Annotated in this window: 51 protein-coding genes (1 of these 51 only partly in view); 32 read left to right on the top strand and 19 right to left on the bottom strand. The window is 68.0% G+C overall.

What is annotated here, in order from left to right; all coding sequences use genetic code 11:
• Both GVV86_RS06495 and GVV86_RS06500 read right to left on the bottom strand, forming a co-directional pair.
• On the bottom strand, nt 1-430 hold the 5' end (the start) of the coding sequence (locus tag GVV86_RS06495) for a sensor histidine kinase (protein ID WP_159617448.1). 758 nt of this gene lie to the left of the window's left edge; 430 of the gene's 1,188 nt are visible here — the first part of the coding sequence; the start codon lies at nt 428-430; its stop codon lies off the left edge, out of view.
• 67 nt (nt 431-497) lie between these two features.
• Nucleotides 498-1,016: a GNAT family N-acetyltransferase gene (locus tag GVV86_RS06500; protein WP_159802134.1), complete on the bottom strand. Its 519-nt coding sequence runs from the start codon at nt 1,014-1,016 to the stop codon at nt 498-500.
• 123 nt (nt 1,017-1,139) lie between these two features.
• On the opposite strand from GVV86_RS06500, the gene GVV86_RS06505 reads away from it, so the two are divergent.
• Nucleotides 1,140-1,691, top strand: coding sequence for a P-loop NTPase family protein (locus tag GVV86_RS06505; RefSeq protein ID WP_159617450.1), 552 nt, complete (start codon nt 1,140-1,142; stop codon nt 1,689-1,691).
• Nucleotides 1,692-1,757: 66 nt separating this feature from the next.
• Nucleotides 1,758-2,138 (top strand): hypothetical protein, encoded by a 381-nt coding sequence (locus GVV86_RS06510; protein WP_159617451.1) that lies wholly within the window; start codon nt 1,758-1,760, stop codon nt 2,136-2,138.
• A 31-nt stretch (nt 2,139-2,169) separates the two neighbouring features.
• Here GVV86_RS06510 and GVV86_RS06515 read toward each other — a convergent pair whose 3' ends face one another.
• Nucleotides 2,170-3,921 carry an MOSC domain-containing protein gene (locus GVV86_RS06515; RefSeq protein WP_201291372.1) on the bottom strand — a complete coding sequence of 584 codons (1,752 nt, stop codon included), beginning with the start codon at nt 3,919-3,921 and terminating at the stop codon, nt 2,170-2,172.
• A gap of 187 nt (nt 3,922-4,108) precedes the next feature.
• A complete protein-coding gene (locus GVV86_RS06520) occupies nt 4,109-4,864 on the bottom strand; it encodes a phosphotransferase (protein ID WP_159802136.1) in 756 nt (251 codons plus the stop codon).
• 294 nt (nt 4,865-5,158) lie between these two features.
• On the opposite strand from GVV86_RS06520, the gene GVV86_RS06525 reads away from it, so the two are divergent.
• From GVV86_RS06525 to GVV86_RS06545, 5 genes are all read left to right on the top strand, one after another.
• Nucleotides 5,159-5,980 carry an ABC transporter substrate-binding protein gene (locus GVV86_RS06525; protein WP_159617453.1) on the top strand — a complete coding sequence of 274 codons (822 nt, stop codon included), beginning with the start codon at nt 5,159-5,161 and terminating at the stop codon, nt 5,978-5,980.
• Between the two features lie 72 nt (nt 5,981-6,052).
• On the top strand, nt 6,053-6,889 hold the full coding sequence (locus GVV86_RS06530; RefSeq protein ID WP_159802138.1) for an amino acid ABC transporter permease: 837 nt from the start codon (nt 6,053-6,055) through the stop codon (nt 6,887-6,889).
• A gap of 2 nt (nt 6,890-6,891) precedes the next feature.
• Nucleotides 6,892-7,692, top strand: coding sequence for an amino acid ABC transporter ATP-binding protein (locus GVV86_RS06535; protein WP_159617455.1), 801 nt, complete (start codon nt 6,892-6,894; stop codon nt 7,690-7,692).
• Between the two features lie 84 nt (nt 7,693-7,776).
• Nucleotides 7,777-9,219 carry a diaminopimelate decarboxylase gene (gene lysA, locus GVV86_RS06540; RefSeq protein ID WP_159802140.1) on the top strand — a complete coding sequence of 481 codons (1,443 nt, stop codon included), beginning with the start codon at nt 7,777-7,779 and terminating at the stop codon, nt 9,217-9,219.
• Nucleotides 9,220-9,345: 126 nt separating this feature from the next.
• On the top strand, nt 9,346-10,278 hold the full coding sequence (locus GVV86_RS06545; protein WP_159617457.1) for a MurR/RpiR family transcriptional regulator: 933 nt from the start codon (nt 9,346-9,348) through the stop codon (nt 10,276-10,278).
• Here the strand turns inward: GVV86_RS06545 and GVV86_RS06550 are convergent.
• From GVV86_RS06550 to eat, 5 genes are all read right to left on the bottom strand, one after another.
• Nucleotides 10,265-11,047 (bottom strand): 3-oxoacyl-ACP reductase, encoded by a 783-nt coding sequence (locus GVV86_RS06550; protein ID WP_159802142.1) that lies wholly within the window; start codon nt 11,045-11,047, stop codon nt 10,265-10,267. The two genes, GVV86_RS06545 and GVV86_RS06550, sit on opposite strands and share 14 nt — an antisense overlap.
• 33 nt (nt 11,048-11,080) lie before the next feature.
• Nucleotides 11,081-12,448: an aldehyde dehydrogenase family protein gene (locus tag GVV86_RS06555; RefSeq protein WP_159802144.1), complete on the bottom strand. Its 1,368-nt coding sequence runs from the start codon at nt 12,446-12,448 to the stop codon at nt 11,081-11,083.
• Entirely contained in the window at nt 12,429-13,190 is a 762-nt protein-coding gene (locus GVV86_RS06560; protein ID WP_159802146.1) for a gamma-glutamyl-gamma-aminobutyrate hydrolase family protein, read from the bottom strand. Before GVV86_RS06560 ends, GVV86_RS06555 begins: the two co-directional genes overlap by 20 nt.
• Complete coding sequence (locus GVV86_RS06565; protein WP_159802148.1) at nt 13,171-14,547, bottom strand: glutamine synthetase family protein; 1,377 nt, start codon at nt 14,545-14,547, stop codon at nt 13,171-13,173. The genes GVV86_RS06560 and GVV86_RS06565 overlap by 20 nt, the downstream gene beginning before the upstream one ends.
• Nucleotides 14,548-14,634: 87 nt before the next feature.
• Complete coding sequence (eat, locus tag GVV86_RS06570; RefSeq protein ID WP_159617462.1) at nt 14,635-16,065, bottom strand: ethanolamine permease; 1,431 nt, start codon at nt 16,063-16,065, stop codon at nt 14,635-14,637.
• Nucleotides 16,066-16,275: 210 nt separating this feature from the next.
• Here eat and GVV86_RS06575 point away from each other — a divergent pair, with 210 nt between their 5' ends.
• The 4 genes from GVV86_RS06575 to GVV86_RS06590 all read left to right on the top strand — a co-directional run bounded on the left by GVV86_RS06575 (nt 16,276) and on the right by GVV86_RS06590 (nt 19,915).
• Entirely contained in the window at nt 16,276-17,019 is a 744-nt protein-coding gene (locus tag GVV86_RS06575) for a FadR/GntR family transcriptional regulator (RefSeq protein ID WP_159802150.1), read from the top strand.
• Nucleotides 17,020-17,349: 330 nt separating this feature from the next.
• Nucleotides 17,350-17,796, top strand: coding sequence for a VOC family protein (locus GVV86_RS06580; RefSeq protein ID WP_159617464.1), 447 nt, complete (start codon nt 17,350-17,352; stop codon nt 17,794-17,796).
• Nucleotides 17,797-17,980: 184 nt separating this feature from the next.
• A complete protein-coding gene (locus GVV86_RS06585; RefSeq protein WP_159802152.1) occupies nt 17,981-19,057 on the top strand; it encodes an alpha/beta fold hydrolase in 1,077 nt (358 codons plus the stop codon).
• A gap of 411 nt (nt 19,058-19,468) precedes the next feature.
• A complete protein-coding gene (locus GVV86_RS06590) occupies nt 19,469-19,915 on the top strand; it encodes a VOC family protein (protein ID WP_159802154.1) in 447 nt (148 codons plus the stop codon).
• 293 nt (nt 19,916-20,208) lie between these two features.
• Here GVV86_RS06590 and GVV86_RS06595 read toward each other — a convergent pair whose 3' ends face one another.
• A complete protein-coding gene (locus GVV86_RS06595; RefSeq protein WP_159617467.1) occupies nt 20,209-20,499 on the bottom strand; it encodes a putative antibiotic biosynthesis monooxygenase in 291 nt (96 codons plus the stop codon).
• A gap of 367 nt (nt 20,500-20,866) precedes the next feature.
• On the opposite strand from GVV86_RS06595, the gene GVV86_RS06600 reads away from it, so the two are divergent.
• Genes GVV86_RS06600 through GVV86_RS06610 form a run of 3 tightly spaced genes read left to right on the top strand, consistent with a single transcriptional unit; the run spans nt 20,867 to nt 24,853 of the window.
• Nucleotides 20,867-21,724: an ABC transporter ATP-binding protein gene (locus GVV86_RS06600; protein WP_159617468.1), complete on the top strand. Its 858-nt coding sequence runs from the start codon at nt 20,867-20,869 to the stop codon at nt 21,722-21,724.
• The gene (locus tag GVV86_RS06605; RefSeq protein WP_159617469.1) at nt 21,721-22,695 is read left to right on the top strand and encodes an iron-siderophore ABC transporter substrate-binding protein; all 975 of its coding nucleotides are present in this window, start codon (nt 21,721-21,723) and stop codon (nt 22,693-22,695) included. The genes GVV86_RS06600 and GVV86_RS06605 overlap by 4 nt, the downstream gene beginning before the upstream one ends.
• Before the next feature lie 13 nt (nt 22,696-22,708).
• On the top strand, nt 22,709-24,853 hold the full coding sequence (locus tag GVV86_RS06610; RefSeq protein ID WP_159802156.1) for an iron ABC transporter permease: 2,145 nt from the start codon (nt 22,709-22,711) through the stop codon (nt 24,851-24,853).
• Nucleotides 24,854-24,912: 59 nt separating this feature from the next.
• On the opposite strand, the gene GVV86_RS06615 is transcribed toward GVV86_RS06610, so the two are convergent.
• Entirely contained in the window at nt 24,913-25,254 is a 342-nt protein-coding gene (locus tag GVV86_RS06615) for a DUF6968 family protein (RefSeq protein WP_159802158.1), read from the bottom strand.
• A gap of 210 nt (nt 25,255-25,464) precedes the next feature.
• Here GVV86_RS06615 and GVV86_RS06620 point away from each other — a divergent pair, with 210 nt between their 5' ends.
• The 5 genes from GVV86_RS06620 to GVV86_RS06640 all read left to right on the top strand — a co-directional run bounded on the left by GVV86_RS06620 (nt 25,465) and on the right by GVV86_RS06640 (nt 30,216).
• Nucleotides 25,465-26,058, top strand: a complete 594-nt coding sequence (locus GVV86_RS06620) for an LURP-one-related family protein (RefSeq protein ID WP_159617472.1) — start codon at nt 25,465-25,467, stop codon at nt 26,056-26,058.
• A 311-nt stretch (nt 26,059-26,369) separates the two neighbouring features.
• A complete protein-coding gene (locus GVV86_RS06625; protein ID WP_159617473.1) occupies nt 26,370-27,323 on the top strand; it encodes an ATP-binding cassette domain-containing protein in 954 nt (317 codons plus the stop codon).
• Nucleotides 27,320-28,207 carry a hypothetical protein gene (locus GVV86_RS06630; protein WP_159802160.1) on the top strand — a complete coding sequence of 296 codons (888 nt, stop codon included), beginning with the start codon at nt 27,320-27,322 and terminating at the stop codon, nt 28,205-28,207. Before GVV86_RS06625 ends, GVV86_RS06630 begins: the two co-directional genes overlap by 4 nt.
• Nucleotides 28,208-28,241: 34 nt before the next feature.
• On the top strand, nt 28,242-29,567 hold the full coding sequence (locus GVV86_RS06635; protein WP_246669894.1) for a sensor histidine kinase: 1,326 nt from the start codon (nt 28,242-28,244) through the stop codon (nt 29,565-29,567).
• The gene (locus tag GVV86_RS06640) at nt 29,512-30,216 is read left to right on the top strand and encodes a response regulator (RefSeq protein ID WP_159802162.1); all 705 of its coding nucleotides are present in this window, start codon (nt 29,512-29,514) and stop codon (nt 30,214-30,216) included. The genes GVV86_RS06635 and GVV86_RS06640 overlap by 56 nt, the downstream gene beginning before the upstream one ends.
• 57 nt (nt 30,217-30,273) lie before the next feature.
• On the opposite strand, the gene cofE is transcribed toward GVV86_RS06640, so the two are convergent.
• From cofE to GVV86_RS06660, 4 genes are all read right to left on the bottom strand, one after another.
• A complete protein-coding gene (cofE, locus tag GVV86_RS06645; protein ID WP_159617476.1) occupies nt 30,274-31,056 on the bottom strand; it encodes a coenzyme F420-0:L-glutamate ligase in 783 nt (260 codons plus the stop codon).
• Between the two features lie 2 nt (nt 31,057-31,058).
• Entirely contained in the window at nt 31,059-32,063 is a 1,005-nt protein-coding gene (locus GVV86_RS06650) for a TIGR03557 family F420-dependent LLM class oxidoreductase (RefSeq protein WP_159617477.1), read from the bottom strand.
• 53 nt (nt 32,064-32,116) lie between these two features.
• Entirely contained in the window at nt 32,117-33,001 is an 885-nt protein-coding gene (locus GVV86_RS06655) for a TIGR03620 family F420-dependent LLM class oxidoreductase (protein ID WP_159802164.1), read from the bottom strand.
• 155 nt (nt 33,002-33,156) lie between these two features.
• On the bottom strand, nt 33,157-33,906 hold the full coding sequence (locus tag GVV86_RS06660; protein ID WP_159617479.1) for an SDR family NAD(P)-dependent oxidoreductase: 750 nt from the start codon (nt 33,904-33,906) through the stop codon (nt 33,157-33,159).
• Between the two features lie 331 nt (nt 33,907-34,237).
• On the opposite strand from GVV86_RS06660, the gene GVV86_RS06665 reads away from it, so the two are divergent.
• Genes GVV86_RS06665 through cofC form a run of 4 tightly spaced genes read left to right on the top strand, consistent with a single transcriptional unit; the run spans nt 34,238 to nt 37,762 of the window.
• Nucleotides 34,238-35,239, top strand: a complete 1,002-nt coding sequence (locus tag GVV86_RS06665) for a putative F420-0 ABC transporter substrate-binding protein (protein WP_159802166.1) — start codon at nt 34,238-34,240, stop codon at nt 35,237-35,239.
• Nucleotides 35,236-36,345 carry a putative F420-0 ABC transporter permease subunit gene (locus GVV86_RS06670; RefSeq protein ID WP_425513918.1) on the top strand — a complete coding sequence of 370 codons (1,110 nt, stop codon included), beginning with the start codon at nt 35,236-35,238 and terminating at the stop codon, nt 36,343-36,345. The genes GVV86_RS06665 and GVV86_RS06670 overlap by 4 nt, the downstream gene beginning before the upstream one ends.
• The gene (locus GVV86_RS06675) at nt 36,342-37,154 is read left to right on the top strand and encodes an ABC transporter ATP-binding protein (RefSeq protein ID WP_159617481.1); all 813 of its coding nucleotides are present in this window, start codon (nt 36,342-36,344) and stop codon (nt 37,152-37,154) included. The genes GVV86_RS06670 and GVV86_RS06675 overlap by 4 nt, the downstream gene beginning before the upstream one ends.
• The gene (gene cofC / locus GVV86_RS06680) at nt 37,151-37,762 is read left to right on the top strand and encodes a 2-phospho-L-lactate guanylyltransferase (protein WP_159802168.1); all 612 of its coding nucleotides are present in this window, start codon (nt 37,151-37,153) and stop codon (nt 37,760-37,762) included. Before GVV86_RS06675 ends, cofC begins: the two co-directional genes overlap by 4 nt.
• Here the strand turns inward: cofC and cofD are convergent.
• A complete protein-coding gene (gene cofD, locus GVV86_RS06685; protein WP_159802170.1) occupies nt 37,759-38,742 on the bottom strand; it encodes a 2-phospho-L-lactate transferase in 984 nt (327 codons plus the stop codon). The genes cofC and cofD overlap by 4 nt on opposite strands.
• 222 nt (nt 38,743-38,964) lie before the next feature.
• Between cofD and GVV86_RS06690 the strand changes: the two genes are divergently transcribed.
• Nucleotides 38,965-39,714, top strand: a complete 750-nt coding sequence (locus GVV86_RS06690) for an SDR family oxidoreductase (RefSeq protein WP_159802172.1) — start codon at nt 38,965-38,967, stop codon at nt 39,712-39,714.
• Between the two features lie 202 nt (nt 39,715-39,916).
• Nucleotides 39,917-40,522: a TetR/AcrR family transcriptional regulator gene (locus GVV86_RS06695; RefSeq protein ID WP_201291373.1), complete on the top strand. Its 606-nt coding sequence runs from the start codon at nt 39,917-39,919 to the stop codon at nt 40,520-40,522.
• Between the two features lie 102 nt (nt 40,523-40,624).
• Here GVV86_RS06695 and GVV86_RS06700 read toward each other — a convergent pair whose 3' ends face one another.
• Complete coding sequence (locus GVV86_RS06700) at nt 40,625-41,017, bottom strand: nuclear transport factor 2 family protein (protein WP_159802174.1); 393 nt, start codon at nt 41,015-41,017, stop codon at nt 40,625-40,627.
• Between the two features lie 313 nt (nt 41,018-41,330).
• On the bottom strand, nt 41,331-42,284 hold the full coding sequence (locus tag GVV86_RS06705) for an SDR family NAD(P)-dependent oxidoreductase (RefSeq protein ID WP_159802176.1): 954 nt from the start codon (nt 42,282-42,284) through the stop codon (nt 41,331-41,333).
• Between the two features lie 159 nt (nt 42,285-42,443).
• On the opposite strand from GVV86_RS06705, the gene GVV86_RS06710 reads away from it, so the two are divergent.
• The 7 genes from GVV86_RS06710 (at nt 42,444) to GVV86_RS06740 (ending at nt 48,141) form a co-directional block, all read left to right on the top strand.
• Complete coding sequence (locus tag GVV86_RS06710; RefSeq protein ID WP_159617486.1) at nt 42,444-43,019, top strand: TetR/AcrR family transcriptional regulator; 576 nt, start codon at nt 42,444-42,446, stop codon at nt 43,017-43,019.
• A gap of 134 nt (nt 43,020-43,153) precedes the next feature.
• Nucleotides 43,154-44,059, top strand: a complete 906-nt coding sequence (locus tag GVV86_RS06715; protein WP_159802178.1) for an alpha/beta fold hydrolase — start codon at nt 43,154-43,156, stop codon at nt 44,057-44,059.
• 103 nt (nt 44,060-44,162) lie between these two features.
• Entirely contained in the window at nt 44,163-44,669 is a 507-nt protein-coding gene (locus GVV86_RS06720; RefSeq protein ID WP_159617488.1) for a MarR family winged helix-turn-helix transcriptional regulator, read from the top strand.
• Between the two features lie 136 nt (nt 44,670-44,805).
• Nucleotides 44,806-45,294 carry a nuclear transport factor 2 family protein gene (locus GVV86_RS06725; protein WP_159617489.1) on the top strand — a complete coding sequence of 163 codons (489 nt, stop codon included), beginning with the start codon at nt 44,806-44,808 and terminating at the stop codon, nt 45,292-45,294.
• 61 nt (nt 45,295-45,355) lie between these two features.
• Complete coding sequence (locus GVV86_RS06730) at nt 45,356-46,291, top strand: NADP-dependent oxidoreductase (RefSeq protein WP_159802180.1); 936 nt, start codon at nt 45,356-45,358, stop codon at nt 46,289-46,291.
• A 219-nt stretch (nt 46,292-46,510) separates the two neighbouring features.
• A complete protein-coding gene (locus GVV86_RS06735; protein ID WP_159802182.1) occupies nt 46,511-47,143 on the top strand; it encodes a pyridoxamine 5'-phosphate oxidase family protein in 633 nt (210 codons plus the stop codon).
• Between the two features lie 167 nt (nt 47,144-47,310).
• Nucleotides 47,311-48,141, top strand: a complete 831-nt coding sequence (locus GVV86_RS06740; RefSeq protein WP_159802184.1) for an alpha/beta fold hydrolase — start codon at nt 47,311-47,313, stop codon at nt 48,139-48,141.
• 186 nt (nt 48,142-48,327) lie between these two features.
• Here GVV86_RS06740 and GVV86_RS06745 read toward each other — a convergent pair.
• Nucleotides 48,328-48,705, bottom strand: a 378-nt coding sequence (locus GVV86_RS06745) for an IMP dehydrogenase (protein ID WP_201291374.1), incomplete at its 5' end; no start/stop codon positions are given.

A 48,705-nucleotide genomic window follows, 5' to 3' on the forward strand; every position in this document is an offset into this window, starting at 1 on the left:
GGAACAGCGAGATCAGGAACAGCGACCCGCCTCCGCCGACACCGAGGATCGCCCCATACCGCACCAGGCCGGCCGCGGCGCCCAGCAAGGCGAACCCCAGCCCGCCGAGGCTCGCCCACCGTGGGGCGTAGGCGGCCAGCGTGTAGACGGTGATGAGGATGACGATCTGGGCCGGCACCGGGTCGATTCCGGCCAGGAGCTGCAGCACCGAGACCCCGGCGATGATGCCGGCCGAGAGCAGCAGCCGGGACCGGCGCCAGGCCAGCGGTGCCACCAGGGCACAAGTCACCGGGATGAGCAGGGGATATACGGCCACCCCACGGGCCGCCAACTGCAGGATCAGGAGCACGAGCAGTCCCAGTGCGAGGCAGGCGTCGACCGTGCCGGGATGCGCGCGCACCCAGCGCGCGAGCCGGAGGTGGAGGTCCATGATGTTCAACTCTAGGCCCGGCGGTGCCCATGCTCCATCCAACCCAGGGTGGACATTGTCCGGTCCGCTAGGTGCGCAGCCAGCGGTTCAACTGCACCGCCTGGCCGCGGTGCGTACCGGGATGGGAGCCCGTGTTTCGAAAGCCGGCGCGCTCGGCGACGCGTTCGCTGGCGGTGTTGCCCGCCATTGTCTCCAGGGCCACGGTCGAAAAGCCCTGCGAGGACAGCCATTGCGTGAGAAGGCGCACCGACCCGGTGGCCGCGCCCCGGCCTCGGCCGGCGGGGGACAGGACATAGAAGAGCTCGGGCTCGGCGCCCTCAACCTCGGCCATCCCCGCAGTTCCCACCGCCAGGCCGTCGAGGAGGACCGCATACCGGCCGGCGAGCCGCTCCCGGTGACGCTCCTTCGTCCGGGCGATCCGGCGCCGGGCGGCATTTTCGTCCATGTCCGCCGGGTAATACGTCCACGCGGGCACGTCGGGCACACGGCTCAGCTCGTATTCCAGCCGCCAATCGTCGTCGGTCAGGGACCGAAGGGACACACTTTTGTCACGGAGATCGCTGGGCAGCGGGACGGGAAAGGCCATGAACCGATCATTGCATCGGCGGCGGTCGATCGAAACCGGTCCGCCGGGATTTGGCCGAGAAGCACAGCAGCCGGTACTGGCGGCTTCTGCCCGGCTGCGGAATCGCACGCTACATTTGACCCCATGCCCGGTGCCACTGCTCAGCGCGTCATTTTCCACGGGGTCACCGGTAGCGGAAAGTCCGCGGCCGCGCACGCCTATGCCGCGGCCGCCCGGCTCCCCGAATATTCGGCCGACGACGATCTCGGGTGGCTCCCGGGCTGGCAGAACCGGCCGCCCGAGGAGCAGCGCCGGATCGCCGCCGGTATTGCCGCGCAGGAGCGCTGGGTCATCGACAGCGCCTATTCGGGCTGGCGGGACCTTATGCTGGCACGGGCGGACCTCGTCGTGGCACTCGATTACCCCCGGTGGCTCTCCCTGTCGCGCCTGATCCGGCGGACGATTCGCCGGTGCGTCGCCCGCGAACAGGTGTGCAACGGGAACACCGAGTCCTTCCGCCGGGTTTTCACCCGGGATTCGATCATCCTGTGGCACTTCCGGGCGTTCCCGCGGAAGCGGGAGGCGCTCGAAAGGATCAAGGCCGACCCCGCGATGCCTCCCGTGATTTCGTTCCGGCGTCCGGCGGAGCTCGAGGCATGGATCGCCCGTGCCGCACGCGATCCGCAGGGCTTGTGACGCGCCCGTGTGTCGGATGGACGGTGTAGCCTCGAACCGATCGAGCGAGGAAGAGGGGATTCCGGAATGGTTGCTGTGACTGAACCGGCCGGCTGCGGAAATGCGCCCCGTCAGCTGATCATCCGGGACGTCGTCCTCGCCCTCGCCGAGGTCAAGGAGCCGCACCTTCGTGGGCTCCTCGACGAGAAGGTGCGCTGGGGCCTGCCCGGCGCCGCGTCGATCGAAGGACTCAGCCAGCTGACGGCCAGACTTTCCGGCCAGGGCGAAGTTGCCGCCATCGAGCTCACGTCGATCCTCACCCATGGCAGGGAGGGCAGCACCGACGGCGTCCTGACCTTCCGCGACGGACGCAGGCAGGCCTTTTGCCACGTGCTGCGGTTCGCATCCGCGGTGAAAACCGCCAGGGTTACTGAGATCCGGAGCTACCTCATCGATCTGCCGGGTTGAAGGCCTGTGCCCGAGCGGAGGGAGCTGATTCTCAACTGTCGAGCACGAGGTCTTCGGTGGGCCGGGCGCAGCAGATCAGCGCCTGGCTTTCGGCCGGTGTTTCGAGGGGATCGGGCTGGTAGGCCACCTTCCCCGAGATGACCGCCGTGAGGCAGGTGTGACACACCCCGGTGCGGCAGGACCACCGGGTGGGCACATCACAGGCTTCGGCGAGATCGAGCAGCGAGGTGTCGCCCGCGCGCCACCGGGCGGTGAGGCCGCTTCGGGCGAACGTCACCGCGGGCCCGGTGCCCGGTTCGCCGGCGGGCTGATGCGGGGGCACGGTGGAGGCATCGACAAGCCCGGGGTTGATCGGCGGCAGGGTGCTGAACAGTTCAGAGTAGATCGACCCGGCGTTGAGGCCGAGGTCGGTGAGCGCGTCCGTCATGCTGCCGATGAAGGCGGGCGGACCACAGAGATAGGCCGCCGCGCCCGCGGGAACTCCCAGGGAACGAAGCTGGTCGACGGTCGGCCGGCCGGTAAACGAGTCCGCCACGGGAGTCCCGGCCCGGGTGTAAAAGATGGCGCTGCGGGCGTGGGGAAGCCGGGTCAGGTGTCCCCGCACCTCCCCGGCGAAAACGTGCTCGCTGGGGTTCCGTGCGACGTGAATCCACCAGACCTCCCTGTCGCTGCCGGTGCGGGCGAACTCCTTGAGCATCGGGACCAGCGGGGTTGCGCCGACCCCGGCCGAGATGAGGAGCACCGGCCCGGTTCCGGCGTGGAGCCGAAACTGCCCGCGGGGGGCGGCGACATCGACGGTCCCCCCGACCAGCACACCGTCATGAAGGTAGCGGCTCACCAGCCCGTGTTCCTCCTGCCTCACGCTGATCCGGTAGGTGTGCGGGTCGGGAGCGTCCGAAATGGAGTAGCTGCGGACGGATGCCGCACCCTTCACGGAAACGCGGAGGGTGAGGTACTGGCCGGGAACGACCGGTTCGAGTGGAACGCCGTCGCCGTCGCCAAGGTAGATGGAGGTGATGGTCGGGGTTTCGGACACGGCCTTCGTGATCGTCATCGGACGGAATCCGTTCCAGCTCGGCTCTTCGACGGGCGCCCCGGTCACAGTGGCCTTGGCCAGGTCGGTGTCCAGCAGGTCCTGGAAGGACTGCTGCCAGCCGGGGCTCAGGGCCGGAATGTCGACGGCCTTCCGCAGTGCGTCCTGGGAGCGGTCCGGGAGGTACAGCAGTGCGTCGGTCTCGGCGACCGTGAGCCGGTGGGGCCCGTTGAGTGTTCGAATGATCGGGTCGCCGGGACGGACCTCGCCCTCGGTGATGACCCGCAGGTAGAACCCGGGACGGCGGTGGTCCACCAGGAGGGCGGGCATCCGCGGTTCCGTGAGGCGCATGCCCACCCGAAAGCAGGTGACGCGGGGCTGGGTCACCTCGAATTCCGCCTCCCCGATGCGGTAGCGGTCGCCGATGCACACTTCGTCGTCGGGCAGCCCGTCGACGGTGAAATTCTCACCGAAGGAGCCGGGCGTCAGATCACCGCGGCCGAGGAAACCGGACCAGTGCTCGTAGGACTGCCGCTGGTAGACCAGCACCGCCCGCTGCTCACCGCCGTGCCCGTTCAGGTCGCCCTGGCCGTCACCGTCAATATTGAGCCTGCGGACCATCAGCGGCCGCTCCACCGGGCTCTTGTAGACGCCGGTATGCACAGTCTTTCCCTGCCAGGAGACGCCCTTGGGGACTCCAACGTTCAGTGACACCAGCCTGCCGCAGGCCATGCCCTGGACCTCCGTCATGGCGGAAAGCCTACGTCGGGCACCCACCGGCCACCAGAGCCACCCCCTGCAGGCCGGCCGGTGCTGCGGCCGGGGCCGCGCGGTTCCGCGGAAGATAGGGGCTGGCTGCTGCGGCCGCGACGGTAGATTACGGGAACCCGTCATGAAGGGCGCCGGTCGAGACGGCGGCCTCGGCCGCCGCGGCCCGTCAGGGGCCCAGCAGTCCGCGCAGCCACACGTCCCGGTTTTCGACCGCGTAAGCGGCCGCCCGGCGCCAGTGGTCTCCTTGGCCGGCACTGTACATCGACCCCCACGGTTCCCGCCCGGTCAGGTGCGAGCGGCGCAGCAGGGCGTGCATGGCCGCGGCCCGCTCCCCCATGGCATGGGGGAGCTCGCCCCGGAGCTCTTCGCCGGCGCCGTATCCGTCGATGAAGGCGCGCAGCCGTGCCGCGGCCCGGACGGGTTCCCGGTGGTAATCCGAGAGGGTGAATGCCTGTGCCGCGTAGGCGAGATCCCACAGCCGGGTGCTGGGCCCCGCACCGTCCCAGTCGATGAAGACCCAGCGCTCGCCGATGATGAGGTTCCACGGCGCGAGGTCGTTGTGGAACACCAGGTCGGCGGCGGCGGGCGGAATGAGGACCTCCCATCCGCCGGCCCGGCTGCTGTCGAAATCCTTGCTTGCATCGTGAATCCGGCGGACCATCCGGCCGACCCGGGCAAGGTCCTCCGGAGTCAGCGGAGGGAGCTCCAGGGCGGGTGTGCCGGGGATGAATTCGATGACCTGCCGCCCGGACTCGTCCCGCCCGAAGTGCTGTGGTACATCCACCCCTGCCGATCGCACGGCGTCCAGAAAGGCCTGCACGGCCGGGGTCGAGGCGGTCCAGGGCTTGCGGACAGTCGCTCCAATGCGCACGACGGCCGGGGTGGCGTTGCCCCCGGTGAGCGGGTGTTCCTCGGTGTCCATCCCGCCAGACTAGTCGGCGGTGCGGCCGCCGACGCTGCTGCGCCGGGGCGGGATGCCCTTCACCCGCCTGAATCGAATCATTCTTTGGACCCGGTTTGCTGCTCGGGGTAAATGAGTTCATACTCGATTCACGCACGATGTGACCGTCCCCACACCGGGGGCGGCCGGGGTCCCGGGACCGACAACGACGGGCGGCTTGCGAAGCCGCCCGCGCGATGGAAAGCCCCGGAATGCCCGCCGTGCCAGCCATTTCCGCCCCGGCCGACCCTCGTCCGGCCAGCACGAAGGAGACCCATGCAGTTGCACGGAAGGTCCAAGTTTGCCGCCCTCGCCGCGATGTGCGCGTTGGCGCTCACCGCCTGCGGAAGCCCGTCCGCCGCCGCCCCGGATGCCTCGGCCGGAAAGGCCGACGGCGTCTCCCTCGTCTCCCCGGGCAAGCTGACAGTGTGCACGCACCTTCCCTTCGCCCCTTTCCAGGTCAACGATGATTCCGGCAAGACCGTCGGGTTCGACATCGACCTGGTCAACCTCGTGGCCAAGCGGCTCGGCGCCCAGACGGCGATCATCGACACGCCCTTCGAGGGGATCAAGTCCGGTGAGGACATGGCCACCGGGAAGTGCGATATCGCCGCCGCCGGCATGACGATCACCGACGCCCGGAAGGAAGCAATCCTTTTCTCCGAGCCGTACTTCGATGCGACCCAGGCCCTGCTGGTCCCGGAGGGCGCGGACGTCACGTCCCTCGAGGAGCTCGAGGGCAAGAAGCTGGGCGCCCAGTCGGCCACAACCGGCCTCGACTACGCGCAGGCCCACCCCGAGTGCGGGTGCGAAATCATCGAGTTCCAGGACCTCGCCTCACTGACGCAGGCGCTGATGACCGGTCAGGTGGATGCAGCCATCAACGATCTGCCCGTCTGGACCGAGGCGCTGAAGGCCAACCCCGGCAAGGCGAGCATCAGCACCCAGTTCGACACCGGGGAGCAGTACGGCCTCGGCATGAAGCTGGGCAACACGGCCCTGAAGAAGGTCGTGGACGAGGTCCTCGCGGACGCCAAGAGCGACGGCACCTACGACGAGATCTATAAGGAATGGATCGGGGACGTGCCGAAGAGCTGATCGGCCCACCCGCGGCGGCCGCCGGCCGCCGCGGGCCGGATCCGGATCACGTGCAGCACCAGTGAGGAAACCATGAGCACACAGACCACCTATCCCGCCACCGAGGCCGCAGCGCCGCGGCTGACACGCCGGCAGAGAGCCCGTGTCTCGCTCGGCATCCAATACGCCCTCGGGATCGCTGTCATCGGCCTCCTGGCGTTCATGACGGACTGGGCGACCTTCAGCGCGGCCTTCCTGAGGTTCGACATCCTCGAACGGATGCTCCCGCGGGTGATCCTCATCGGCCTGGTGAACACCATCATCTACGCGACCCTTGCGTTCATCTTCGCGTTCGTGGTCGGGCTGCTCCTGGCCGTGATGCGGCTGAGTTCGGTTTCGGCCTACCGGTGGCTCGCCGGCGCCTACATTGAGTTCTTCCGCGGGGTGCCGGCCCTCGTCGTCCTCTTCATGGCCGCCTACGGCATCCCCAACGCCTTCCCGGGGTTCCAGTTCCCCGGCGACAAATACGGCATGGTGATGGTCGGCCTCGGCATCACCGCGGCCGCCTACATGGCGGAGACCTTCCGGGCCGGCATCCAGGCCGTCCCGAAGGGGCAGCTTGAGGCGGCCCGCACCCTCGGCATGAGCCACACCCGCACGATGGCGACGATCGTCATCCCGCAGGCCTTCCGGGTCGTGATTCCGCCGCTCACCAACGAAATGATCCTCCTGGTCAAGGACTCGTCCCTCGTCTATGTCCTCGGGGTCACGGCCGCACAGTACGAACTGACGAAGTTCGCCCAGGACTTCCTGAACCGCTCCGTGAACGCCACCCCGCTGATCGTCGCCGCCCTTTGCTACCTGGCGATCACCCTTCCCCTGTCCGGCCTCGTGCGCAAGCTCGAAGCCCGCTACGCGAAAGCACGCTGACCATGGCTACCCAACCGATCCCGGCACCAGGCTCGCACGCCATCTCGATCCGCAACCTCAAGAAAAGCTTCGGCTCGAATGAAGTACTCAAGGACATCTCCCTCGAGATCGAACCCGGGGAAGTCGTCTGCATCATCGGTCCCTCCGGCTCGGGAAAATCGACCCTGCTGCGCTGCGTCAACCTCCTGGAGGTCCCGACCTCCGGAACCGTCCTCGTCGGGCCGGACGAGGTGACCCACCCCGATGCCGACCTGGACCGCATCCGCCGGCGCATCGGCATGGTGTTCCAGTCCTTCAACCTCTTCCCGCACCTGACCGTCCTGGAAAACCTCACCGTCGCCCAGGTCAAGGTGCTGAAGCGGCGCAAGGAGGACGCGACCGCAACCGCGCGCCTCAACCTGCACCGGGTGGGCATGTCCTCCAAGGAAGACGCCTACCCCGGGCAGCTTTCCGGCGGGCAGCAGCAGCGCGTGGCGATCGCGCGGTCGCTTTCGATGGAGCCGCAGCTCATGCTGTTCGACGAACCGACGTCTGCGCTCGACCCCGAGCTTGTCGGCGAGGTCCTGGCCGTCATGAAGTCGCTCGCCAACGAAGGCATGACCATGGTCATCGTCACCCACGAGATGGCCTTCGCCCGTGAGGTCGCGGACCGGGTGGTCTTCATGGACGGCGGTTACATCGTCGAGCAGGGGCGAGCCCAGGAGGTCATCGGCAACCCCCAGGAGGAGCGCACCCAGTCCTTCCTGCACCGGGTCCTCAACCCGATGGTCATCGACGAGGAAGAGCTTTCGGCGGCTTCCTGACCCCTCACCGGTGCCTGGGCAGCGCGCAGGTGGGGAAGGGGGAGCCGTGCAATCACTGGACACCGGAACGAGGCACACACAGATATGACGACCGAACAGACAACGGCGCCGGCCGCGTCGCCCCTGGCGCCCCGGTGGCTCGAGGTTCCCTCCGACCTGAATGCCCTGCCCTCCAAGCTCTGGGCAAGCACCGTGAGCCGGTCGCTGTCGGGGGAGCTGAGCATCGGCGGCGTCGGCGTGTCGCGGCTGGCCGGAGAGTTCGGGACTCCCGCCTACGTGGTGTCCGAAGACGACTTCCGGCAGCGGGCGCGCGCGTTCCGCACGGCCTTTCATGAAGCCTTCGCACCACTGTGCGGCGGGGCCGACGTCTACTACGCCGGCAAGTCATTCCTCTGTGTCGAGGTGGCGAAATGGGTGGACGAGGAAGGGCTGCGGCTGGACACCTGCTCGGGCGGTGAGCTGGCACTCGCGGCCCGGGCGGGCATCGAGGGCGCGAAGCTCGGCCTGCACGGCAACAACAAGTCCGATGCCGAACTGATCCGCGCCCTCGAGATGGGAGTTGGCCGGATCATCGTCGACAGCCTCCAGGAACTGGCACGCGTCGGAGAACTCGCCCGGGAGCACGGCACCACCGCGCCCGTGCTGCTGCGGCTCACCCCCGGCGTCCACGCCGAGACGCACGAGTTCATCGCAACGGCGCATGAGGACCAGAAGTTCGGCCTTTCGATGGCCTCCGTCGACGGGCGGCCATCCCCCGCCGAGACCGCGGTGGCGTCCGCCCTGCAGGACGCGGGCATCCGGCTGCTGGGAATCCACTGCCACATCGGCTCGCAGATCTTCTCGTCGGAGGGGTTCGCCCTCGCCGCCGAGCGCCTCCTGGCGTTCATCGCCGGGATGCGCACGAAGCACGGGCGCGTGCTTGAGGAACTTGACCTGGGCGGCGGGTACGGCATCGCCTACACCATGGCCGATACCCCGCAGGACCCGAAGGACGTCGCCTCGGCCATGGCCCGCGTGGTCGGAGAGGCCTGCGCCCGCCTGAACATCGAGGTCCCGCGGATCTCCATCGAACCCGGACGCGCCATCGTGGGCAGCTCGACCTTCACCCTGTACGAGGTGGGGACGCTCAAGACCAATGCCGTCGAGCACGAAGGCGGGCTGTTCCCCCGGCGTTATGTCTCCGTCGACGGCGGCATGAGCGACAACCCGCGGCCCCTGCTGTACGGGGCGGACTACTCCGCGGCCCTGGCCTCCCGCAGTTCGGGCGCCGACGCCGCGCTGTCGCGGGTGGTTGGGCGGCACTGCGAGAGCGGGGACATCGTCGTCCGGGATGTCTACCTGCCCTCCGACCTGCGCCCCGGGGACCTCCTCGCCGTGCCCGGGACGGGGGCCTACTGCTGGGTCCTTTCAAGCAACTACAACTACACGCCCCGCCCTCCTGTGGTGGCGGTCTCCGGAGGCAGGGCGCGCCTGATCGTCCGAGGCGAGACGGAGGACGACCTGTTCCGCCGCGACGTCTGGTCCTGAGGATCCGCGATTCGCCCGGCGCGGGAATTTTCCTGGGAATCGGCATGGACGCAGTGATCGGAAAGTAGCATGACTTCCAGTCCGGGCGGGCCGGTGCGGAAACGGATGCATTGACGGAGGTAGGGCATGTCCGAGCAGGAAGCTCCAGCGGGTCTTCCCGTGTTTGAAAGCATTCGACGTCAGCTGTCCGAGATGTCGGCCGCCGAGCGCAAGGTGGCGCGCACCCTGCTCGGCGGGCCGGCGGCGACGGGGCTCGCGTCCTCGACCAAGCTGGCGCGCCTTGCGCAGGTCAGCGGGCCGACAGTGATCCGGTTCGTGAACCACCTCGGCTACGCCACCTATGCGGACTTCCAGGACGCGGTGAAGGTCGAGGTGGTCGCCCGGGTGACGACGCCGGTGGAACTGTACCCTGAGGCGCAGAGTGCCGGGGGCGGTGCGCTCGACGACTTCTCCGCCACCCTGGGCTCGGCGATCTCGGACACCCTGAACCGCCTCTCACCGGAGGACCTCACGGCGGCGGCGGAGCTCCTTGCCGATCCGCGCCGGAGGGTGCTCGTCTTCGGCGGATGGTTCAGTTCGTCCCTGGCCCGGCACCTCTCCGCCATGCTCCAGGAGCTGCGGCCGGGGGTGGAATTTGTCGACGAAGCGCGCACCCAGCGGGTGGCGGCCCTGTGCGATGCCGACAAACGCACGACCGCCGTCGCCTTCGACTTCCGGCGCTATGAGGCCGAAACCGAGAAGCTTGGCCGGACGCTCGTCGACCAGGGTGCGAAACTCATCCTTTTCACCGACCCGTGGCTGTCCCCCCTGGCGGATGTGGCAAGTGCGGTGCTGCCCGCTTCGGTGGGAACACCACGCCCTTTTGAATCCTACGTATCGAGCATGGCCGTGGTGGAGGCCCTCACGGCTCGCGTCGTCGACCTGACCTCGGCAGCCTCCCGGGCCCGGTTCGAACGCTACGGATCGTTCGTCGACGCCCTGGTTCCGCATTGGGAGTACCGGCGCGGTGTCGACGCCGCGGAATCGGCCGCTGGAACCGCTGGGGTCACTCGGGAGTGACGTATGCCCCGGAAATCCCGCCGTCGACCAGGAAGGTCGAGGCGGTGATGAAAGAGGCATCGTCGCTGGCCAGGAAAGCCACGGCGGCGGCCAGTTCCTCCGGTTCCGCGAATCGTCCCAGCGGAACGTGGATGAGGCGCCGGGCGGCTTTCGCGGGGTCCTTGGCGAAAAGCTCCTTCAGCAGGGGCGTGTTGACCGGGCCGGGGCAGAGCGCGTTGACCCGGATCCCCTGCCGGGCGAATTCGACGCCGAGTTCACGGCTCATGGCGAGGACTCCGCCCTTGGAGGCGCTGTAGGAGATTTGGGAAGTCGCCGCTCCCAGAACAGCGACGAACGACGCCGTGTTGATGATCGAGCCTTTGCCCTGAGCCTGCATATAGGGGAGGGCGTATTTGCAGCAGTAGAACACGGACGTGAGGTTGACTTCCTGCACCCTCCGCCAGGCCTCGATGCCGGTATCCAGGATCGAGCCGTCCGCCGCAGGGGAGATGCCTGCGTTGTTGAAGGAGATGTCCACCCGCCCATAGGTCTCGTTGGTGACGGCGTAGAGGTGCTTGACCTCCTCTTCGCTTGTCACATCGACCTTCACGAAAAGGCCCCCGACCTCCTCGGCGGCGCGCAGGCCCGCGGTCGGATCGACGTCGGCGATGACGACCCGGGCTCCTTCCGAGGCGAACCGGCGGGCGGTCGCCAGGCCGATGCCGCTGGCGCCGCCGGTAATCACGGCGCTGCGGCCTTCGAGACGGTGGGAGATGAGCTGCTGGGTCATTCGGGATTCCTTATGCTGGCGTTCGGTTGGGCGTCACGGCCCGGTGGCTAGAAAGACGTTTTTTGTCTCGGTGAAGGAGTCGAGGGCGTCGGGCCCGAGTTCCCGGCCCAGCCCCGACTGCTTGAAGCCTCCAAAGGGCGTGGAGTACCGGACTGACGAGTGGGAGTTGACCGACAGGTTCCCCGATTCGAGCCCGCGGGCCATGCGAAGGGCCCGTCCAACGTCCCTGGTCCAGATGGATCCTGAGAGCCCGTAGATCGAATCATTGGCCAGTCGAAGGGCGTCTGCTTCGTTCTGGAAGGGAACCACCGCGACGACCGGTCCGAAGATTTCCTCGCGCATCACCCGGTCCCCGGGGGAGGGGGTCAGTACCGTCGGCGGGAACCAGAATCCTTTGCCGCCGGGGGCCTCCCCCCGGAAGGCGATCGGTGTGCCAGAGGGCACGAAACCGGAGACCGTTTCGCGCTGGGCGGCGGAGATCAGCGGACCCATGAAGGAGGCCTCGTCCTGCGGGTCGCCGACCTTCAGGGCCTTCACCGCCGGTTCGAGCAGCTCCAGGAATTTTTCGTAAACGCTGTGCTCGACGAGGATCCGGGAGCGCGCGCAGCAGTCCTGGCCGGCGTTGTCGAAGGCCGCTCCGGGAGCCGCGGCTGCGGCTGCCTCAAGGTCGGCGTCGGCGAAGATGACATTGGCGCTCTTGCCGCCAAGTTCCAGGGTGACGGGTTTGACCTGGTCGGCGCAGCCGGCCATGATCCGCTTCCCCACCGCGGTGGAGCCGGTGAAGACCACTTTCCGCACGGATGGATGGGTGACAAACCGCTCGCCCACCACCGAGCCCTTGCCCGGAAGGATCTGCAGTACTCCCTCGGGCAGGCCCGCTTCCTGGGCCAGCTGCCCGATCCGCAGTGCAGTCAGCGGGGTCAGTTCGGCAGGCTTCAGGACGACCGTATTGCCGGCCGCGAGTGCTGGGGCGAATCCCCAACTGGCGATGGGCATCGGGAAGTTCCACGGCACGATGACCCCTACGACGCCGAGGGGTTCATGGAAGGTGATGTTGATCCCTCCAGCGACGGGAATCTGCTGGCCGAGATGGCGTTCGGGCGCACCGGAGTAGTAGGCGAGGACGTCCCGGACGTTTCCGGCCTCCCAGCGGGCATTGCTGATGGTGTGACCCGCGTTGCGGACCTCCAGCCGGGCGAGATGCTCCAGATCGGCGTCAACCGCCGCGGCGAAACGACGCAGGAGCAGAGCCCGGTCCGCCGGCGCGACGTGGCGCCACGTCTCAAAGGCCCGCGCGGCTTTGTCGATGGCCCGGTCGGTGTCCTCAAGGCTGGCCAGTGCGACAGTTTCGATGACCTCTTCAGTGGTCGGGTTCAGGACATCAAACGTGCTGTTCGACATGGACCGTGCCCTCCGTTCGTGTGAGGCGGTACGTGCGCGCGGCGTGGATGAAGCCCGTGAACAGCCGCAGGTCGCCGGGGTTCTGTTCGGGATGGAACTGCACCCCAAGGACCCACCCTCCCGACGTCGTTTCGACGGCCTCAATGGTGCCGTCGGTCGCTGCCGCCGTAATGCGCAGGCCCTCGGCGACCCGGTCGAGGGCCTGATGGTGATAGCAGGGGGCGTTGGCCCGCGGTCCCAGCAGGGCCTGGCTGATGCTTCCGGGCGCCGTCGTGAAATCGACGTTCCCGAACACCCCGGGGGCCGGCTGGTACCGGGACTCCGGCAGCACATCCGGAACGTGTTGGATGAGCGAGCCGCCCAGGGCTACATTGAGGATCTGGGCGCCGCGGCAGATGGCGAAAAGGGGCACTCCGGCTGCCAGCGCCGCACGCGTCAGGGACAAATCGTGGCTGTCACGGGAGGGCTGCGCGTGCGTCAGCGCATGGGGGGCCGCGCCGTATTGTTCGGGGCCGACATCGGTCCCGCCCGCGATGATCAGCCCATCGAGCAGCTCAACGACGGAGGGATCGGTCCCGACGGGTGGCAGGAGGACAGGGGTTCCCCCGGCGGCCACGACGGCCTCGACATAGGTACCCGGGAGCAGCGCGGCGTCCGCCGTCCACACCCCCCAGGCGGCTTCCTGGTAGTAGGTGGTCAGCCCGATGCGGGGGCGGTAGGGCTCAGAGACGTTCAAAGACACGCTTGCGCTCCCAGTCGGTGACGGCACTGTCGTAGGCCTTCAGTTCGACGTCGGCCGCGTGCAGGTAGTGCTCCACCACCTCGTCGCCGAAGGATTTGCGGGCGATCTCGCTGGCGGCCAGCAGGGCGCGGGAGTCCCGCAGGGTTGTGGGGATCCGGTCCGCACCCGACTGGTAGGCACTCCCTGTGGTGATGGGTTCGAGCGGGAGTTTGTTTTCGATGCCGTGGATGGCCGCCGCGATGAGCGAGGCGGCGGCGAGGTATGGGTTGACGTCTCCGCCGCCCACCCGGTTCTCCACCCGAAGGCCCCGTCCATGCCCGACCACGCGCAGGGCGCAGCTGCGGTTGTCCAGGCCCCACGCAATCGCGGTGGGAGCGAAACTGCCCTCGACGAACCGCTTGTAGGAGTTGATGTTGGGGGCCAGGAAGTAGGCCATTTCCTTCATGGCGGCCAGCTGACCGGCCAAAAAGTGCTCCATGACCGGGCTGAAGCCGTGCTCGCCGTCCCCGGGCAGGACGGGGTTACCGTCCAGATCGGTGAGGCTGAAGTGGATGTGGCAGGAGCTGCCCTCACGTTCGTTGTACTTGGCCATGAACGTAATGCTTTTCCCTTGTTGGGCGGCGATTTCCTTGGCCCCGTGCTTGTAGAAGGCGTGGTTGTCGCAGGCGGTCAGGGCCTCCCGGTATCGGAAGGTGATCTCCTGCTGTCCGAAATTGCACTCGCCCTTGGATGACTCCACGACCAGGCCGGCTTTCTCCATGCCCGTACGGATGCTGCGGATCACCGGCTCGAGTCTCGCGGTGGCAAGGAGTGAGTAGTCAACGTTGTAGCGGGAGGCGGGGGTCAGCCCGTCGTACTTCTTGTTCCAGGCCTCCTCGTACGTGTCATCGAACATGATGAACTCGAGTTCGGTGCCGATGTGGGCGCGGTAGCCCAGGGCTTCAAGTCGTTCAATCTGGGCCCGGAGTATCTGCCGGGGCGACTGGCTCACCGGGCGGTCATCGAGCCAGAGGATGTCGCACTGGACCATCGCCGTGCCCGGCAGCCACGGAACGAGCCGCAGCGTTGCGATATCCGGCCGCAGGACCATGTCCCCATAGCCGTTTTCCCAGGACGACATAGCGTAGCCGTCGATGGTGTTCATCTCCACGTCCACGGACAGGAGGTAGTTGCAGCCCTCCGCGCCGTGGCCCAGCACATCCTCCAGGAAGGACCGCGCCCCGCATCGCTTGCCCTGGAGCCGGCCCAGGGAGTCGGTGATGGCGACTACCACGGTGTCGATCTGACCGGCAGCCACCTTCTCCTTCAGCTCTTCGACGCTCAACGGTGCCTTGGAATTCGCTGTTTCATTAGTCATTGGATATCCGTCGCTTCGGTCCTGGTTCATGGATGGGTCGGAGCCCGCCGGCAGGCGCGGCGCTCAGGGCTTTCGTTCGTCAGAGCCTCACTTCTTCAGCTCCGCCTCGGCAGCGGCGAGCCGTGCGAACTCCTCCTCCGGCGCGCCGGCGACGATGCGGTGGCGGCTGTAGAACCAGTAGTAGAGGAGCGCCGCGCAGAAGATTCCCGCAGTAATCGACGCCGCAAGGACATCGACGACGAAGGTGGCGACGACGGCGACGGCGGCCAGGGCCAGCGCGACGGAGGTTGTCACGACGCCGCCCGGCGTCCGGTACCCCCGGGGAAGATCCGGTTCCTTTTTTCGCAGCACGATGTGGGAGAGGTTGAGCAGGACGTAGGAGACGGTGGCACCGAAGACGGCGATGTTGATGAGAAGCCCACCGTTGCCGGTCGCCGCGGCGAGAATGAACCCGATGGTGCCGGGAACGATCAGTGACCAGTAGGGAGTGCGCCGTTTGCCCGTCAGCGACAGCCACCGGGGAAGGTATCCGGCCCGGGAGAGTGCAAACAACTGCCGCGAGTACGCGTAGATGATCGAGAAGAAGCTGGCGACCAGTCCTGCCAGGCCCGCGTAGTTAACGAATTCAGCGAGGATCGAATTGTCGCCGTAGGCGAGGCGCAGTGCTTCCGGAAGGGGGTTGTCGGAGGTACTCATGGCCTCCGACCCGGCGGCGCCCGGTACCAGAACGAGCATCAGGGCCCCGAAGACCACCAAGATCAGCATGGCGGCGATGATGCCGCGCGGCATGTCCCTCTTCGGGTCCGCAGTCTCCTCGGCGGCGAGTGGAACGCCTTCGATGGCGAGGAAGAACCAGATCCCGTAGACGAGGGCGGCGACGACGCCGCTGATGCCCATCGGCAGGAATGCGCTGGAAGCCGGTGATCCGTCGGGAACGATATCGAAGAGGTTCCCAACACTGAAGTGGGGAATGAGCCCGATGACGACCGCGACCAGCGCGACGACGGCGATCGCGGTGATTCCGAAGATCAGACGGAGGGCTTCGCCCACGCCGCGCAGGTGGATTCCCACGAAGATGGCGTACGCCACCAGGTACACGGGCCAGGAGTTCGTCAGCCCGAAGAGCCCGAGGGCCTCAATATAACCGCCGATGAAGATCGCGATGGCGGCCGGCGCCACGGCGTACTCGATCAGCACGGCCATTCCGGTGGCGAACCCTCCCAGCGGGCCCAGCGCCCGCCGGGCGAAACCATATCCGGCGCCGGCGGCCGGCAGGGTGGAGGACAGCTCGGCCAGACCGAACACCATGCACGTATACATGATGCCCATCAGCACGAACGCAATCAGGAGTCCGCCCCAGCCGCCTTCCGCCAGGCCGAGGTTCCATCCTGCGAAGTCACCGGAGATGACGTAGGCCACTCCGAGGCCGGCCAGCAGCACCCATCCGGCGGCCCCGCGTTTGAGCTGACGCTGCTGGAGGTACTTCTGGTCCGCGTCCTGCCGATCCGACGTTGACATGGCAATCCCTTCACCTGAGGGCTCAATGGTCTGTTAATAGTCCATAAATTTTGGTCTCAGTGTGAGGTAGATCACGGAGTACGTCAATAGGTCAGCAAAAACACTCGGAAATGGTGAGAGGCAGATCCACCTTCCGCTGGCGCAGCGGTGCAGAATTGATCTACAGCTGATCGGGATGAGGCCTGATTCTAGACCGGAAGGGATGGTGGCATGGGAGCCGAACGCTCCGAAGGTACCGCCCGGTTTCTTCGCCCGGTTCGGCACGGGAACGCCTTCGAGGAAACGATTGAACGGCTGCTGCAAAACATCAAACTGGGAGTGCTCGCGGCGGGGGACAAGTTGCCTGCCGAGCGGGAGCTCGCCGATTTGCTGGGCGTATCACGCGCCACCCTGCGGGAGGCCCTGGCCGAGCTTCAAAAGGCGGGATATGTCGAGGTGCAGCGCGGCCGTTACGGTGGCACTTACGTTTCCCGGGGTCGGCCGCCGGAGTCCGGAACGCTCCCGGAGCCTGGCCCTGAAGAGGTGGAAGACGTCCTGATCCTCCGCGGCGTGCTCGAGCCGGCGGCGGCGTCCCTGGCCGCCAAGGCGAGTCTGTCCCCCTCCCAGCGCAGGCACCTTCTCGATACGCTGGCGGAGGTGGCGGGAGCGCCGGCTGATGCATACCGGCCCAAGGACGCTAGGTTTCACGTGGCAATTGCGGAAGTCAGCGGTTCGCCGAGCTTGGTTGCTGCGGTGGCTGATGCCCGTGCGCGGGTCAGCGACCTGCTGGACCGCATACCCCTGCTGGAGCCGAACCTTGAGCACTCCAACCGGCAGCACCAGGAAATTGTCGACGCTATCCTGCGCGGAGACCACGAGGAAGCGTTCCGGGCCACCGAGGATCACCTGCAGGGGACGGCATCGTTGCTTCATGGTTTTCTCGGCACTTCCCGCGCCGACGGAGAATCCCCCTAGATCGGAGCGGGCGAGGCGGGGTGCCTCCGCGGGTCCCGCCTGCGGGAGCGTGGGGTCTGGTATTGGTGGCCCGAGCATCTTCCGGGCAGGGGATTCGCTCGAGCGCGGCGCAGGGAGCCGGCGTGAACTGCCTTGAGTCCATCACCCTTGTCGTGTCACTGCTGCGAGCGGAGTCCGGGAATTATCTTCGGCCCCCATGGGTTGATACGTAAACAGGATCGCAAAGTCCTAAACAAGGAGTACCGAGACCTTCCGACGGTACTCTTCCGGCCGATGCCGGTCAGCCCGAACGCACCCTCCCATTCACCAAATCCAGCAAGGAACTGAATCATGGACTACAAGCTCGAACTCATTATCCTGCCCGTCGCCGACGTGGACCGCGCCAAGGCGTTCTACGACAAGCTCGACTGGCGCCTCGACATCGAGACCGAGAGCAAAGACGGCATCCGGGCCGTGCACTACACCCCGACCGGATCCCACGCCTCCATCATCATCAGCAACGGCCTCACCGACGCCGCCCCGGGCTCGACCCGCGGCACCTACCTGGTCGTCGACGACGTCGAGGCGGCCCGCGCCGATATCGCCTCCCGCGGCATCGAGATCACCGAGGTCTTCCACCAGACCGACGGCGGCATCCCCACCCCCGACACCGAGGGACGCACCCCGGGCCTTGCCCCGGAGCGCGCCAGCTACTTCTCCTTCGCCATCTTCAGCGATCCCGATGGCAACGAGTTCATCCTCCAGGAAATCACCACCCGCTTCCCCGGCCGCGTCTAACTGCCTCCGCCAGGGCCGGAGCCCGCACGGGTTCCGGCCCTGACCCCGGCGCCGGCCTATGCCGCGGACCCGAATTCACTATCGGGCCCGCGTCATCTGTGCGCAGTTCTACCGGCACGGAAGCAGGCCTTTGGTGACGGCAACCATCAATTACCCTCGGTGAGTTTCATGAAAGGGGACCTCCATGCCCAACCTTCCGTCTGATGCAGCTTCGACGCATCCCACTACCGCGTCCGTACGTCCCGCCGGACGCACGCGGCGTCGCTGGATTGGTGCCGCCGCGGCGGCCGCCGCAGCGCTGGTGGTCGGCACTGTCTCCGCCGGAGCCTCCGAGCCCAAGGCGGGACCGGAAAGCTGGGTGACCAAAGGGCACGAACTGCCGGCGGGCTTCAGTGACACCTTCGAGAGCCGCTTCGTCGAGGCCAACGGCATCCGCCAGCACGCGGTGGTCGGCGGGGAAGGCCCGGCGGTTCTGCTGGTGCACGGTTGGCCGGAGGATTCCTACGCGTGGCGTGCCGTGATGGGGCCGTTGGCCGAAGACCACACCGTGATCGCCGTCGACCAGCGGGGCATCGGCCTGACCGAGAAGCCGGCCGACGGCTACGACACCGCCACCCTGGCCGATGACCTGGCCGCCCTGATGACCGAACTCGGCCATGAGAAGTTCTCCGTGGTCGGCCACGACACCGGTTACTTCATCGGCTATGCCCTGGCGGCCGATCACCGCGACCGGGTGGACCGCTTCGCCGGCGTCGAGGTTCCGGGCCCTCCCGGGATAACCAAGGGCGGCCCGTTGCTGTTCTCCGATGAACCGACCAACAACCGGCTGTGGCATATCCCCTTCAACCGGGTGGACGACGAACTGATCGTGAACCTGGTCCGGAACAGTGCCGATGAGTTCTACCGTTACGAATACCGGATCCAGGGCGGCGGGTTCACTCCGTCGGAGCAGGCGATCAAGTACTACGTCAAGCAGTACAACCGGGACAAGGACAGCCTCCGCGCCAGCTTCGAGCTCTACCGGGAGTGGGACACCCTGGTTGCGCAGAACGCCGAACGGGCCAAGACCCCGCTGACCATCCCCGTGATCGGCATCGGCGGCCAAAAGAGCTGGGGACCGGCCGCCGCGGCCGGGATCAAGGCCGCTGCCCCCCAGGTGCAGACCGCCGTCATCCCCGGCGCCGGCCACTGGCTCGCCGAACAGGCGCCTGAGGAGCTGGTCAACGTGCTGCGCCCCTTCCTGGCGGCAGACACCCAGTAAGCTCCACCTCAACAGCCCGCCCAGCGAAGCCCGCCACCGTCCCGGTGGTGGGCTTCGCTGCGTCCGCGACGGCACTGGCAACACGGCCCTGGTAACACAAGGAGAGTTTCTGGTCGGCGTCCATAGGCAGTCGATAGGATGCCACGCGTGCGGTGTGATCCGGCAGCGCAATGCCGGCGGCGTGGGTACCTGCGGCCGCGACGCCCCGTTCCCGGTCGGTATTCCGCGCCGGTGAAGCGGTGAAGCGGTGAAGCGGTGAAGCGGTGAAGCGGTGAAGCGGTGAAGCGGGAGTGTGCGCCTACAGCCTTCCCGGCGTGTGTCCGTACCCAGCCGATCCAGTTGAACTGTCAGAAGTTCGGGGTCCGTCCACCATATTCCTGGCGGGCCCGGGAATAGCTAAGGAACCGAATCATGGACTACAAGCTCGAACTCATCATCCTCCCCGTCGCCGACGTGGAGCGCGCCAAAGCGTTCTACGACAAGCTCGATTGGCGGCTCGACGTCGATCTCAAGGGCGAGGGGGGCTTCCGGGCCGTGCACTACACCCCGACCGGATCGCACGCCTCCCTTATCATCAGCAACGGCCTTACCGACGCCGCCCCGGGCTCGACCCGCGGCACCTACCTGGTCGTCGACGACGTCGAGGCGGCCCGCGCCGATATCGCCTCCCGCGGCATCGAGATCACCGAGGTCTTCCACGAGGCGGACGGCGGCATCCCCACACCCAAGACCGAGGGGCGCGTCCCGGGCCTGGCTCCGGAGCGCGCCAGCTACTTCTCCTTCGCCATCTTCAGCGATCCCGATGGCAACGAGTTCATCCTCCAGGAAATCACCACCCGCTTCCCCGGCCGCGTCTGACCCATCGCCGGCCATGCCGGGGCCGGGGGCGGCACCGCCATCAGGCCCCGGTGAACCAAGGACGCCCATCACCCTCCCGGTGGTGGGCTCCCTTACTTCCGGCCGGTCCCTGTCTTCACCACGGGCCCGGCCTGCCGAACCGGAACATCGACGGCACACCACCCCGGCGCACCTGACCCGGAGATCTTCACAGCATGACAAACGGGACCCGTGCGATTCGCACGGGTCCCGTTTGAGGTGGACCAGCCGAGGCCGGTGTCTGGTCCGGCGTCAGCAGCCCGCCAGGGCTTTGCTCAGCGGCGCGACCTTCGGTTCAGGAAACGGGTGAGGATGTGGGCGCGGAGGCGCAGCAGCTGGGGTGCGAGGCCGTAGATGACGATGGGGACGGCGACCGTGGCGAGGACCAGGGTGCGCAGGACCGGGTGCAGCGGCTCAAGCCACTGGCCGAAGGCGAGGTTGATGATGGTCAGCGTCGGGAACACCGACAGCCAGATGATCAGCGCCATCTGGTGGGTGTTCGGAGGTGCGGGGCGGCGCAGGGTGCCCGTGGAGGCCGGGGCGGTGGACGAGATGGAGGTGGACATTGTTTCTCCTAGGGAGACCTCTTGGTGGTGAAGAAGTGAAACGGAACGGGCCCCGGGGTATCCCTGTCGAGGTGGGGGTGGTCCTTGGAGGGGCGGGGTGTTGCTGGGATGGGCGCCCGTAGCTTGCCGCTGCCGAAAAGTTCTGCGGTGCGCTGCCACGGCCGCGACTCTTTGTTGGTCTGTTGCCGATTCAACGCGGCGAAAGGCCGCGCTTATTCCGTGCACCGCGCCCACCCAGCGCGCACTACCCGGCCAGGGAAACTCCCACCCGCAGGCCCTCATCCACTGCCTTGAGAACGCCGGCCGTGCCAACCCCGAGGAAACCGCCGGTTATAGGGTTTAGGTAAGGCTAAGCTAATGTGCTTTTGTGATCGAACGAAGGGAACTCTCGGGCCTCGAAGCCCATGACCTCACGCTGCGCTACGGGGACCGGGACGTGGTTCACGAAGCAGTGCTGACCCTCAAGCCCGGCCGGATCCTTGCCCTCGTCGGCCCCAACGGCAGCGGCAAGTCGACCCTGCTGCGGGCACTGGCCCGGCTGCACCCGGCGTCCTCGGGGGCGATCACCGTGACGCCCTCGGACGGCCCGGCGGCCGATGCGCTGATGATGAAGCGCAGCGACTTCGCCCGGCACGTGACGTTGCTGTCCCAGAGCCGCCCGGTACCCCACGGGCTGAGCGTGCGGGACGTCGTCGAGTTCGGGCGCCATCCGTACCGCGGCCGATGGCGCGCCGCCGACCCCGAAGGGGCCTCGGCCGTGGAGCGCGCCATGGATTTGACAGGTATCACGGCCCTGGCCGGCCGGGGTGTGCACGAACTCTCCGGCGGGCAGCTGCAGCGCGTCTGGCTCGCGGGTTGCCTGGCCCAGGACACCTCGGTGCTGCTCCTTGACGAGCCGACCAACCACCTGGACCTGCGCTACAAGGTGGAGATCTTCGATTTGCTCCACGACCTTGCCCGCGTGCACGGCGTAGCGATCGGGGTGGTGCTTCACGACCTCGACGAGGCGGCCGCACTCGCGGATCACGTCGTAGTGCTCTCCGACGGCCGGATCGCCGCCGCCGGGCCCGCCTCCGAAGCGCTCGACGCGGACCTGCTCAGCGACGTCTACTCAATTCCCATCGTCACGCACACCGACCCCCTGACCGGCCGGCTGCGCACGCGCGCCGTCGGCCGGCACAGCGAGAGACAGAACTCCCCAAGCGAAAGGTCAATCCATCCATGAAGATCTCCAAGGCCTTGGCCGCCACGGCCGCCGCAGCGCTGCTGCTCACTGGCTGCGGCACCACCGAAGACGCCGCAGGAGCGGCCTCGAACGGCTCGGGGGGCGGAAAACCCGTCACCGTAACCGACGCCCGCGGCGTCGACGTGGAGCTCGATGCTCCGGCGACCAGGGTCGTCGGCACCGAATGGAATGTCGTCGAGAACCTCACGACCCTCGGCGTCATGCCCGTCGGCGCCGCCGACATCAAGGGGTACACGGACTGGGTCCAGGCCGGCAAGCTTGACGACACCGCCACGGACATCGGCACCCGCGGCGAGCCAAGCCTGGACACCATCGCCTCGCTGGATCCGGACCTGATCGTCGCGACCACCGACCTGGCCGAAACCGTCATCACGCAGCTTGAGGATCTGGCCCCCGTCGTCGTCGTGAAATCGGCCGACGCCGGCCGGCAGATCGACCAGGCCAAGGACAACCTCAAGCTCGTCGCCGAAGCAACCGGCACCGAGGCCAAGGCCGAGGACGCCATCGAAACGTTCGACGCCGCGGTCGCCGAAGGCAAGGCCACCCTCGAGGAGGCAGGGCTGGCCGGATCCAAGGTCGCCTTCGCCGACGGCTGGGTCGCCGACGGAACGGTGTCAATCCGCCCGTTCGCCGAAGGCTCGCTGCTGACCGACATCAACACCGAACTCGGGCTGGCCACCCCGTGGACGCAGGAAGGCGACCCGGCCTACGGCCTGGCCTCCACCGACGTCGAGGGCCTCACCACCCTCGACGCCGACGCCTTCGTCTACATCACCAACAGCGTCGACGGTGACTTCACCGAGGAACTCGCCGACAACGCCGTGTGGAAGTCCCTGCCGTTCGTGAAGTCCGGTCAGGTACACCGCCTCAACGACGGCATATGGATGTTCGGCGGCCCGGCCTCGATGACCCAGTACGTCGACGCCATCACCACGGCCCTGACCAGGTAGCGCCAGCCGCGCCATGACCGAGACTGCGAAGAGGGCCGCCCGGCCTGCCCCGGCCGCACCGGTGGCAGTGGCGGGCGCGCCCGCGCTCCCGCACCTGCGCCCCGTCCCGGGCGCCCGGGGTTCGGCCGCCGCCGCTGCCGGCGTCGGGCTTGTGGTCCTGGTCCTCTTCGCCTTGATCCACCTCACCCAGGGCACCGCCGACGTCGGACCCGCCGACCTGCTGGGGCTTCTGGCCGGCAGCGGCTCCGACCAGGAGGCGGCGGTCCTGCTCGCCTCCCGCCTCCCCCGGCTGGCGGCCGGAGCCCTGGTCGGCGTGGCGCTGGGGGTCGCCGGAGCCGCCCTGCAGTCGGCCACCCGCAACGTCCTGGCCGCCCCGGACACGCTGGCGGTCAACGCGGGCGCCCACTTCGTCATCGTCGCCGTCGCGGCCTTCGGCATCACCCTTCCCGCCCTGCTTTCCGGCGGCCTCGCCTTCGTCGGGGGTCTGGCCGCGGCCCTGCTGGTCCTTTCCCTGTCCGGGGGCGGCGCCAACGGCAACGGCGGGCCGATCCGACTGGTGCTTGCCGGCACCGCGCTGGCACTCGGGCTGCATTCGGCCACCGGCGCCCTGCTGCTGCTTTTCAGCCAGGAGACCACCGGGCTCTACGCCTGGGGCCAGGGCAGCCTGGCCCAGTCCCGGCCCGACGAACTGCTCCAGTTCACTCCGGTGGTCGCGGCGGCCGCCGTGGGGCTTTTGGTTCTGTCCCGCCGGCTGGATCTTCTCGGCCTGGGCGATGACGCCTCCCGGCTGGCTGGGGCGGATCCGCGCCTGGCCCGGGTGGGTGCCGTCGTCCTTGCCGTCGTGCTCTCCGCGTCGGCGGTGGCCATCGCCGGCCCGATCGGGTTCGTGGGGCTGTGCGCGCCGGCCATTGTGCGCCTGCTGGCCTCCCGCGTGCGCGGGCTGGGCCGGCACCGGGCGCTGCTCCCCGTGTCCGGACTGGCCGGGGCGGTGGTGGTGATCGGGGCCGACGTGGTGGTACGCGGCGCCTTCGGCGCCGAGGCCGGAGTGGAGGTGCCGACGGGCGCGGTCACCACAGTCTTCGGTGCGGTGTTCCTGGTGGTCCTGGCGCTGCGGATGTCCGATGCCGGTCTGAGCGCCGCCGGGGACGCGCTGGCCCGGCTGCGCTCCCGCAGGGTCTTCCTCGCCGTCCTGGGCGGCCTGGTGTTCCTCCTGGTCGGGCTGCTGGTGGCCGGAGCGCTGCTCGGTGATGCGAAGCTGCTGCTCGGCGACCTGGCCAACTGGCTCACCGGCCGGGCCGGCGACCGCGTCAGCGCCGTGCTGGAAACCCGGGTGCCGCGCGTCGCGGCGGCCGTGCTCGCCGGGGCGGCACTGGCGATCGCCGGCGCCCTGATCCAGGCGGTCTCAAGGAATTCGCTGGCAGAGCCGGGCATCCTCGGGGTGTCCGGAGGCGGCGGGCTGGCCGCCATCCTCGTCATCACCACCGTCCCGCTGGCGGGATCCTGGCTCATCACCGGGTCGGCGCTCCTGGGCTCCGCGGTTGCCGCGCTGCTCGTCTTTGGGCTGGCGTTCCGCGGCGGGCTGCAGCAGAACCGCCTGGTGCTGATCGGCATCGGGGTGTCGGCCGGGCTCGCGGCGGCCATCACCGTCCTCCTGGTGAGCACCGACCCGTACAACCAGACCAAGGCCCTCACCTGGCTCTCCGGCTCCACCTACGGCCGGACCTTCGCCTCGACCCTTCCGCCGCTGGCAGCGCTCGCGCTGACGCTGCCCGTGCTCACCGGCCTGCGGCGCGAGCTTGACCTGATCGCCGTCGACGACGATTCCCCGCGGGTGCTGGGCGTCCGGCTGACCGCCTCGCGGCTGCTGGCGCTCTCCGCAGCGGTGCTGCTGACGGCGGGCGCGGTGTCCTCGGTGGGGGTGATCGCCTTCGTGGGCCTGGTCGCACCGCATGCCGCCCGCAGCCTGGTGGGGGCGCGGCACGTGCGGGTGCTCCCCGTGGCGGCGCTCATCGGAGCCTGCACGGTGGTCCTGGCGGACGCGGTGGGCCGGACGGTCATCGCTCCGGCGCAGATCCCTGCGGGGATCATGACCGCGCTGGTGGGCGCCCCGTACTTCGTCTACCTGCTGTGGCGCTCGCGCGTTGACCGGACCGCCTAGAAGCCCGGACAGGCGGCGCGCCGCCCTTGCAGGGCCGAGCTCCTCCGGAATCGGCCCCGCTACAGGATCAGCTCGGTGCCGTGCTCCGTCGTCCGGGGGAATCGGAGCTCCGATCCTCCGAGGAAGGTGAGCGGCTGTGCGGTCAGCGCCAGCCGGTCGCCGATCCTGACCGTGGCCAGCAGCAGTGCCTGGACCGCATCGATGCCCAGCGCGTAGCCGTCAGGCTTCTCCGCTCCCAACCCCTCGATCCGGAAAGCGCAGTACCAGTCCCCGGGGGCATCCGGCATCCGCTGGGGCGCACAGAGGCGCACGGTGACGCCGCCGCCGTCGGCCGTCCGCAGGGACCGCGACGCGATGACGCGTGAAGGGTCGAAGGCGTAAGGGGATCCCGTGTCAGTCATACACCCAGTCCTATCAGCGTTCCGGCCGGAGGCCCCGCTTTGCCTCCGGCCGTTCCGAAAGATCAGCCGAAAGGGTGACGCCCCCGGGCCGGAATCTCCCTCCTACTGCTGACGCGCCGGCATACCGTCCTCACCTACGCTTCAGGGGTCAATCGACCACCCCTCCCGCACCGCACCCGGTGTCGGAGCAATCCTGAGGAAAAAAAGACAATGGAAACGCTGCAACGCATCGAACGCTTCACCCTGGTGCAGAAACTCACCGTGCTGGTGAACCGTTACGAAATCCGTGCCACGGACGACGCCGGCGCGCCGGGCGCCCTGCTCGCCGTCGCCCAGCAGAAGCGGGCGGCCTTTCGGGAGCAGGTCACCTTCTACGCGGACGAAGCGAGAACCACCGCTCTGTTCTCGTTTCGGGCACGGCAAAGCCTCGACGCCGGGGCCACCTACGACGTGCTCGACGTCGGCGGCAGGCCGATCGGCAGCTTCCGGAAAGACTTCGGGAAGTCCCTGCTGCGCTCCACCTGGCACCTTGACGCTGACGGGGTGAAGGCCGTGGGCAGCGAACGCAGCGCCGGTGTGGCGGTGGCCAGGCGGCTGTGGGACCTGACGCCGATCGCCGACTTCCTCCCGTCCCCGTTCCTGTTCCACTTCGACTTCCTCGACACGGCCGGTCAGCCTGTCCTGACCTCGGAACGCCGCCGGTCACTGGGCGACAGCTACCTGGTCACCGTCCCCGGAGGGCAGGTTGATGGACGGGTTGCCGCCGCCATGGCCGTCGCCCTCGACGCACTGCAGGCCCGGTAGGCCCCCGCTGGCTGGGAACGCCCCTGCGACGGCGACAGCCGAGCCGGGGGCGCGTTGCGGCCCCGCGGGAATAATGTAAGTGGCCGGCAACTTAGAGGGGTAGAAGGACGTTGTCCTCGGATCATCGCCCAGCAAGGAGCTCGACTCCGGCCGTCATGGCACGGCACCCGGCGTCATTCGAAAGACGTACGACGGCGTGCCCAGGGATCATCCCTGGGGCCGGTTACCGGCCACCGGCCCCGGCCTAGGTTGGAAGAAAGCCTGCAGAAGCAGGCTTCCAGAACGCATTTCACTATCTGAAGGACGCAGTCATGATCGAGGCACAGGCACTCTCAAAGCGGTACGGCACCAAGACCGCCGTCGACGCCGTGTCGTTCACCGTGCAGCCGGGCAAGGTGACGGGATTCCTTGGCCCGAACGGTGCGGGCAAGTCAACCACCATGCGCATGATCGTGGGCCTCGACAACCCGAGCGGGGGCCGGGCCACCGTGAACGGGCTGCCCTACGTCAAGCACAAGGCGCCCCTGCGCGAGCTGGGAGCCCTGCTGGACGCCAAGGCGGTCCATCCCAAGCGCTCCGCCTACACCCACCTGCGCGCCCTGGCCGCGACCCACGCCATCCCGGACAGCCGGGTCCGGGAAGTCATCGAACTGGCTGGTCTCGGTCCCGTCGCCAAGAAGCGCGTGGGTGGATTCTCGCTCGGGATGGGTCAGCGCCTGGGGATCGCCTCTGCTCTCCTCGGCGATCCGCAGACCGTCATCCTCGATGAGCCGGTCAACGGGCTGGACCCCGAGGGCGTCCAGTGGGTGCGCCGCCTTGCGAAGTCTCTCGCCGCCGAGGGGCGCACCGTTTTCCTCTCCTCGCACCTCATGTCGGAGATGGCACTCACGGCCGATCACCTCATCGTGATCGGGCGCGGACGCATCATCGCCGACGCCCCGATCCAGTCGATCATCGACGGTCAGGGTGTAGCCCGGGTCCGGGTCCGCGCGGACCGGCCGCAGGACCTCCTCGGCAGCCTCGCTGCCGACGGCGTCTCCTCGCAGATCCTGGAGCCCGAACTGCTCGAAATCACCGGTGTGGAGCCCCGCCGTATCGCGGAAATCGCAGTACGCAACGGCGTCCTTATCTATGAACTGACTCCGATCCAGTTGTCCCTCGAGGACGCCTATATGCAGCTCACCTCTCAAGAAGTCGAATACCAGTCGCACAGCCTGCCCTCCAGCGGTCTCCTTGCGGCTTCAACCGAAGGACACCGAGCATGACCACGCCAGCCACCACCGCACCCACCCCCGCCCTGCCGGATCCGCGCGCGCATCCCCGGCACGAATTCGAATCCGGCGTCTCCTTCGTCCGGGCACTGAAGTCCGAGTGGATCAAGATCACCAGCGTGCCCTCGACGGTCATCCTGATTCTCATCACCACCGTCGTCATGATCGGCCTGGCCGCCCTGCTCGCCTGGCAGACCACAGTGTCCCTGGGCATTGAGGGCGATCCGGAGATGACCGCGCAGATGCAGGGGCCGTCCGACGCCGCACCCGCCGGACTCGGCATCCCCGGGTCCGGCCTCGCCTTTGGGCAGCTGCTGATGGCCTCGCTTGCCGTGGTGCTTGTCGCATCAGAGTGGGGAACCGGAATGATCCGCTCGACTCTGGTCGTGCTTCCGCGCCGGAGCCTTGCCCTGCTGGCGAAGCAGTCAGTCATGGCCGGAATTTCCTTCATCGTCGGCGCGGGGTCGGCCCTTATCGGCTACTTCGTTGCGCAGCCCATCCTGAACAGCGCGGACCTGGGCTTTGCCTTGAGTGAGGAAGGTGCGCTCCTGCACATCGTGAACACCGGGCTGGTGCTTGCCCTCGTCTCCATCTTCGCCATGTCCATCGGAACCCTGATCCGCAACACGGCCGGCGGGGTCGTCACCTCGATCGGCGTCCTGCTTGTCCTGCCGATCCTCTTCACCGTCTTCGGTATGGGAACTGAGTGGGTCGCCGAGCTCGGGCGGTTCCTGCCCAGCTCGGGCGGGGACCAGATGGTCGCGACAACCATCGCCGAGGGTGCCTTCACCCAGTGGCAGGGTGCGCTGATACTTGGCGGGTGGTCGCTCCTGCTCCTGGCGGCATCCCTGGTCGTCACCAAGAAGCGGGACGTCTGATCACCCCCTACACTCGCCCCATGGACCGAAAACCATGAGCGGCACCTCCTCGGTGGGGGAACCCATCGAAGGAACGGCGGCAGGTTCCCTCACCGAGCTCAACACCCGCAGGCGCGGTCCTCTCCGGAGGTACTTCCGCCGACACCCCCGGATCATGGACGCCGTCGTCGTCCTGGCCTACCTTGTGATCGCCCTCCCCGACGCCATCGTCCTGACGGCGTCCGCCGGCAACTGGCTGGGCCTGACGGGCGTCCTCCTGGCGGCCGGGGCGCTCGCGGTCCGCCGGGACCGTCCCCTGACCGTCCTCACCGTGGTGGCGCTGCTCGATCCCCCGGTGACCCTCCTCGCCGGGGGGACCGTCAGCATCAGCTCCGCCGTCCTGGCCGCCCTGTACACGGTGGCCGCGGCCTATCCGCTGGGGAAAACCCTCGCGGCAGCGGTCGGTGCGACCGTCACTGCGATAGGAGCAATCCTCCTCGGGCCCAGCGAGAGGTTCGAGGAAGCGCCCGCTGTCATCTTCCTGTCCAGCGGGTTCCTGATACTGTTCCTGGCCATTGCCGTCGGCATCGGGGCTGCGGTCCGCCGCGACCGCGAGCACGAGGAGGAGGTACGCCGGTGGGCCGCCCGCAACGCGGAACTGGCCTCGGCGGAGGAGCGGAACCGCATCGCAAGGGAAATGCACGACGTGATTGCGCACTCCCTGACGGTCATGGTGGCGCTCTCGGACGGTGCCGCCGTCGTCATGAAGCGCGACCCAGACCGTGCGCTGGCCGTCCTCGGTGAGCTCTCCAGCACGGGCCGTGCCGCAACCGCCGACATGCGCCGTGTCCTGGGCGTCCTCCGCCTTGAGGCACAGGCCGGTTCCCTTGAGCCGTTGCCTGCGTCGGGCTCGCTGGCTCAGCTGTTCGACGGCTTCCGTGCTGCGGGCCTGCCGCTGCGCGTGACGAGCAGTGGACCGGGGCTGCCTGATGATCCGGCGTTCCAGCTCACCGTGTACCGGATCATCCAGGAGTCACTGACCAATGTCCTGCGTTACGGCAAGAGCGTCACGGCGGTGGATGTCTCCATTGCAAGAGCCGGGGACCGGGTGGCTCTGCGGATCTCCGACGACGGCCGGGGCGCCATGGACCCTGTGGTATCCCTTGGCTCCAGCCGGGGCATCGCCGGCATGCGGGAGCGGGCGGCGATTTACGGGGGCACCGCCGAAAGCGGCGCGAGGCCCTCGGGCGGCTGGGTCGTGGAAGCACAGCTGATTGTTCCCGACGCCGGCGACGGGGCGGGACACCAAGAGAGGAAAGGGAACAATGACGACGAACCCCACAACGCCGGGCGAGCCCATTCGGGTCCTGCTCGCCGATGACCAGCCGCTGCTGCGGATGGGTTTCCGGCTGATCCTTGAGGGCGAGCCGGATCTCGAGGTGGTGGGGGAGGCCGGCACGGGGGAGGAGGCGGTCCGCCTTGCGGGCCGGCTGGTTCCCGACGTCATCCTGATGGATGTGCGGATGCCGCTGGGGGATGGGATCGAGGCCACCCGGCGGATCACCGCGTCCGGGGTGGCATCGCGCATCATCATCCTGACCACCTTCGACCTCGATGAGTATGCGTTCGCCGGGCTGCAGGCCGGAGCGTCGGCCTTCCTGCTCAAGGATGTGGCGCCGTCGGACCTGGTCTCGGCGGTGCGCGTGGTGGCCAGCGGTGACGCGGTCGTCGCGCCGCGGGTCACCCAGCGGCTGCTGGAAACCTATGTGAGGTCGCTGCAGCCGGCGCAGGCGGCTCCAGCGGTGCCGGATAAGCGGCTGGCCGACCTGACCCCGCGGGAACGGGAGGTCCTGGAGGCGGTGGCGGAGGGTTTGTCGAACGCGGAGCTGGCGAAACGGTTCTTCCTCTCGGAGGCGACGGTGAAGACCCACGTGCGGCGCATCCTGATGAAGCTCGGCCTGCGGGACCGGGTGCAGGCGGTGGTGTATGCGTACGAGAACGGCATCGTGGTGCCCGGCCCGGCACACTGAGCGGTTACCGCGGTTACTGCACTGAACTCCGCCGAGCCGCCCCGGTGGGGCGCCCGCTCAGTCTCCGGCGGGACGGGCCGCCAGCCCGGCGGCGTATCCGGCCGCATAGGCTTCCTCGGAGCCCTGCCTGAACATGTCCTCTGCCGCCGGCCGCACCAGACTCGCTGCGCCATGGGTGGAGTCCAGGTCGGCGTCGTCGACGACGAAGCGCGAAAGTCCGCGGACGACGGCGACGGGAACCCCTTCGGCCTTTCCCTTGACCAGGTCGGCCGCGGCGGCTATTTCGTCGCCGACCGCCGGAACCGATGCCTTGAGCAGGTGGCCTGCCCGGTCGCGGGTCCCGCGGAGATCCTCAAACACCTGCACCCCTGCCGCCCCGATCGCCGCGTCCGTCTGGCCCTGCCGCCAGGGCCGGCCGAGCGTATCGGCCATGATGACGCCGAGCCGCAGCCCGGTGGACTCCCTAAGGCTGCGGCACAGCCGCCGCGCGGAGGCATCCGGGTCGACGGGCAGCAGCAGGACGGTGCCCGGCGCTGTATTGCTCGTATCGACTCCCGCCGCCGCCGCGATGATCCCGTTGCGGTTTTCCACAATGCGCGTCACACCGCCGGGGTGGGTTCTGGTGGCGACGACCCTCACGGTTTCCCGGGTGATTGCCTCCTCCCGGTCCTCGGCCCGCACCAGGCGGCCCTCGGCTTTCGAGAAGATCTTCGACGACACCACCAGGATGTCACCGTTCCGCAGCGTCCCGGCCGACACCTGCCGGATCACCTCCGCCAGGTCCGCACCTTCGGTGATCTCCCCGATGCCTTGGAGCGCGAAGGCCCGCAGCTGATCCATGCTCACCACCTCAGGGCTGGAAGGACGCTGCGGGAGAACTCGTCGATCCACTCCCGCTGGTTGCGGCCGACATTGTGGAGGTAGATGGTGTCGAAGCCGAGGTCCACGAACCGCTGGATCTGCGCGCGGTGGACGTCGGGATCCGCCGAGATCACCATGCGCCCCTCGAAGTCCTCGGGCCGGACCAGTTTGGCCATCTGCTCGAGTTCGAAGGGCGAGCGGATGTCGCCCTTGGGGAACTTCATGCCGCCGTTGGGCCACTCTGTCATCGCGTTGGCCAGGGCGGCCTCGTCGGTGTCGGCCCAACTGAGGTGGAGCTGAAGAACCTTCTTCAGGGTGGCCGGGTCCTTGCCCGCCTCGGCCGCCCCCGCATGGAACCGCTCGAACAGCGACTCGATTTTCTCAAGCGGCGCCCCGACGGTGATCAGCCCGTCGGCGTGTTTGCCCGCCCGCTTCGCAGTCACGGGGCCGGCCGTCGCGACGTGGATCTCCGGCGGAACCTCGGGCATGGTCCACAGCCGGGTCGATTCCATCTTGTAGTACTGACCGTTATGGCGGACGTCCCTGCCGGCCAGGGACGCGGTGAACAGCTTCGTGATGATGTCGATCGCCTCGAACATGCGGTTGATGCGTTCGGGGACCTCCGGCCAGTACCCGCCCACGATGTGCTCGTTGAGGGCCTCGCCCGAGCCCAGCCCGAGCCAGTGCCTGCCCGGATACATGGCGGCAAGGGTGGCCGACGCCTGCGCCACCATCGCCGGGTGCCATCGGAACGTGGGCGTGGTGACGCCGGGCCCGAAGCCGCCGCGGGTGCGTTCACCCACGGCGGCCAGGACGTTCCACACGAACGAGGACTGCCCCTGGGCCGGCACCCAGGGCTGGAAATGGTCGGCCGCCATCACCCCGCTGAAGCCTCTTTCCTCGGCGTAGGCGGCCAGCGCGACCGCCTCGGTCGGGTGGAACTGTTCGAGCATGGCGGCGTACCCGATGTTCGACGAGGTGGTCATGGCGGTGTCACTTTCACGGTAGGGGGGAGGGGTGCCGGGAAGGCGCGCCTGCGTTAGCGGCGTGCCAGGGGGGCGAGCTCGCGCCACTCGGTGAGCGGGAGCCCGGGCTGCCCGTTCATCACGTGCAGGGCCACATGATCGGCGCCTGCTGCATGGTGTTCGGCGATGCGGTCCGCGATGCGGTCCACACTGCCCCAGGCGACCGTCGCATCGATCAGCCGGTCGCTTCCGCCCGGGACGAGGTCGGCGTCGGTGAAGCCGAGGCGGCGCAGGTTGGCCTGGTAGGCCGGGAACCCGATGAACATGCCCACACCGCGGCGGGCGATGGCGCGCGCACGTGCGGGGTCCTCCTCCAGTACGACGCCAAGGTGCGGCGCGATCAACACCTCCGCGCCCAGGATGTCCCGGTAGCCTGCATTCGATTCGGCGGTGACCAGGAAGGGGTGGATGCCTGCGGTGCGCCGGCCGGCAAGGTCGACCATGCGCGGACCGAGGGCTCCCAGCAGGCGCTGGGATCGCGGAAGGGCCGGGGCCGCGCCGTCGAGCAGGTCGAGGTACTTGTTCATCTCGTTAATCGGAGTGGTGAAGTCCTTGCCGACGGCGGCGGCCGAGTGGGAGTTGCTTACCCCGAACCCGCTCATCAGCCGGGGCCCGAACTTGCCAGTCAGGCGGTCGTGCTCGGCCGGGGCGGCGTCGGCGTCAGCCCCCCAGATGCTCATGACGCCGAAGGCGACGGCCGCCTCGCTGCCGGCGTCGAGCATCCGCTCCGCCGCTTTCCACATCCCCGGGCCTCCCGCGCCGACGAGCCAGATGGCACCCCAACCCTGGGAGTGGAGTTCGGCTGCCACCTCGGTTGCCGCTGCTGGTTCAAGGCCGCTGAGCTCAATGCTCCACATGCCGACCCTGCCGAGTGCTACGGGGGCGTTCTGATCATTCATGGGGTCTCCATCGTCCGGACCGTGGCCGGGCGCGCTGCCTGCCAGGTGTTTCGTTCGTCTGCGTAAGGGCGGAGGGGTGTCCTCCGGTGTGCCGCCGGCACACCCCACGGCCCGGGATTACCGATCCGCCGCGGGGTGTGCTGGTCGGCGGGGGCTCAGGCGGTCCAGCCGCCGTCGTTGGAGATGGTGGCTCCGGTGAGGTAGTTCGCTGCGTCGCTGGCGATCCACGCGACGAGGGCCCCGACGTCGGCGGGGGTGCCGAAACGCTTCAGGGCAGTCATGCCGGCCATGATGTGGGCGGATTCGCCGTCGGCGGGGTTGCCGTCGGTGTCGATAGGGCCGGGCTGCAGGAGGTTGGCGGTGATGCCGCGGGCCCCGAGGTCGCGGGCCAGGCCCTTGGTGAAGCCGACGAGGGCGGCCTTGCTCATGCCGTAGATCGCACCGCCGACGAAGGGGATGCTGATGGCGTTGATGCTGCCGATGGTGATGATCCGGCCGCCGTCGGGAAGGTGCTTGAGGGCTTCCTGGGTGGTGTAGACGGTGCCGCGGATATTGAGGTCGATGGAGGCCTCGATGTGCTCGTCGGGGGTTTCGGTGAAGGGCTCGAACCAGCCGCCGCCGGCGTTGTTGACGAGGATGTCCAGGGAGCCCAGCGCGTCCACGGCGTCCCGGACGCCCTGGCGGGCGGCGTCGGGGTCGGCGTTGTTGGCGCGCACGGCCACGGCCTTGCCGCCGCCGGCGGTGATCTCGGCGACGAGGGCCTCGGCGGCGTCGGCGGAGGACCAGTAGGTCAGGGCGACGGTGGCGCCCTGGGCGGCGAGGGAGCGGGCGATGCCGGCTCCGATGCCGCGGGAGCCGCCGGTGACGAGGGCGGTCTTGCCGGAAAGGCTTGTGTTTTCAGACATTGGGGTTCCTCAGGGGGAGTGGCCGGGGCCATGATTTTGTATCGTACGGTACGTATAACGAGCCCCAGATGAGGATATTCCCATTTTTGGACAGTTTGTTCTAAAAAGTGGAAACCCGGTGGGCCCCGAGCCCATGGGCGCGGCCCTCTGTGTGGCGCGCCCGTGAGCCTGGTCATATTATGTTCCATCCGGTACGTATATGGCACTTTCGGTGCTATCGTCGGAACACCTCCATCGGCGCGTCTGCCGATCGGGTGGCCTCGATCTGGGTCACGGGTGGGCCAACTCCAGCGCTTCAACCGAAGCGTTCCCTGCGCCCCCTGGACGGACAATGTTTTCCACCCCCCGATACCTCGCGGCTGCCGGTGCCCTGATCCTCCTTGCCGCGGGCTGCGCCGGCCCTTCCCAGCCGGGCTCCTCCCCGGTGGATCCACCGGCCGGGACGGCCGCCGCAGATTATCCGGTGACCATCGACAACTGCGGCACCCCGGTGACCTTCGAGGCGGCGCCCCAGCGCGTCGTCACCATCAAGTCGACCGCCACCGAGATGCTGCTCAGCCTCGGCCTGGGAAGCAGGATTGTCGGCAGCGCCTTCGCCGACGGGCCGCTGCCCGACGCGTATGCCGACGCCCGGATTCCTGTGCTCTCCGACCAGCTTCCGGGGACCGAGGCCACGCTCGCCCTGGAACCGGACCTCGTCTATGGGGGTTGGGAGTCAAACTTCTCTGCCGAGGGAGCCGGGGACCGCGCGTCCCTTGAGGCACTCGACGTTCGGACGTACGTCTCGCCGGCCGCCTGCAAGGCGGAGGGCTACAAGCCCGATCCGCTGACCTTCGACTCCATCTTCAACGACATCACGGAGATGGGCCGCATCTTCGGCGTGGAGGCCCGGGCCGACCTGGTCGTCTCGCAGGAGGCGGACAAGCTGGCAGGAATCACTCCGGACGGGTCGGGCCTGTCCGCCCTGTGGTACAGCTCGGGGGAGAAAACCCCGTACGTGGGAGCAGGCACCGGCGCACCCCAGCTGCTGATGGAGACCGTGGGGCTGCGCAACGTCGCCGCAGGCATCGACGACAGCTGGAGCCCCATGTCCTGGGAGGCCGCGGCCGCGGCCGATCCGGATGTCATCGTCCTCGTTGACGCGGCCTGGAACACCGCTGAGCAGAAGATCGACCACCTTACCGCCAATCCGGCCACGGCCCAGCTCCGCGCCGTCCGGGAGTCCCGCTACCTCACGGTTCCCTTCGCGGGCGGTGAAGCGGGCGTGCGAAGCGTCGACACGGCACTGTCCCTCGAGGATCAGCTGCGTCAGCTCGACCCGCTCGCTCCGTGAGCCTGCAGCACCGCGCCCGCCCCGGCGACGGCGCGCCGCCCACCGGCCGGTATCCGGCGGCCGTGCGCCGGGTCGGGGCGCGCCCGGCCGCCCTGGTACCGCTGGCACTCGGAGGCGTGCTCGCCGTCTCCGTGGTACTTGCGCTGACCATCGGGCCGGCCGACATCTCACCCCTCCAGGTGGCACGCTCGGCCGCCGAGCGAGTCGCCGGCTTCGGCACCTCTCCGGCGGGTGGTGACGCGGGAGCCCTGTCGTCGGTGCAGGAAGCCATCCTCTGGCAGTTGAGGCTCCCGCGGTTGCTGACGGCCGCCTTCGTCGGGGCAGGGCTCGCCCTCAGCGGCACCGTGATGCAGGCCCTCACCCGGAACCCCCTTGCGGATCCCTACCTCCTGGGACTGAGTTCGGGCGCTTCCCTGGGCGCCGTCTCGGTCCTGCTGCTCGGCGCCGCCGTCGTGCTTCCCCTCGCGGCGTTCGCCGGGGCGATGGCCGCGCTGGTGCTCACCCTGTCCCTGGCCGCTGCGGCCGGGGCGATCAGCCCTTCCCGCACCGTCCTCGCCGGCCTCGCCGTCTCCTCGGCCGCCTCGGCCCTGACATCCTTCGTCATCTTCTACTCCGCCAAGGGAGACTCCTACCGGGAGGTCCTGAACTGGCTCCTTGGCTCATTGGCCGGCAGCACCTGGACCTCGGTGGCGATCACCGCTGCCGCGTTCCTGCTCGCCGGGATCCCGATCCTGCTCACGGGAGGACTGCTCGACGGATTCTCCTTCGGGGACAACGCCGCCGGCGCCCTCGGGCTCAATGTCCCGGCGCTGCGCTGGGTGCTTCTCGCCGGAACGGCGGTGCTGACCGGGGCGATGGTTTCGGTCAGCGGGTCCATCGGCTTCGTGGGGCTGATTCTTCCCCACGCGGTGCGACTGCTGACCGGTGCACGGCACCGGGTTCTGCTGCCGGCCGTGGCGCTGGCGGGCGCGGTGTTCCTGGTCTGGGCCGACACCCTCGCCCGCACGGTGTTCGAGCCGCGGGAGATCCCGGTGGGGATCGTTACCGCACTGATCGGTGCACCGGTTTTCGCCGTGCTGCTGTGGCGGCGGAAGGCACAGTCATGAGCGCGGCAGGGTCAATCGCCGCCGCCGGGGAGCTTCGGGCGCACGGGCTCAGCTACAGCGCCGGTCAGCGCCTGATCCTGTCGGGGATCGAATGCACCCTTCCCGGCTCCGCCGTCACGGGGCTGCTCGGGCCCAATGGGGCCGGCAAGTCATCTCTCCTCCGCCTGATGGCGGCGATCCTCAAACCGACGGCCGGGCAGGTCAGCCTCGCAGGGACGGATCTGCGGAGCCTGAAGCGGAAGGCGCGGGCGCAGCACCTTGCCTTCGTCGACCAGCAGGTCGACGCCGACGTCCCGCTGAGCGTGGCCGACGCCGTCCTGACCGGTCGCCTGCCCTACCGGCCTGCGTACGCCCCCGAAACCGCCCGGGATGAACTCATTGTGCAGCGCAGCCTGGCCCAGGTGGGCCTCGAGGGATTCGGCGCACGGCGGCTCGACAGCCTCTCCGGCGGAGAGCGCCAGCGGGTGCACATTGCCCGCGCGCTGGCCCAGGAGACCGGGGTGCTGCTGCTGGACGAACCGACCAACCACCTCGACCTCCGCGCCCAAGCCGGGGTGCTCCACCTGCTCCGGCAGCTCGCGCGCGGCGGGTCCACCGTCGTCGCGGCGCTGCACGACATCAACCTCACCGCAGCGGCCTGCGACCATGTCATCGTCCTGGCGGGGGGACGGGTGGTCGCCAGCGGGGAAACCGCCAGCACGCTCACCCCCGAACTGATCCGCTCCGTGTACGGAGTGCCCGCTGTGCGGCTCGACAACCCCCTGACGGGGCGTCCGGTGTTCGCCTTCGGCGGGTCGGAGCGGCCATGACCTGGAACCTGGTGATCCCGGTGAAAGGGCTCCACCTTGCCAAGTCCCGCCTGCGGCGGCAGCTCGACGGTGTCGAGGACCTCGCCCTGGCCTTCGCCCTCGACACCCTCGCGGCCGCCCAGGAGAGCCGCGCCGTCCGAAGGGTCATCCTGGTCAGCAATGACGCCCGGATGCGGGCCGCGGCGCCGCGCGGGGTGCTGATCGTCGATGACCCCGGCCGGGGCCTGAACCCCGCGGTTGCGGCGGGCCTCCGCCGGGCCGGGCCCGGCCCGGCGGCGGTGGCGACCGCGGACCTTCCCGGCGTTCGGGCCGCCGACTTCGACCGGGTCCTCGCCGCCGCCGGACGGTCCGGGCGGGCGATGGTCACGGACCACTCCGGCAGGGGAACCACCCTGCTGGCCGGCCGGGCGCCGGACCTCGACCCGAAGTTCGGGCCGGGCTCCCGTCAGCGGCACGAAGGGAGCGGCCACACGGTACTTGACGTCCCCCCGTCCTCCCCGCTGCGCTGGGATGTCGACGAGCTCCCTGATCTCACCTTCCTGCTGCGGCACGGGGTAGGGTCCCAGACGGCGCGGGCCGTCGCCGCCCGGGGATTGCCGGCCGCCTAGGCCGTCCGCGTCCCGGCGGCGAGGTTCAGCGCCTCGGCCACGATCGCCGCCGATGACTCGTCGGAGGTCATCCACAGCGGGACCGCCCGTGCCTCCATCCCGGCCGCGCGCAGCGGCCCCAGTGTCTCCGAATCGGCGGAATCCACGAGCCAGCCGTCGAGGAGCCCGCCGGCCGGGCGGGATCCATAGTGAAGGCCGACGGCGGCCGCAGACACCTCCACGCCGATCGTCCGCAGGCACAGCTCGGCCATGCCCCGCACCGCGGCGCCGCCGATGATCGGCGACACCCCGACGACCCGGGCCGGGGAGTTGCGCAGCGCCTGGCCCATCCCGGGCAGCGTGAGGATGGTCCCGATGGACACCACGGGGTTCGACGGGGCGAACAGCACGACGTCGGACGAGGCGACCGCCTCGAGCGCGGCCGGGGCGGCAACCGCGGACTGGATGCCCTGTTGGACGAACCGGCGGGTTGGAATATTGCCCCGGTGGCGCACCCACCACTCCTCAAAGTGGATGAGCCGGGTCTCCCCCTCCTCATCGGCCACCTCGACGTTCGTCTCCACCTCGTCGTCGGTGGCCGGCAGCAGCCGCACTCCAAGTTTCCACCGCGCCGCCAGGCGTTCGGTGGCTTCGGTGAGAGAAAGCCCTTCACGCAGCAGTGCGGTGCGGGCGATATGGGTCCCCAGGTCAAGGTCCCCCAGGGTGAACCAGGGCCAGCCCACCCCGTAGGCGGTCAGTTCAGCGCTGACCCGTTCCGACTCGCCGGCCCGGCCCCAGCCGCGCTCGGTGTCGTTCGCTCCGCCGAGGGAATACATCAGGGAGTCGAGGTCCGGGCAGACCCGCAGTCCCGTGAGCCAGAGGTCGTCCCCGGTGTTGGCGATGACGGTGATGTCCAGATCCATCGCCGCCGCAAGGGTCCGGGCACCACGGACGAAACGCGCTCCACCGACACCGCCGGCGAGGATCGTCAGTTGTGTCATTGCCTGCCCTCCGATCGCCGCGGCGCTCGCCTCGATGGACTTAATCGTAGGGGACACTCCGGCGCCGGAGGTCTGCTGCGCCGGACGATGCGGGCCGCTGCGGGCGCCGATGGAGGCCGGGAGAACTATTTCTGTTCCACGTGGAATAAAAATCGGACGGGCCTAGTTCTGATCCATGTAGTCAAAAACTCTAGGGCTTGGGCCCGGATCGGAATCAGACACATGTCACAGGAATTTGCAGGCAAAGTAGTCCTCGTCACCGGCGGAAGCCGCGGCATCGGCGGGGCGACGGCGCGGGCTTTCGCGGCGGCCGGGGCGGACGTCGCCATCAGCTACGCCGGAAACACCGAATCGGCCGAGAAGACCGTCGCTGAGCTTCAGGCCCACGGTGTGCGCGCCGCAGCCTTCCAGGCCGACCAGGCCGACCAGGCCCAGGCCGTCGCGCTCATCGAGCGGGTCGTCGGACACTTTGGCAAGCTGGACATCCTCGTCAACAACGCCGGCATCACCGTGTGGGCCCCGGTGGCCAGCGAGTTCGAGGACTTCGACGCCATTGAACGCCAGCACCGGATCAACTACACCAACATCGTGGCGGCCATCCGCGCCGCCATCCCGCACCTGCCCGAGGGCGGCCGCATCATCAGCATCGGCTCGGGTGTCGGCACCCGCGTCGGCTCACCGGGACTGGCCGACTACGCCGGAGCCAAGTCCGCGCTGGCCGGCTTCAGCAGGGGCGCCTCGCGTGACCTCGCACACAGGGGGATCAACATCAACGTCCTCCAGGCCGGTTACACCGACACCGAGATGAACCCGGAAAGCGGCGACATGGCCGAGGTGTTCAACTCCTACACGGCCCTGGGCCGCTTCGCGCGTCCCGAGGAGATTGCCGCGGGCGTACTCTTCCTTGCCAGCCCGGGGGCGTCCTACGTCACCGGCACCGTCCTGAACATCGATGGTGGCTACGGAGCGTAGTTCTCTGTAGAACGGGCCGTCACGCCACCGGCGTGGCGGCCCGTTCCGTTTGAGCCGGGACTATTTCGCCGCCCCGGGGTGCCTGCGGGGCCAGGCCGAGCCGGGCCGGCGCGGCGGAGGGGAAATTTCCCTCGCATCAATTATGTTCCCCAAAGTATAGATAAGCTGCTCTCCGGAGGAGCAGGGTGATGGACGGCAGCGGATGGGAGTGGGCGTCATGGCGGTCCGAGGCAGGCCCCGGGAGTTCGATGTCGACCAGGCGCTGGAGCGCGCCGTCGACGTGTTCTGGCGCCAGGGGTATGAGGGGACCACCCTCGAGGACCTCACGACGGCGATGAACATCAGCAGGCCGAGCCTGTATGCCGCCTTTGGAAACAAGGAGGACACGTTCCGGCTGGCCGTCGGCCGGTACGCCCAGGTCGAGATGGCCTACGTTGACGAGGCGCTGGGGAAGCCGACCGCCCGTGAGGTCGCAGCGCACTACCTGCACAAGAACGTTGAGGCGATCACTTTGCCGGGGCGGCCGCCGGGGTGCCTCTCGATCCAGGGCGGACTCTCGGGCCATCCCCAGGACCAGCGGATCGTGGACTTCCTGGCCTCGAGCCGCAGTGCGGGGGAGCAAAGATTCGTCGAGCGCTTCCAGGAGGCCATCGAGGCCGGTGACCTGTCCGCCTCCGAAGACCCGACCGAACTCGCGCGGTATCTGGCCTCCGTAACGGCGGGCCTCGCCGTACAGGCCGCAGGCGGCGCAGGCCGGGCCGAACTCATGAAGGTCGCTGAGCGGGCCCTGTCCGCCTTCCCCGGCTAGCTGCCGGGGAAAGGCGGCCGACTTTTTACGCCCGGGCCGTCCCGCCCACCTACGGGGCGCTGCCGGGCGGCAGGCGCGCGGCGTCGACGTCGGGATCGAGGATCAGGAGCCGGCCGGCTGCTGGGCGACGTATTCGCGGAAGCCCGCGACCTTGCCTCCCCGGATGGTCAGGATGACGCAGTGGCGTGCGTGGTAGGGGGCGCCGCCGATCTCGCCGCGGCTGACGTCCTCAAAAAACACCGTGTCCCCTGCGACGGTGGTCGCGGTGCGGGTGATCTCGGTGAGGCGGTGCTCGCCGCCGAAAAAGCGCAGTTGCTGCTCAAGGAACTGCCGTCCCTCGACGCCCGCGTAGCTTCCGGCTCCGGGCTCGGAGGGCCAGGCGACGGGCAGTTCGTCCTCGACGTAGGCGAAGAAGGCGTCCCAGTCACCGTCGGTAAATCCGGCGCAGAGCCGCTCGTAAATGGTCTCGGCGATGGCAGTGATGTCGTTGCTCATGGGAAATCCTCTGGGGGAAGGTGGTTGGGGGAAGCCCCGGGGCCGGGATCCTGCACCGTTCACCGGCTGCGGGGGATCACGTCGACGGGGTCTGGCCCGGAGTGGCTGGCCAGCTGCTCCGGGATGCAGCATGAAGAAAGTTCTTGTCTTTATTGTCCATTAGTGAGGTGCGCAGGGGAAATTGTCGGCGTCAGCAGTGATCAATTGCACTCCCCCGGTGGTCTACCGCGGGTCGAACCACCGCGGAGCAGGAGGAACTCCCGGCCAGGGGAGTTCCTCCTGCTGATCCTGGCTGCTCTTTCCTCGCCTGCGGTTACGCCGTTCCCCCGCGGCGGGCCGCGATCATCGTGACGCCGAGGTCCCAGAGGCGTGCTGCGGCCTCCGGATCCAGGGCGTGGGGGTGCACCCCGTTTTGCGAGCTGGGATCGGTTGTCAGTTCTGCTTCATTGTTGTCTTCGAAGTAGAGTCCGCCGATTCCCTCGAGCAGGGGCGAAGCCGCCAGGAGGACCGACGTCGATGATCCCTGCTCCAGGGTCTTCCACGGGTAGGCGTCGAAGATCGCCCGGGTTTCGGGGTTGTCCTCCTGGTGGCGCTGCAGGCCGGTGCGGATGCCGCCGGGCATCAGGGAGTTGGCGGTGATGCCGTCCTTCGCCCACCGCCGGGTGGCCTCCACGGCCAGGAGCACGTTTGCCGTTTTGGATTGTCCGTAGGCGAGCCATTCGTTGTACTCGCGGTTTTCGAAGTGGATGTCGTCGAAGACCACTGGCGACACCAGCTGGGCGCTGGAGCTCACCGAGACAATCCGCGCGTTGCCGGCGGCGGCCAGAGCGCCGTGCAGACCCAGGGTCAGGGCGAAGTGGCCCAGATAGTTGGTGGCGAACTGCAGCTCCCAGCCCTCCGGGGTCAGATGGCGCTCGGGGAGGGCCATGATGCCGGCGTTGTTGACCAGGATGTGCAGGGGGCCTTCCCATGCTGCGGTGAAGGCATCGATGGAGGCCTGATCGGTGAGCTCCAAGGAGGCCACCTGGACGCGGGGATTCCCGGTTTGTGCGGTGATCTCGGCCGCGGTGCGCCTGCCCGCCTCCAGGTTCCGCACGGCCAGGGTGACCTCGGCTCCTGCGGCAGCCAGGGCGCGGGAGGTTTCCACGCCGATGCCCGAGGCGGCCCCGGTGACCACGGCGCGCCTGTCGGTCAGATCCACCCCGGCGATGACGTCGTCTGTTGTGGATTCACGGGTGAAGGGGGTGGTGAAACGAACTGGGGACATGAGTATTTCCTTACAACGGGCCGAACTCGACTAGAATCGAAGCGGAGGGTCCTCCGTATACTTCCAGAATAACCGGAGGGTACTCCGTTTTATTCCGGGTACCTCGGGAATCCTCAGATCCGGCACTGCTTGTTGCCATGACCGAAAGCTGAAACCGCAATGTCCGCCACTGTTAACCGTCCGCTCCGCGCCGACGCCCAGCGGAACCGCAGTCTGCTGCTGGCGGCCGCCGTGCGGTTGTTCTCCGAGAAGGGCCTCGAGGCAACCCTCGACGCGATCGCCCGGGAAGCCGGCGTCGGAATCGGAACCCTCTACCGGCACTTTCCGACCAGGGAATCCCTCATTGAAGCGGCCTACCGCAACGAACTGACAACCGTCAGCAGCGCCGTGCCGGAACTGCTTCAGCGCCTGGCGCCCCGGGCCGCCCTGCGCGCCTGGATGGACCTTTTCATGGATTACATGACGACGAAGATCGGCATGGCCGACGCCCTGCACGAGGTCATCGCCTCGGGCGGGACCCCCTATGCCGAGAGCCGGGACCTCCTGAACGCGGCAATCCAGGAACTGCTCGATGCCGCGGTGGAACAGGACGGTGCGCGCAGCGAGATTCCCGCCGATGACGTCCTGATCAGCCTGGCCGGCATTGCGCTGGCCGCCGGAGAGTCAACTCAGCGGGCCCAGGCGGGTCGGCTGATGGACCTGCTTGTGGAAGGCCTCTACGCCCGGAGGGGCTGACCCCCGCCGACGCCCGCGAAAACGGGCGGGTGTCACAAAACTGCGGCGGGCGCCACATCGTTGACTGCCACCGGCGTTCCTGCCAGCGTTTCACTTCCACGTGGTCTCACGATGCCAAGGAAGGATCATTCGAGATGACTACCATCGAGGGCGCTGGCGCCTTCACAACCTCCGGCACCCTCACCCATACGCACACCACGCAGGTCGACGAGCATACGGTGTTCTACCGGGAGGCCGGAGACCCTTCGAAACCCACCATCCTGCTGCTTCACGGCTTTCCCACCTCCTCGCACATGTTCCGTCGGCTCATGAGGGACCTGGCGGGGGACTTCCATCTGGTGGCCCCAGACATGATCGGGTTCGGTTTCTCCGATGCGCCGCAGGTCCAGGGCTTTGAGTACTCCTTCAAGCACCTGACCGAAATCACCGTGAAGTTCATCGACCAGTTGAAGCTCGATAAATTCGCCGTGTACATCATGGATTACGGCGCGCCCATCGGGCTGAGCATCGCCAGCACGCAGCCGGAGCGGGTCAGTGCCCTGCTGGTGCAGTCGGGCAACGCCTACCTTGAGGGATTCACCCCCTTCTGGGACATCCTGTTCGCCCATGCCAAGGACCGGCCCGCCAACGAGGCCGGTGTGCGGAAGTACTTCCTGCCCGAGCGGACCAAGTGGCAGTACACCTTCGGGGTCCCGGAGGACCGGCTGAACCGGCTGTCCCCGGAGACCTGGACCCTGGATCAGACCCTGATGGAGCGCCCGGGCAATACCGAAATTCAGCTGCAGCTGTTCTGGGACTACCAGTTCAACCTTGATCTCTATCCGGGCTTTCAGGAGTACTTCCGAACCCATCTCCCTCCGACGCTGATCACCTGGGGCAAGAATGACCCCATCTTCGGCGCCGAGGGGGCGAAGGCGTATCTGCGGGATCTTCCCGACGCGGAGCTGCACCTGCTCGATGGAGGCCATTTCGCCCTGGAGACCCACGGGGACGAGATTGCCGACCTCATCCGCGACTTCCTCACCCGGAAAGCGGGGTAGGAATTCGGTCGGGAGGCTGCTGCAGATTTATCCAATGGTAGACACTGTCACGGATTCGCTTGACACTGTCTTATTACTCCACCATCCCGGGTAAACTTGGCCGATGACTACTCAGCGGCCGTTCACCAGGGAAACTCTGACCGGCGACTTCGCCCAGGGCCAGTTCCCCGAGGTGCGGTTCGCCATGCTTGAGTTCGTGGGCCAATTCCTTCTCGACTTCGAACGCGCTGCCGAGCGGGCCGGACTGACCCTTGCTCAGGCGCGGGTCCTCGGCTTCGCCGCCCTCAAGCCCTCTTCCATGCGGGAAATAGCCGAGCAGTTTGGGTGCGACCCCTCCAACATCACGGCCAAGGCCGACAAGCTCCTCGAACTGGGGCTGGTGCGGCGTTTTGCCGATCCCCGCGATGCCCGTATCAAACTGATCGGTGCCACTGACGCAGGCTTCGAGATGTCCAAGAACCTGTGTGAGAGCCGGGAGTGGATCGCCGAGGTGCTCGCTTCCCTCACCGACGACGAACTGACGACGGTCCGCACGGCACTCCAGCTGCTGACGCGGCCCACGAAGGCCATGCAGCAGTCGGCCGCGGGGAGCCAGCCCATCCCGGTGTAGGGCGACCAGTAGAACGTCGCGACGGGACACTCTCACATATATGCATGAGAGTCTCAGATAAATAGATGATAGTCTCAGGTTGATCGCTCGCGCTGGACAGACCCTTTGTCCGGCCGGTCCCTTGAGAGGAAATTGAGTGAGCCCCGAACGAGCAGTGCAGGAAGTATTGGCCCGGTACACCCGAGCCACCGACAGGCGGGACGGGGTCGGCCAGGGTGCCCTGTTCACCGATGACGCCGTCATCGAAATCTTCGAGAAAACCTTCGCGGGTGATTATCAGCGGGTCGGTGAGCCCATGATCGGCGGCGCCGCCGTGGCCTACGCTGTTGACAACTTCATGGCCCCGCATCCCCCCGGGGGATCAAGCCACCACCTCCCGGTCGACTCGATTATCGAGGTCGATGGTGACACCGCGCATTTCAATGCGCAGTTCGTGGTGTTCAAGGTCCAGGGCAGTGTCCGTCCCGACGGCGGCTGGCCCGAGGGAACTCTGGGCGCCCAGGGGACCATAACCCCGATCGAGGCCGGCTACTACGACACCGACCTGCGCTGGATCGACAACGAGTGGAAGATCGTCCACCACAAGGTCCTTCTGGACCTGCCGATGGCCCTGCCCGGCGCCTGAACCTCACCACCGATCCGGCCCCTGGGTCCCTAAGGTTCCAGGGGTGTAAAGAAGGAAACCTATGAAGAAAGTCGTCTACCACGCCTTCGGCGGGCCGGAACAACTGGTCGTTGAAGAGGCACCCCTGCCCAGGATGGCGCAGGACTCGGTGCTCGTGCGGGTCCGCGGAGCGGCTGTCAACCCCGCGGACATCGCCATCCAGCACGGTGTGATGAAGGACCATATGGACACCTTTTTCCCGGTCACCCCGGGCTGGGACGTTGCGGGAACCGTCGAGGCAACTGGTGCGGGAGTGTCCGAATTCGTTCCCGGCGACGAAGTGCTCGGGTACACGCGCCAGGCCGTGTTGCACCAGGGGACCTATGCCGAGATGGTCGCCACCCCGGTGGGAACACTCGTGCACAAACCCCGAAGCATGACCTGGGCCGAGGCCGCAGCCCTGCCGCTGGGAGGACTTACGGCCTACCAGGCGGTCGTCCACACCCTGCGCGTGCGCAAGGGCGAAAGTGTGCTGATCCATGGAGCCAGCGGCGGCGTCGGTTCCCTCGCCAGCCAGATTGCCATCGCCCGGGGTGCCCGGGTCATTGGAACCGCATCGGCCAGCAACCATGCCTACCTCACATTCCTCGGCGTGGATCCGGTCGCCTACGGCGAGCACGCCGCCGGGCGGATCAGGGAACTGGCACCGGGCGGCGTCGACGCAATCTTTGATGCCGCCGGTCATGGCTCCCTCCAGATGACGAGCGCGGTGGCCGCTCCGCAGGTTCGCGTGGCAACCATCGCCGACAGCGCACCCCATGCCACCACCGTCTACGCTCGCCTCGACGTGGGTGACCTTGAGGCGCTTACCGCCCTCGTTGTGGGCGGCAGGCTGAAGCCCCGGGTGGGGGCAACCTTCCCTTTGGGGCAGGCCGCTGCCGCTCAGAGCCTGGTCGCGGCCGGGTCGGCGCGGGGCCGGGTGGTGCTCCTGCCATCACTGGCGGCGCCTGGGGAGTAAGGGCCGCCACCATCTCGCCGGGGGAGAAATAGACGAGCCGGAATCACGGTTGAATCAGTACCGGCTCCCGACGACACAGCGTCAAGTGGCAGGGCCCTGCGGGCATTGACCGCAGTCCGGCGCAGCACAGCTACCCCGGACCACCCGATCAAGGCTCCGGTTCCGCAGGGAGGGGCCCCTCCTGTCCGGGCCGCCGACCATTCCTCCCAAAGGACCGCAATGAGCAAGCACTACGCAGACATCGCCTTCACCCCCGCGGTGCGGAAGGTGCAGGAACACCACGGAACCGCCAGCTACTTCCCCGCCCCGGACGCCGCCGCGCTCGCGGATTCCGCTGGTGACCCGCTGGGGCTGCGCGAGCAGACCTACCTCGAGGGGCGGGACGGGATGTATCTCGCCAGCATGGGGGAGACCGGGTGGCCCTACGTGCAGTTCCGCGGCGGCCCGCCGGGCTTCCTCAAAGTCCTGGACAAGCACACCATCGGCTGGGCGGATTTCCAGGGCAACCTGCAATACGTGAGCACCGGAAATATCCGCGCAGCGGAAAGGGTCGCGATCATCGCCGTCGACTATGCAAGCCAAACCCGCCTCAAGCTCTTTGGCCGCGCCCGCATCGTCACACCCGAAGACGGTCCGGACATCCTCAAGGCCCTGACCTTGGAGGGCTACCAGGGGGCCGTCGAGCGCGCCGTCATCGTTGAGGTCGAGGCCTATGACTGGAACTGCCCCCGGCACATCACCCCCCGGTACACGCTGGCCGAACTCGAAGAAATCATCGACCCGGTCCGCCAGCGCATCGGCAGGCTCGAAGCCGAAAACGCCGCCCTGCGGGCTCGACTCGCCCAGCTCTGACGTCCTGCCGCCTGGTTGGCCCCGCCCTGAGTCCGTGTTCCGTCACATTTGGGCCATTTAACGCACACCGTTCGGCCGCTGACGCGTCTGCGCGACTATTGCTCTACCGGGCGCCGGTACCTGATGCGGAGCCCGGATCCCCCACAGCAGAGTCGGAAGGCGTAGCGATGAGCTTTGTAACCACCAAAGACGGCACCGAAATCTTCTACAAGGACTGGGGGGCCGGCAGGCCCGTCGTGATGGCCCACGGCTGGCCCCTGAACTCCGACAGCTGGGAATCCCAGCAGCTCTTCCTGGCCAGCAACGGCTACCGTGCCATCGCGCACGACCGGCGTGGGCATGGGAAATCCACCCAGACGTGGGACGGCAATGAGATGGACACCTACGCCGACGACCTCGCCGCGCTCATGGATGCCCTTGACCTGAACAACGTCACCCTCATGGGTTTCTCCACCGGAGGCGGGGAGATCACCCGCTATATCGGCCGTCACGGCACCTCCCGGCTGGCCCAGGCGGTCCTGATCTCGGCCGTGCCACCCCTCATGCTGAAAACCGACGACAATCCCGGCGGCGTGCCGATTGACGTCTTCGACGGCCTGCGGGAGAGTTCCCTGGCGGACCGGGCCCAGCTGTACCGGGACCTCGCCTCGGGGCCGTTCTTTGGCAACAACAAGAACCCCGGGGCGGCCAGCGAGGGGGTGCAGATGTCCTTCGTCACCCAGAGCCTGGCCTCGGGGCACCGCAACGCCTTTGAGAGCATCGCCGCGTTCTCTGCGACCGATTTCCGGGAGGACCTGAAGAAATTCGACGTGCCGACCCTGGTCATCCACGGCACCGAGGACCAGATTGTGCCCTTCGACGTCGGAGGCAATCTCTCTCACACCCTGATCAAAGGGGCCGAGTTCAAGGCATACGAGGGCGCACCGCACGGCCTGGCGGACACCCACAAAGAGCGCCTGAACAACGACCTGCTCGAATTCCTCGAGACAGTCGGCTGACGGGCGCAGCCGTGGCCGGGCATTCGGCTGCGGCTACGTCCACGGAGACCCGGGCGGGTATCACGGGGTGGCACCCGCCCTGGTCTCCGCTGCTGGTTTCTCCGGGAGCTCAGGGGTCGAACCGGCCCCTCGCCCCGGAACTTGCGGCCGTTGGGACCCTCCTCCACCACAGTTGCCGCGGTGCGGTTACCAGCTTTGTGGGAGGGGGCGGCCTTCTTCGTAGCCGGCGGCGGACTGGATGCCGACCAGGGCGCGGTCGGAGAATTCGGCCAGGGTGCGGGCTCCGGCGTAGGTCATGGAGCTGCGCACTCCGGCGGTGATCATGTCCAGCAGGTCCTCCACGCCGGGACGGGCGGGGTCCAGGTACATTTTGGAGGTGGAGATGCCTTCTTCGAAGAGTCCCTTCCGGGCCCGGGCGAAGACGTCCTCGGCCTGGGTGCGGTGCTGCACCGCCCTCGCGGAGGCCATGCCGAAGCTTTCCTTGTAGCGGCGGCCGTCGCTGTCGGTGTGCAGGTCCCCGGGGCTCTCGTAGGTCCCGGCGAACCAGGACCCGATCATGACCTG

It is taken from the genome of Arthrobacter zhaoguopingii, assembly GCF_009828595.1.
Lineage (GTDB): Bacteria > Actinomycetota > Actinomycetes > Actinomycetales > Micrococcaceae > Arthrobacter_D > Arthrobacter_D zhaoguopingii.

Bases quoted from the DNA above. Each gene is read 5' to 3' on its own strand.
- GVV86_RS06500 (WP_159802134.1), bottom strand. From the start codon at position 1,016: ATGGCCTTTCCCGTCCCGCTGCCCAGCGATCTCCGTGACAAAAGTGTG.
- GVV86_RS06505 (WP_159617450.1), top strand. From the start codon at position 1,140: ATGCCCGGTGCCACTGCTCAGCGCGTCATTTTCCACGGGGTCACCGGT.
- GVV86_RS06510 (WP_159617451.1), top strand. From the start codon at position 1,758: ATGGTTGCTGTGACTGAACCGGCCGGCTGCGGAAATGCGCCCCGTCAG.
- GVV86_RS06515 (WP_201291372.1), bottom strand. From the start codon at position 3,921: ATGACGGAGGTCCAGGGCATGGCCTGCGGCAGGCTGGTGTCACTGAAC.
- GVV86_RS06520 (WP_159802136.1), bottom strand. From the start codon at position 4,864: ATGGACACCGAGGAACACCCGCTCACCGGGGGCAACGCCACCCCGGCC.
- GVV86_RS06525 (WP_159617453.1), top strand. From the start codon at position 5,159: ATGCAGTTGCACGGAAGGTCCAAGTTTGCCGCCCTCGCCGCGATGTGC.
- GVV86_RS06530 (WP_159802138.1), top strand. From the start codon at position 6,053: ATGAGCACACAGACCACCTATCCCGCCACCGAGGCCGCAGCGCCGCGG.
- GVV86_RS06535 (WP_159617455.1), top strand. From the start codon at position 6,892: ATGGCTACCCAACCGATCCCGGCACCAGGCTCGCACGCCATCTCGATC.
- lysA (WP_159802140.1), top strand. From the start codon at position 7,777: ATGACGACCGAACAGACAACGGCGCCGGCCGCGTCGCCCCTGGCGCCC.
- GVV86_RS06545 (WP_159617457.1), top strand. From the start codon at position 9,346: ATGTCCGAGCAGGAAGCTCCAGCGGGTCTTCCCGTGTTTGAAAGCATT.
- GVV86_RS06550 (WP_159802142.1), bottom strand. From the start codon at position 11,047: ATGACCCAGCAGCTCATCTCCCACCGTCTCGAAGGCCGCAGCGCCGTG.
- GVV86_RS06555 (WP_159802144.1), bottom strand. From the start codon at position 12,448: ATGTCGAACAGCACGTTTGATGTCCTGAACCCGACCACTGAAGAGGTC.
- GVV86_RS06565 (WP_159802148.1), bottom strand. From the start codon at position 14,547: ATGACTAATGAAACAGCGAATTCCAAGGCACCGTTGAGCGTCGAAGAG.
- eat (WP_159617462.1), bottom strand. From the start codon at position 16,065: ATGTCAACGTCGGATCGGCAGGACGCGGACCAGAAGTACCTCCAGCAG.
- GVV86_RS06575 (WP_159802150.1), top strand. From the start codon at position 16,276: ATGGGAGCCGAACGCTCCGAAGGTACCGCCCGGTTTCTTCGCCCGGTT.
- GVV86_RS06580 (WP_159617464.1), top strand. From the start codon at position 17,350: ATGGACTACAAGCTCGAACTCATTATCCTGCCCGTCGCCGACGTGGAC.
- GVV86_RS06585 (WP_159802152.1), top strand. From the start codon at position 17,981: ATGCCCAACCTTCCGTCTGATGCAGCTTCGACGCATCCCACTACCGCG.
- GVV86_RS06590 (WP_159802154.1), top strand. From the start codon at position 19,469: ATGGACTACAAGCTCGAACTCATCATCCTCCCCGTCGCCGACGTGGAG.
- GVV86_RS06595 (WP_159617467.1), bottom strand. From the start codon at position 20,499: ATGTCCACCTCCATCTCGTCCACCGCCCCGGCCTCCACGGGCACCCTG.
- GVV86_RS06605 (WP_159617469.1), top strand. From the start codon at position 21,721: ATGAAGATCTCCAAGGCCTTGGCCGCCACGGCCGCCGCAGCGCTGCTG.
- GVV86_RS06610 (WP_159802156.1), top strand. From the start codon at position 22,709: ATGACCGAGACTGCGAAGAGGGCCGCCCGGCCTGCCCCGGCCGCACCG.
- GVV86_RS06615 (WP_159802158.1), bottom strand. From the start codon at position 25,254: ATGACTGACACGGGATCCCCTTACGCCTTCGACCCTTCACGCGTCATC.
- GVV86_RS06620 (WP_159617472.1), top strand. From the start codon at position 25,465: ATGGAAACGCTGCAACGCATCGAACGCTTCACCCTGGTGCAGAAACTC.
- GVV86_RS06625 (WP_159617473.1), top strand. From the start codon at position 26,370: ATGATCGAGGCACAGGCACTCTCAAAGCGGTACGGCACCAAGACCGCC.
- GVV86_RS06630 (WP_159802160.1), top strand. From the start codon at position 27,320: ATGACCACGCCAGCCACCACCGCACCCACCCCCGCCCTGCCGGATCCG.
- GVV86_RS06635 (WP_246669894.1), top strand. From the start codon at position 28,242: ATGAGCGGCACCTCCTCGGTGGGGGAACCCATCGAAGGAACGGCGGCA.
- GVV86_RS06640 (WP_159802162.1), top strand. From the start codon at position 29,512: ATGACGACGAACCCCACAACGCCGGGCGAGCCCATTCGGGTCCTGCTC.
- cofE (WP_159617476.1), bottom strand. From the start codon at position 31,056: ATGGATCAGCTGCGGGCCTTCGCGCTCCAAGGCATCGGGGAGATCACC.
- GVV86_RS06650 (WP_159617477.1), bottom strand. From the start codon at position 32,063: ATGACCACCTCGTCGAACATCGGGTACGCCGCCATGCTCGAACAGTTC.
- GVV86_RS06655 (WP_159802164.1), bottom strand. From the start codon at position 33,001: ATGAATGATCAGAACGCCCCCGTAGCACTCGGCAGGGTCGGCATGTGG.
- GVV86_RS06660 (WP_159617479.1), bottom strand. From the start codon at position 33,906: ATGTCTGAAAACACAAGCCTTTCCGGCAAGACCGCCCTCGTCACCGGC.
- GVV86_RS06665 (WP_159802166.1), top strand. From the start codon at position 34,238: ATGTTTTCCACCCCCCGATACCTCGCGGCTGCCGGTGCCCTGATCCTC.
- GVV86_RS06675 (WP_159617481.1), top strand. From the start codon at position 36,342: ATGAGCGCGGCAGGGTCAATCGCCGCCGCCGGGGAGCTTCGGGCGCAC.
- cofC (WP_159802168.1), top strand. From the start codon at position 37,151: ATGACCTGGAACCTGGTGATCCCGGTGAAAGGGCTCCACCTTGCCAAG.
- cofD (WP_159802170.1), bottom strand. From the start codon at position 38,742: ATGACACAACTGACGATCCTCGCCGGCGGTGTCGGTGGAGCGCGTTTC.
- GVV86_RS06690 (WP_159802172.1), top strand. From the start codon at position 38,965: ATGTCACAGGAATTTGCAGGCAAAGTAGTCCTCGTCACCGGCGGAAGC.
- GVV86_RS06695 (WP_201291373.1), top strand. From the start codon at position 39,917: ATGGGAGTGGGCGTCATGGCGGTCCGAGGCAGGCCCCGGGAGTTCGAT.
- GVV86_RS06700 (WP_159802174.1), bottom strand. From the start codon at position 41,017: ATGAGCAACGACATCACTGCCATCGCCGAGACCATTTACGAGCGGCTC.
- GVV86_RS06705 (WP_159802176.1), bottom strand. From the start codon at position 42,284: ATGTCCCCAGTTCGTTTCACCACCCCCTTCACCCGTGAATCCACAACA.
- GVV86_RS06710 (WP_159617486.1), top strand. From the start codon at position 42,444: ATGTCCGCCACTGTTAACCGTCCGCTCCGCGCCGACGCCCAGCGGAAC.
- GVV86_RS06715 (WP_159802178.1), top strand. From the start codon at position 43,154: ATGACTACCATCGAGGGCGCTGGCGCCTTCACAACCTCCGGCACCCTC.
- GVV86_RS06720 (WP_159617488.1), top strand. From the start codon at position 44,163: ATGACTACTCAGCGGCCGTTCACCAGGGAAACTCTGACCGGCGACTTC.
- GVV86_RS06730 (WP_159802180.1), top strand. From the start codon at position 45,356: ATGAAGAAAGTCGTCTACCACGCCTTCGGCGGGCCGGAACAACTGGTC.
- GVV86_RS06735 (WP_159802182.1), top strand. From the start codon at position 46,511: ATGAGCAAGCACTACGCAGACATCGCCTTCACCCCCGCGGTGCGGAAG.
- GVV86_RS06740 (WP_159802184.1), top strand. From the start codon at position 47,311: ATGAGCTTTGTAACCACCAAAGACGGCACCGAAATCTTCTACAAGGAC.